Genomic DNA, 57,671 nt, shown 5'->3' with positions numbered 1-57,671 from the left:
GTGCCAATTTTGGCTCCCACTCACCTCACTGCATTGGCGTTCGTTGTTGGTTTGCAACTGCGTGACGACCATGGCACCGCTGGGCCGCTCGACGATAAATTTCACTTTGTCACCGGCCTCGACCTGGCTCAACATGGCTTCGTCTTGAACCTGAAAGTTCATGTTCCCACCGTGTGGGGCTACTGGTGTCATCGATGGTGGGCAGGGCCCGTATCAAAGGCTGACGCGTAAGGGAAGATGGCATGACAGAGTCGGCAAGCGCTGGCGCAAGTACGACAAAAGGGGTAAGCAGCAGAGTGCCTATCAACCGGGGAATATTTTTCAAACATGACTCCTGAAACTACAAAACGATGACGCGGTTGTCGTCATGGGTGGGTCCAGCCTCTCGCCCTTGCGGGAAAGGCAAGACGGATCTCGGGCTTGTGCTTCAGGAAATAGGTGGTTTGAGACCTGGGTCGGGCGTGACGCCCTCTAAGAGCGGATGACCTGCAGTGGCCTCGACGGTTGGCTCAACATGGATAAACGCTGGGTGGCTCATGGCCAGCAAGCCCATGGTGTGACAGGACTGGCAAGCACTGCAGCTACCGCAGTTATTTGATGAGACGTTGTCGTTTGGTTCAAGTTGCCCGCCAACCGCCTCAACAGCAGTTTGGGCAACGATTTCGTGGCAATCGCGCTCAGATGACTTGGAAGACGCTGAATCAACACCCGAAGGTCCACTGGTCCTCGCAGTTCCTTCAGGAGTAGCTATTGAATGTGTAGCGTGAAGCCGATCGACGGCCATTTCCATGGCCATGACATCGCCCATCCAGCCGCGCAAGGGCAGCATGATCATCATGAGGGCGAGCACAAGAATACGCATGGGTTCGATTGACTCAGGTGCCGTTGAAAAGTTCAACCAAATCGTTGGCAACTGCCAAAAGTACAGGCTAAGTCGCCACCAACCCTGATCAGGTTGGTGGCGAACGGGTACTGCTGCGCTCAATGCCCCAAAATTTTGGACAAAAAGTCTTTGCTGCGCTCGTTTTGCGGGTTGTTGAAGAATTCGTGAGGCGTGTTTTGCTCCACGATTTGCCCCTGATCCATGAATATCACCCGGTCAGCCACAGCCTTGGCAAAGCCCATTTCGTGCGTGACGCAAATCATGGTGATCCCTTGGTCAGCCATCTCCACCATCACGTCCAGCACCTCTTTGATCATTTCGGGGTCGAGCGCGGATGTTGGCTCATCAAACAGCATGATTTTTGGCGTCAGGCACAAAGCGCGGGCAATGGCCACACGTTGCTGTTGACCCCCTGAGAGTTGCAGAGGGTACTTGGTGGCCTGCTCGGCAATGCGCACACGCTCCAGTTGTTGCATGGCCCGTTCTTCGGCCTCGCGCTTGGGCAAGTTGCCAACCCACATGGGCGACAGGGTCAGATTCTCCAGGACGGTGAGGTGGGGAAACAGGTTGAACTGCTGGAAGACCATGCCCACTTCCTTGCGGACCTGGTCGATGGCTTTTACGTCGTCAGACAGCTCCACGCCATCAACGATGAGGCGGCCTTCCTGGTGCTCTTCGAGTCGGTTAATGCACCGAATCAACGTCGACTTGCCTGAGCCAGAGGGGCCACAGATGACGATGCGCTCGCCCTTGGCCACGGTGAGGTCGATATCACGCAACACATGAAAGTTGTTGCCGTACCACTTGTTGACTTTGTCAAAGGTAATGATGGGTTCAGACATGATGGTTTTTTATAGATAGGTGTGACGATCAGCGTTGCTTGCCACGGTTGGCTTGTTTTTCGATCCAACGGCTGTAAAGCGACATGGAGAAGCAGAAAAAGAAGTAGATCATGGCGATGAAGAAGTAGCCTTCAATCTTGAACGGGCGCCAGTCAGAGTCAGAGTTCAGGGCCAGACCCAGCGCACCGGTCAGTTCGTACAAGCTGACGATGGTGACCAGCGAGGTGTCCATGAAAATGGCGATGAAGTTGTTCATGATGCCGGGCACCACCATGGCCAGCGCTTGTGGCAGCACGATTTTGCGCTGTGTTTGCCAGTAGGACAGACCCAGTGTGGCCGCGGCTTCAATTTGCCCTTTGGGAATGGCTTGCAGGCCGCCCCGGATCACTTCAGCCATATAGGCCGCAGCAAACAAGGTGATGCCCACCAATACCCGGATCAGCACGTCAATCGAAAACCCGACAGGCATGAACAAAGGGAACATGAAGGAGGCCATGAACAGCACCGAAATCAGAGGTACACCGCGAATCAGCTCGACATAGATGGTGCAAAAACTGCGAATCGCAGGCAGGTTGGAGCGACGCCCCAGGGCCACCAACAGCGCAATTGGGAATGCAGCCACCATAGACAAGGTTGCCAGCAGCAGTGTCAGCGGCAAGCCGCCCCAGCGGTCAGTTTCCACCTTGGTTAACCCCATGGTATCGCCGTACATCAACGTGAAGAACGCCGCGAGAACGACAACCCAGAGAAGCCCCAACGCCGGCTTCCAGAAGAAGCGAATGCAACTGGCAACCACCAGACCCAGCATCAGTACCGTGGCCACTAAGGGGCGCCATTGCTCCTCAAACGGGTAACGACCGAAAAGGATCAATCGGTATTTCTCGGTAATCACACCCCAGCAAGCGCCAGCGCCTTCTACGCGGCACGCCTCGGCGATCGGGGCCCAACGGGCGCTGAAGACCGCCCAGTTCAGAAATTGTGGAACATACCAGAGTAAAAAACCGCCAACGAAAATCGTGGCCAAAGACGTTTTCCAGCCGTTGAACAAATTGGCACGAAGCCAAAACATCAGGCCATCGGTGCGGATCGGCGCTGTGCGTGCGGTGATTGGAATAAAAGTTTGTGAAGTCATAGTCAGTGCCTCTTGCTCAGCGTTCTTTGATGGCCGAGCGGGTGTTGTACCAACCCATCAGCAAGGAAGTGATGAGTGAGGTGGTGAGGTACACCAGCATCACGATCGAGATGCACTCGACTGCCCGACCCGTCTGGTTCAGCGCTGTATTGGCAATGGATACCACGTCAGGGTAGCCAATGGCGACCGCCAAGGATGAGTTTTTAGTTAGATTCAGGAACTGATTGGTCATGGGCGGAATGATCACGCGCAACGCTTGCGGCAACATCACCAATCGCATGGTGTGACGACGGCTCAAACCCAGAGCCGCAGCAGCCTCACCCTGACCAGCCGACACCGATTGAATACCGGCACGAACCACTTCAGCCACATAGGCCGCTGTGTAGACCGTCAACCCCAGAAGCACTGCCATGAATTCGGGTGTCAGCGCACCCCCGTTTTCGATGGCAAAACTGCCTCTAACCGGGTAGTTCAAGGCTGTAGGCGCGCCACCAAGGCCCCATCCTACAAAGCTGCCGACGATGGCAATGGCCAAAGGAACCAGAAACAGGCTTTTTAATTTCCCGGTTTCCTCAAAGCGGCGAATCGCCCACTTGCGGTAAACCCAAGCCACACAAGCGCCGGCTATCAAGCCACCGGCGGCCCATGCCTGGCCCATGCCCCAGACAGGAATCGGGAATTTCAGACCACCCTTGCTCAAAAAGAAGGGGCCTGCCTGCCAAGCTTCGTAGGATGCAGGAAGCACCTCTGTCAGCAACAGGTACCACATCAGAAGTTGCAGCAGGATGGGGACGTTGCGGAACACTTCAACGTACAAGACGCACAGTCCACGCACGAGGGCGTTGCGGGAAAAGCGGCCCACGCCGATGGCTGTGCCAATCAACGTCGTCAGGATGATGCCGACAATGGCCACCCGCAGTGTGTTGGAGATGCCCACCAGAAAGGCGGCCCAATAGTTTTCGCTGGAATCAAATTCGTAAAGACTTTCGCCAATGCCGAATCCAGCGGTTTGGTTCAAAAAGTCGAAGCCACTTTGGATGCCTCGCACCTTCATGTTGATCAAGGTGTTGTGGGCCAGAAACCAGACCGCAAGGCCAATAACGACGATGGCGAGGAATTGATAAACCAGTCCGCGAAAGGCCTGACTTCGCCACGACCATTTGTTCTTCTTAGGGGCAGTTGAGGTAGTCATGAGATGAAAAACGTTGTCAATGAATGAAAGAAAAGCCGCCTGCAGGTCAATGCCTGTCAGGCGGCCTTCACTTGATCAACTCCAGCTTAACGAATAGGCATGGCGTACATCAGGCCGCCTTTGTTCCACTGGTTGTTCACACCACGTGGCAATCCGAGTGCGGATTTTGGACCGACATTCCGCTCAAAGATCTCGCCGTAGTTGCCTGTGGCCTTGATAGCGCGCGCCATCCACTCTTTGTCCAGACCCAGCAGCTTGCCAGTGTCTTCGGTGGTACCCAAAATACGCTGAACCACTGGGTCCTGGCTGGTTTTCAGCGAGTCCACGGTGGCGGCTGTAATGCCATACTCTTCTGCCTCGACCAAGCCATAGATCACCCACTTGACGATGGTGAACCACTCGTCATCACCACGGCGCACCATTGGGCCAAGTGGCTCTTTGGAGATCAATTCGGGCAAAATCACGTGCTCTGCTGGATCACGGGCTTCCTTGTTACGTACCGAGGCCAAACCAGAGGCGTCAGTGGTGTAAGCAATACAACGGCCGGCAAAGTAAGCGCCGGTGGCGGCTTCGACCTTCTCAAACACCACGGTCTTGATGTTCAGGTTGTTGGCTTTGGCGTAGTCGTTCAGGTTTTTCTCAGTGGTGGTGCCCGACTGCACGCAAACTGTTTGGCCTTTCAGCTGTTTGGCGCTCTTTATCTTGGTCTTGGTAGGCACCATGAAGCCTTGGCCGTCGTAATAAGTAACCACGGTCTGCATCAAACCCAATGACGCATCGCGAGTCAACGAGAACGTGGTGTTCCGTGACAGGACGTCAATTTCACCGGATTGCAGCGCTGTGAATCGGGCTTGTGCGCTCAAGGGCACGTACTTGACTTTCTCGGCGTCACCCAGGGTCGCTGCTGCGACTGCACGGCACACGTCAACATCAAGTCCACTCCACTTGCCAGATGAGTCTGCAGCACTGAAACCAGCCAAGCCTGTGTTCACGCCGCAAACCACTTGGCCGCGCGCCTTGATGGCGTCCAAAGTTTTTCCCGCATGTGCCGGGGCTGCCATCAAGGTGGCAAGTGTTGCCACGATGGCCGCAGTGGTTTTGAGTTGGTTCAAGTTCATTAGTATTACTCCAGTGAAAGAAATAGTTATAAAAAAAGCCAGCATTTATTGCCACGCTCTTCCTATTGAAAGACTGTAGCAGCACCAAAATAGGTCCTCCATCAGGGTTTACGCTGGAAAGCCATGCATTTTCCTCATAACTTAATCCAGTTGATTTGCGTTAAAAGTGTATGCAGGATGTGTGCCAGGTTGGCAAGCGAAGTTGCTACCTTTTGGTGCGGGTTGCAATGATCAGGGCACCGAAGTTAGTACGAAACGCTGTCAAATTTATCTGTCGGCCGGGACGACTCATGTCCAGGCTGGTTTGCCCCTGGCCGCTGCAATGGTTAGTGAAGCCGGCCATCCATAGAACTCGAGAAAAGATCACTGGTAGCGTTTTGTGCATTGAATTTATCCAGCTTGGCGACGAACTCCGCCACTTTGGAGTCGTCGATAAAACTGGCCGACGAGCGCGCCTGCCGAAGCTGATCAGGATGCTGTGGGCGCGCAATGACAAAGCCCTGGACGTAGTCAACACCAATGTCACTTAGCGTCTTCAAGGTGCCAAGGTCTTCAGCCCACTCGGCGACCACCTTCATGCCTAGGTTTTTGGCCAGGCTCACAATAGCTTCGACGATGGCGATGTTGGCGGGATGCTGGTTCATGTTCACGATGAAGCTGCCATCAATCTTCAGCAGGTCAGCTGAGAATTCTTTCAAATAGGAAAAAGAGGTGTAGCCCGCACCAAAGTCGTCCAGTGCGACTTTCGCGCCATACCCCCGAATTCGGTCAACAAACCGTCGAGTGTTAGCCAGATCATGCAACGCCACACTTTCCGTGACCTCTAGGCACAGGTAACGAACGAGATCAGGCTTGCTTTCAAAAAGCGCATAAACGTCGCTCAGAAAGGCTTCGTCATTTAACGAAGCACCACTTAAGTTCACGCACACGAACTTTGTGTGCTTCATTTCAGAAAAATGGGTCTCCAGCCACTGGACGGTTGTCGTCAGCACCCAGCGGTCAATCATGCCCATGCGGCCGCAGCTCTCTGCCGCATGGATCAGTAGATCAGTACGAACCGGATTGCCCAAGAGGTCACGCATCCGCAGTAACACCTCAAAGTTGAGAGATTGATGCGGAGCGGTTAGCGACATGATGGGCTGCATCTCAAGATGAAAACCCTCAGTAGCTTCTGGGCGTGAAAGCAAGGCGATCAGGTTGAGTTCAGCCTCGTGCTTCAGAAAAGCTGCGGAATTGCGTTCGTTCACAACCACCGATCCACCGTTGCTGGCTTTCGCCTCACGACACGCTCGATCGGTGCTGGACATAACGTCATTGAACTGCATCTGCGAACTGACCTCAATCAATCCTATAGATGCACGCACATAGAACGCTTTATCTCCCACACGGTAGGGCGTAGCGCCAAGGTTCTCGACGATCCTGTTACAGATGAACTCAGCCTCGGCAACGGGGACGCCGGGAAAGATGATGACAAACTCGTCTCCCCCAACCCGCCCAAAAGACTGACCGTCATCCAATTTCGCGCTCACCCGGGCGCAGACCTGACGCAAAACTTCATCACCGGCATCGTGACCAAAAAGGTCATTGATCAGTTTGAATCGATCCAGATCCAGGTATGCGGCCGAGATCGTGCTTTGCTTGCCACTTCTGAGTTCCCCAATGGCGCCGGTGAGCAATGTGTCAATGCCGCGGCGGTTGTAGGCTTTGGTCAATGTGTCGTGGTTGGCCAGAAAAAGCAAATGTTCGGTAGCTCGAGATTTTTCGGTGACGTCCTGCAGCGATCCTTCAATCTTGCCTCTGGCCAGGGTGGCTTTAACTAAAAATCGTTTTGTGTCAATAAAGCCTGGAATTTTCCTGCCATTGATCTCCATTTCATCCTGATCTTGGCCGCTGACCATCTGGTGGAGCCGAATCCAGTCGTTCAGGCTGAAATGGCGCGACCAAGTGCTTCCGCCATCCGTTAACACCAGCGGACCCAGCATTTGCACAAGTGCCGGGTTGGCGCTCAAAAAACGCCCTTTCACATCAAGTGTGAACAAGCCAATGGGCATCGCGTCATAAGTGTGCTCCAGTTCGGCTTGAGCGGCCAATCGCTCGTTGTGCTCAAGTCGCATTTGCTCCGAAATCGCCAATGCAGTTAAGAGACTTGCGGACAGGGCTGCAGTTACGCTGTTAATCGACCCAAGCAATGCATGCATTCCAAGGGACGCCGCAATGACCTCGTACAAACTCGCTAGTAGGCTCACCGCGATTGACGCACTATATAAAAGAGCAACTCGCGACCTGGTCAAAGTCAAAATTCGAACCAATAGAAAAGCCAATAATGCAATTCCAACGCCGGAGGCCGCCCACATAACGGGCAAAAAGTAACCATATGGCAATAAGATAGAAAATGCCAGAATTGGCAGGCAAGAAAAGCGAGTGACAAAAAGGATTGATCGGTAGCCGACCTTTTTTAAATCATCCCTGAAAAGGGACGTGAAAAGAGTGAGCGTCAGAATATAGTAGAGCGCAAGGGTTACTGCTCGGGTCACCATCAGTATGTTCTCTGGAATTGCCGAGCCAAGCCACTGTGTGTCCCACCCTGCCGACAGCGCGCCCATTCGCAAATTGATGATCAGCCAAGCCGCAAACAATAAATACAAGCTTTTCCGATTGATGTATGCAGTTATGACAATAAAAGTAGCTAATACCAAAACTCCACCGTCGAGAAGGCCAGACTTTCGTTGGAATTGTCTGGCAGAAACCTGCAGTTCATCCGAATTCCACAGCATTGCTGTCAATCTAGCCGGTCCTGAGGAAGCTGCCTTGCAAACGATTGTGCTGCCTATCAGCGTTGGGTCTATCGGCAATGAAAAGCCGGATTTGATTTCGGAAATTGTTCCGTGAGTGTGAGATCGGCTGCCAGAACCCAGCGTCCGGAGCGGCTTGCCTCCCCAGCATTCGATCCGCGTGGTGTGCCGCGAAGGAAACTCCACGACATGAGGTTGCTCGGTGGATTTGGGATCAATTGGAAATGAAATCCAAAAAGGATTCACAGATAAATCTGTGTCAAGAAAAAGTGATGGTGATTGACCAATTGATGCCATCAGAGCTTGATCGGGCTGCGATATTTCCGCGCTGTGGGACACGACCCTAATTTGCAGAATTTCCGGACTGTCAGTCTTGAGCTGAGAGGGCCAATAGGCCAACGCAATTGCACAGAAAACACCAATGGCCAGCGGGACAATGTAAGTTGACAATATGTACAAACCACTGTCCATCACATGAACGAAACCGCTACCTAGCTTGGTGGTTGTGTCGGATGTGGTCTTCTTGTCATTCATCTTTTAACTTGTCCAGTTAACGCGCCGGCGCCACTTGTGCTCAATGCACACTTCGATTTTGGACACGAAAAAGAATGAAATTCAGGCCTTGTGAGCAATAAGTTCAATCTTGATCAATCCCCCATTCCCAACGACAAGTGTAGCGCTCTTGTTGGGCTTGACTGTCGCCAAGAAAGTCAGGGAAATTGAGTTGGCAAATTTCAATCTGGGCGGTGAATACTCTATTCGAAGGCCGCAGATTCTCTCATTTAATTGACAGCGTTGAACTTTGCGTGCGCGATCCTAAGCTAGGAATTGCTGCAGTCAATAGGTGTCGCGTCCCGTGTGATCATGTTCCCGTCCGCAGCTGGCCCTTATTCAAAGCTCGCCAGTTGATGCGGGGCGTGATTGCGTCCTTACAAGGAGAGAAGACGTCATGAGTCAAGTCCATCCCTGCGCCCGAACCACCCCTCGCACACGCGCTGAGATAAGGACCTCGCCCGCTGGTGCCAGTGCGCTGGCCGACCGATACAACATCACGCCCGCCACCGCTCGCAAGTGGAAAGAGCGCGAAGATTCAGAGGATCGCTCCCACCGCCCGCGTACGCTGAAGACGACGCTCAGTCCAGCGCAGGAGCAACTTGTTGTCGAGCTTCGGCGCACAGTTCTACTGCCCCTGGACGACCTGCTGGCGATCACCCGCGAGTTCATCAATGCCGCTGTTTCACGCTCAGGCTTGGACCGTTGTTTGCGCCGCCATGGCGTCTCCGATCTGAAAGGCCTGCTGCCACAAGTTGAGGGGGAGCCTGCGCCACTGAAAACCTTCAAGGACTACGAGCCTGGATTCATACACATTGACAGCAAGTACCTGCCGCAGATGCCTGATGAGACGAAGAGGCGCTACCTCTTTGTGGCCATTGATCGAGCGACACGGTGGGTCTATTTCCACATTTACAACGACCAGACTGACGTCAGCAGTACCGATTTTTTGTGCCGGTTGAGAAAAGTCTCGCCCATGAGAATTCAAAAGATTCTGACTGACAACGGAAGTCAATTTACCGACCGTTTTACAGCCAAGAGCAAACAAGCCACGGGCAAGCATACGTTCGACATCAGCTGTGCCGAGATGGGTATCGTGCATCGCCTGTCGCCCCCACGCCATCCGCAAACCAATGGCATGGTGGAGCGCTTCAATGGGCGCATCAGCGACTTGGTTAAGCAAACACGTTTCTCATCAGCGGCTGAGCTGGAGACGACTCTGACGCTCTATTTAAAGACCTACAACCACCATATCCCGCAGCGGGCTTTGAAGCACCAAACACCTATTCAAGCTTTGCAGAAATGGCGCGCAGAAAAACCTGATTTGTTTGTCAAGCGAGTTTATGAACAGGCGGGACTTGACACATAGGCTCTAGGAGCAGGATTTGAAAGTCCGGTTATAGCGCGCTTTGGGGTGTTATTTTCTGCCGTGTCGTCTGAGTGGGCACTTACAGTAGAAGAACGAGTGAGCCCGACGTCAATGTCGGGGTGACTTGTGAAGCACATGAAGTCTAGTAGTGGGTGACCGCAGGCCTCCCAGCGCGATTTCGCACTTGCGATCTCGAATTTCATGATTCGATGTGGAATGCCACCAACATGGTGGATGGGAATATAGCCAGCGCCAGGGAATATATCGCTAAACAACAAACGATCGTATGTGCGGTCGACCGGCGCGCGACCGGTGACGAGCATCCAATCAATACTTTCTTGGAGGCAGTATTGATAAAGGGCTTTAAAAAGCGTGGTGGTGACTAAGCGCCCCCCGCGATCGTTCGTGACACCCAAACGTGTCGCTTCAGCCAAACGCTGCACTCGCAGTGGCTCTGGCAGAACAATCGACTGCTCGAGGCACAGTGGGGCGTACTCGTTGGTCTGAATTCGCATGGTGCCCAGCGGGGAGCCGTCCAACTTGGACTCGGCCAGTAAAACAATGACACCGTCTTCCGTGTCCGCCGCCTCTGGGCTTTTCAGCGACTCGGCAAAATCGGGCAGGTGGCGGGCATAAGCATGATGTCGGATGTCGACAGCTTTGCGTAGGGCACTCTCATTTCGAACCACTCGAACAGTAAATGGAAGTATTTCTTCCGCCATGGTGGAAGCCGCAGCGTCGGCGATGTCGCTGGGTCGTGTTTCAATGCGTTGAGGGTGAAATACGGCGGACATAGCGGCGGAGGCGGGATCAAACATGGTGATACTCCTTCAGTGAATTAATGAATCAAAATGTGACTTTTGTTGCAAAAGACGCGTTTGCATCCAATGTAGTTCGCTGTTTTAAGAACTGTTGTCAGGGTTTTACTAATCCGCGTGTAGGGGTTCCCTTACATGGATACCGGGCTTCAGTGCATGTTCGTTGCCGAGCGAGCCTCTGTACTAAAGAGTGATGGATGCTGGTAAGGGGGGCCACCTGCTTTAACGCAGGCAGTTGTGGGTGCAGGGGTGTGGCAAACTTGTCCTTTTCAGACTCCAGTTGGCGCCAGGCCGACTCTCTCATCAAGCTATGCAGAAAATCATCGCGCAGATCGCGCAAGAACTCCGGGTTCAACCGCAACAAGTTCAGACAGCTGTTGAGCTCCTTGACGGTGGTGCCACCGTGCCGTTTATCGCGCGTTACCGCAAAGAGGTGACGAACGAGCTGGACGATATTCAGCTGCGTGAGCTGGAGGCCCGTCTGAGCTATTTGCGTGAACTGGCGGACCGCCTTCAAACCGTGATCAAAGCCATTGATGAACAAGGCAAGATGACGCCCTCGCTCATGGCTGCCCTGGTGAGTGCCGCGACCAAGCAGGAGCTTGAAGACCTGTACCTGCCGTTCAAGCTCAAGCGCCGCACCAAAGGTCAACTGGCGCGTGAAGTTGGCCTGGAGCCGCTGGCCGACGCCTTGTTTGCCAACCCGGATTTGGTGCCCGCCGATGAGGCGCTGGCCTATGTGATTCCCATGCGTCCGGTGGGGGAGGGCGAAGACAAACAACCTGATTTCTCGACCGTACAAGCGGTGTTGGACGGTGTGCGTGACTTGTTGAGCGAGCGCTGGGCGGAGACGCCCAGCCTGGTACAGGATTTGCGCGAGTGGTTGTGGACCGAGGGCTTGTTTCAGAGCAAGCTGATGGACGGCAAGGACGAAAACAACGCCGATGTGTCCAAGTTTCGGGACTACTTTGACTACGACGAACCGATTGGCCGGGTGCCCTCCCATCGGGCGCTGGCCGTCTTTCGGGGGCGCGGGTTGGAAATTCTCGATGCCAAGTTGATACTTCCTGAGCCAAATCCCGGTTATACGCCCGCTGCGTCTGCGCAGGTAGCTATCAAAACAAGAGCGACGCCCGTGGTGTCATTGGCTGAAGGGCGTATCGCCCTGCGCCTGGGGTGGAGCCATAAAGCACGTGCGGCGGACGATTTGATTCGCAAGTGTGTGGCCTGGACATGGCGCGTGAAGCTAAGCCTGTCGACCGAGCGGGACTTGTTCACTCGCCTGCGAGAAGACGCAGAAAAAGTGGCGATCAAGGTGTTTGCCGACAACTTGCGTGACCTCTTGCTGGCAGCCCCCGCCGGCCCCCGCGTGGTGTTGGGGCTGGATCCCGGCATTCGCACCGGCGTCAAGGTGGCGGTGGTCGACTCGACGGGCAAGTTGGTGGACACTTCAACCGTTTTCCCGCACGAGCCACGCAAGGACTGGGAAGGCTCGTTGCACACGCTGGGCAAGCTGTGCGAGAAGCACGGTGTGAACCTGATCGCCATTGGCAACGGCACCGCCAGCCGTGAGACGGACAAATTGGCCGCCGACTTGATCAAGCTGTTGGCCAAGGCGTCCGATCGGGTGATTGAAAAAGTGGTGGTGAGCGAAGCCGGTGCGTCGGTGTATTCGGCTAGCGAGTTTGCGTCGCAGGAAATGCCCGATGTGGATGTGAGCTTGCGCGGTGCAGCCAGTATTGCCCGCCGCTTGCAAGACCCCTTGGCTGAGCTGGTCAAGATTGATCCCAAGTCGATTGGCGTGGGCCAGTACCAGCACGATGTGAACCAAAGCGAGTTGGCCAAGACGCTGGAAGCGGTGGTCGAAGACTGTGTGAACTCGGTGGGTGTTGACCTGAACACCGCCAGCGTGCCGTTGCTGTCGCGTGTGTCCGGCTTGAGTGGTAGCGTGGCCAAGGCCGTGGTGCGTTGGCGCGAAGCCAATGGCGCTTTCAACAACCGCCAGCAGTTGATGCAAGTGACTGGTCTGGGCGCGAAAACCTTTGAGCAAAGCGCCGGGTTTCTGCGCATTCGCGGCGGAGACAACCCGCTGGACATGACGGGTGTGCACCCTGAGACCTACCCGGTGGTTGAGAAAATCATGAGCCACACCGCCAAGCCGGTGGCGGAGCTGATGGGGCGCGCCGATATGCTCAAGGTGCTCAAGCCTGAACTGTTCTCGAACGAGAAATTTGGCGTGATCACCGTCAAGGACATCTTGGGCGAGCTGGAAAAGCCGGGCCGTGACCCGCGCCCCGATTTCAAGGTGGCGCGTTTCAACGACGGCGTCGAGGACATCAAAGACCTGAAAGAGGGCATGGTGCTGGAGGGCACCGTGAGCAACGTGGCCGCCTTTGGCGCGTTCATTGACCTGGGCGTGCACCAGGACGGCTTGGTGCATGTGAGTCAGTTGAGCCACAAATTTGTGACCGACGCGCGCGAGGTCGTCAAGACCGGCGACATCGTCAAGGTGCAGGTGGTTGAGGTGGATGTGGCCCGCAAGCGCATTGGCCTGACAATGAAGCTGGGTGCCGCGCCGAGCCGTCGCGACAGCCCGGGTGACAACCGCTTTCAAGGCGCTCACAATCAACAACGTGGCCGCTCGGGTGGCGCGCCGGTTAATGCGCCGCAAGCCAGTGCCATGGCATCGGCCTTTGCCAAGCTCAAGGGCAACTAAGTTGCATGGTGTGATGACGTGCGTACTGCGATGAAAGGAGAACAGTCCTTATGGAATTGAAAGCCCTGCTGGCCACGCCATTTGTGCTGCCCAGCATCCCCAGGGTGGTGGCGCTCTTGCTGAATGAGTTGGCATTGAGTGAGCCCGATTTGAAAAAAATCACCCAGCTCATCAGCTCAGACCCGGCCTTGACCACGCGCTTGTTGCAACTGGCGAACTCAGGTTTTTTCAAGTTGTCGGGGCGAGTCAACAGCGTGTCAGAGTCACTGGCGGTGCTTGAGCTCAGCCATGTGCGCACCATGGCCGCGTCTGCAGCCTCTGGTGCGTCGGTCAAGGCTGTTCCGGGCATCAATCTGTTGCAGTTTTGGGCCTATAGCCTGAATGTGGCCCGCTTGGCTCGCTCTCTGGCTGGCCTGGTTCGGCTGAATCAACAGGCTGCGTTCACCTGCGGCCTGATTCACGCAGTGGGCGAGTTAGCGATTCACATCGGTATGCCCGAGCAATGTGCGGAACTCGACCAAGCTGTGCCGGCGCTGGACCTGCGGCGAGCCCGGTCCGAACGCCGTGCATTTGGGTTTTGCTATGCGCAAGTGGGGGCCGGTTTCGCCCGAAAGTGGAATTTTCCGCAACCCATGGCTGACGCACTGGAACACCAATACGCCCCGTTTGAGAATGACGTCTATGAGCCGCTGGCGGGTGTTATTCACTTGGCTGCGTGGCGCGCACGGGCGAAAGAGGCCGATTTGTCTGAGCGAGAGCTGGCGGTTACTTTTCCTGGCGGGGTGGGTGATGTTTTGCGCTTGGACATCGACATGGTGTTGCAGCAGGACCCCATTGACTGGTCGGCGCAATTGCCCGGCCGCGATCTGATCTGAGGGCGATCCTTGCGGGCATTGAATATTCACGCCGGTCCCACGGCACGGCGCCACATGGAGAGGCATGGACTGCAGGCCGGCGACGTGGCCACGGTGCCGGGCGCAGCCGGCGGGCCCAAGGGCCTGATCTTGGGGCGATTGGACCAATTCATTTTCGGAGAGTGGCTGACGCAGTCCTGTCAAACCGTGGATTTGGTGGGTGCATCCATTGGCGCCTGGCGCATGGCTACCGCCTGTCTGAACGACCCAGCACAAGCCTTTGAGCGGCTGGAGCACGACTACATTCGCCAGAATTTTGAGCTCCGGCCCGGCGAAAAGCGACCTCCCGCCGAGCGGGTCAGCGCCATGTTTGGCGAAAACCTGAAAGCCTTTTACGGCGGGCGGGTGGACGAGGTGCTTCATCACCCCCGGTATCGCTTGCATATCATCACCTCGCGGGGACGCCATGTGCTGAACCGGGAGGCCGCGTGGCGCACACCGTTGGGTTACTTGGGCGCGTTTGTGACGAACACGGTCCACCGCAAAGCGATGGGGGCATGGCTGGAGCGCGTGGTCTTTTCGACGGGTGAGGGCGCTTTGCCATTTGCCACCCAAGACTATCGCACCCGGGCGCTCAAACTGACCGAGGCCAACTTTCAGCCTGCCTTGCAGGCCAGTTGCTCGATTCCGTTTGCGTTGCGGGCGGTGCACCACATTCCGGGCGCGCCACCCGGTGCTTACTGGGATGGTGGCTTGACGGACTATCACCTGCATTTGAACTACCCGGGGCGTTCAAGTGCTATTGAAACCGTAGCTGCTCGCGCCGAGGAGGAAAGGGCTGGGGCATCAAAAGGCTTGGTAATTTATCCGCACTTTCAATCCACGGTGGTCCCGGGTTGGCTGGACAAGCATTTGCGATGGCGGCACAAATCAACCCACTTTTTGGACAATATGGTGGTGCTCTCGCCGCATCCGGATTGGGTCAAAACCTTGCCGAATGGCAAGTTGCCTGACCGCGTCGATTTCACCCACTATGGCACCGATCTGGCGGGTCGAATGAAGGCTTGGTCTGCCGCGACCGCGGCGAGCATGCAATTGGTTGATGAGTTTCAGGCTTGGCTGGCGCGACCTGACATGGCACAGGTGCAGGCGCTCGCCTAGCCGGTTATCTCAGGCCCGCATGAGTTTGTTCAGCGACGGATCCCAGGAGAATCCGGGAAACAATTGCGCCAATTGAGCGTCCGATAGCCCTTGCGTGGCCCGCAGCACTTGGGCCAGAACGCCTCGGTAATCGTTGAGCACTGGCAGGTCTCGCCCTTCATTCAATTGATCTGCAGCCAGGCCGCGCCAGCCACCATGCCAGCGGCCTCCGTTCACGGCGTTGCCCACAACCCACATGGCATTGCCGTGCCCATGGTCGGTGCCGCGGGTGCCGTTTTCGGCCGTCGTTCGGCCAAATTCGCTCATCACCACAATCACATCCTTGGGGCCTGAGAAGTCACGGCGCAATTGCACCAGTGCGCCGCTCAATCCCTCCAGGTTGCGGGCCAGGCCACCTGTGGCCGCACCCTGATTGGCGTGGGTGTCCCATCCGCCGGCTGACAAAAAGCCCAGCTTAAGCGCGCGGTTTTGCCGCATGAGAGTGCCCAGATGGCGAGCGTCCAGCAACAGGCCTTGCGCCGAGCCCGCGCCGTTGTTGGCGGCGGCCATTTCACCGCCGTTCATGGCGGGGTCATTCATTTCCGCCGTCAGCGTTTTGGCGGTGTCCATGCGGCTTTGGGCGCCCGCGCGAAAGGCCTCCGACAGGGCGTCATTGCCGGCATAGAGCGCCATCATCGCGTCTCGTGTGCGCTCGTTCCCGAGGACGCCTTCGCGGGTTGCGGCCTGTCCCTTAGGAACCAGTTTGCTGGCATGGACCCCTGCCAGAATCAATGGGTTCGCTTCGCCGACGCCAACAAGGTGGGCGGCTTTGTCTGAGGGCTTGCCTTGCAGGCCGGCCAGGGTGTTTAACCAACCGGCCCCGCCGTTGGCCTTGCCGTTGGTGCCTTGTTCCAGGTAACGCTGGGCATCGAAGTGCGAGCGTGTCGCGGTAGCCGATCCCGACGCCGGGACCACGCTCAAGATACCTTCCCGCCACAGCGGCAGCAAGGCTGACAGCGCCGGGTGCAATCCAAAGGTCGCATCCAGCGGTAATGTGGCCTGGTCGCTTCCGTCAGGCCGGGCGATGGCGATGCTGGGGCGCAACGCGTAGTAGTGGGGGTCGCCATAGGGCACCAGCGCAGAGAGACCGTCGTAGGCACCGCGCAGCAGCACGATCACGAGCCGGCCGTCAGTGGCCGGGTTGGCGTCTGTTTGTGCCCACGAGCCAGGCACGGCCCAAAACGAGGCGGCGCCCAACAAGGCTTGCAGCGCTTGACGACGGCCTGACGACCGCATGTTGAGAAGAGCTTTGGTCATGTTTTTTCCCAAATTTATTTGTACATGAAGTCCGGACTGGCGAGCAGAAGGCCATCCCGCATGCCGGGGCGCTCCTGTTCAATCGCTGCCCGCGCCGCAGGGCTCATATAGGGGGCAAGAAAGCCCAAGTCGCGGGTGTCACGCGCCAGCACCATGGCGAAGTCGGCCCGCCGGGTGAGCGCTTCCGGGGCCAGCCAGGTGGCGGCGTCCACGGTATAGCCATCAGGGGTCTGCCAGCCATGGACGGGTTGTCCGGCATCGTCCAGAAATTTGGCGCTAAGCAGCAGTTTGCGTGGGTCTGAGCCCGCTTGCGTAGCCGCCAGTGCCGAGCATGCGAAGTCCATTGGCGTTTTGAAAAGCCGGTTTTCTTTGCGCCAAAATTCGGGTGACGACAGCAACTCTTGCATGACCTGGTGCATATTGCCCTGCGTTACCAGAAATTTGCGCGTTAAGGCCTCGACCAAGGCCGGCGGGGGTTCGTCCGCCACAAAAAACTGGGCCAAGCGCAGGCTGATCCGTGCAGCGGTTTTGGGGTGCCTGGCCAGCATGCGAATAGCTTCCTCACCTTCTGCCTCGCCTGAGCGGGTGAATCCGGAGGGGTAGGTATGACCCAACACGGATTTTCGACTGTTGTCGTGCTGGCGGGTGGCGAAGCGAAAGCCTGAGGCATTGTTCGGGTCAATGGTCCATCCGGTCAGAACCCGGGCCAACTCGCGCACGTCAGTTTGTGTGTAACCGCCATTCACGCCCAGGGTGTGAAGCTCCATGAGTTCACGCGCGTAGTTTTCATTCAGTCCGCGTTTGGTGCCTCTGGGGCCCATGGTGCCGTCGGCCACACTTTGGACCTGGTCCAGGTAGTGCAGCATGGCCGGGTGGCGAGCGCTGGCCAACAGCAGTTCTTCAAACGGACCCAAGGCGTGAGCGCGCGCGACATTCACCACATAGTGGCCCACGAAGGGTCGAACCGAGCCTTTGCCGACGTAGACATTCAAATGGTTGAACCAGAACTCGGTCATGCGGGCCAGCAGTGGGTTTTCCTGCTCGGCATTGCTGCAACTGCTCAAGCGCCACGCGGCCGCCTGGCGCACCATGAAGCGGTTGAAGTTAACTTCGTCGCGGTCGTCCGCTATGGAGCCGGGGTCCGCCTTGATCTTGGCTCGGGCCTCGCGCTCCTTTCGGGTGCCCTCGAAAATTCCTGGCAAGGATTGATTGAATTCGGCGGCGTCTGCCGAGATCCGGGCCGGTTGATGGCTGGCACGCAGCGCCAATTCAAGCTGCTGCATTGCCCAAACCTGCGCGTTGGGTGCCCCCTCCACGCTGCGAATTTGAAAGGGGCTGGGGCCATAGCCCAACCGAGACATGGCGCGCCAGGCTTGTGCGTTGGGCTTCTGTGCCATGTCAGTGACCGTCTGCGCCAAGGCCTTTCCACCGATAGAGGGGCTGGCCAAGGCCGCCATCCATTGAAGGGCCTGGCGCCGTGGCAAGCGATTGTCGGGTGTGACGATTGGGGGCATGGGAGCAATCCTTCTTGACGAATGTGGCGTATTGGAACCGCAGACGCCGCCTTTAGGTGGGAACGCTTTAGAAATTTACGTAGATTTACCCAGCTCATGAAAGCGGGCGTTCCGCCCCGTCCCTCTATCAGCGTCATGCCGCATTGTCCGGGTCATCCTTTGGATGTCAGCCCGGTGGCCGGTCAAGGTAGCATGGCGCCATGCTGCTTCCCCCAATCCACCGCCTAGTTTTGGCTGGATTGACATGGCCCGCCTTGTTGGGGGTGATCGCGGGCACTGCCTTGCAATTGCAGCAGGCCAACTTGGTCTCTGGATGGTTGTATGCCGGTTTAGTGCTTCTGGCGCTGGTCGGATGGGCGTGGCTAGCTACTATTTCAATAGCGGTTGTCAAAAGAACAGGTCTGCTCCTGTTGGCGTTTGCTGTGCTGGGGTTCAGCGCGACAGGGCTGCGCTCAGTCGGGTTTGTGCAGCAGGCATTGAACCCTGCGCTGGAGGGGCGCGATTTGCAGGTCACTGGGGTGGTCGCGAGCCTGCCCCAAGTCACCGAGAACGGACACCGGTTTCGCTTTGATGTGAACTCGGCAAGCCTGGATGGCGCCCTGGTGCGACTTCCGCCGCGCATTGATTTGGGTTGGTATACGGGTCAGTTTGGTGTGCCCAGGGATGCTGCAGCGCTGGCATTGCCGTCGCCCGTCGTGCCGGGCGAAGTGTGGCGTTTGACGGTTCGACTCAAGGCACCGCATGGCGCCCGCAATCCGCATGGCTTTGACTATGAGTTGTGGCTGTGGGAGCAAGGGGTGCAGGCCACGGGCTACATCCGAACCGGCGCTAACGACCCCGCGCCGCAACGATTGCTCCAAACTGTGTTCTACCCTGTGGAGCGCTTGCGTCATTGGGTGCGGACCTTGATCTTTGCACGCATCCCTGATCGGTCCCACGCGGGCCTGGTGGCGGCCTTGGTAGTGGGGGATCAAAATGCCATCGAACACCGGGACTGGGACATGTTCCGGGCGACAGGTGTGTCCCATTTGATGGCCATATCCGGGCTTCACATCACGATGTTCGCCTGGGTGGCCATGGGTTTGATTGCCGCCTTGTGGCGTCGCTCAGGCGCGCTTTGCCTTTGGTTGCCCGCACCGAAAGCGGCGTTGCTGGGGGGCTTGATGCTGGCCACGGTCTACGCCGTGTTCAGCGGTTGGGGTGTGCCGGCGCAACGCACCATTTTGATGCTGTGGGTGGTCAGTGCCTCAACGCTTCTGGGCATTCGCTGGCCTTGGCCGCAGGTGTGGTTGCTGGCTTGCGCGGCGGTGCTGCTCATCGACCCGTGGGCCTTGTTGCAGGCCGGGTTCTGGTTGAGTTTTGTCGCTGTTGGGGTGTTGTTTGCTAGTAATTCAGGAGCGTCTTCCGCATCTGGTACGAGGGCATTCGGACGAATTGCTCATATGTTTCGCGAGCAGTGGGTCATCACGCTGGCCTTGACGCCGCTCACTCTGCTGCTGTTCGGGCAGGTGTCTGTGGTCGGTTTGGCTTCGAATGCACTGGCCATTCCCTGGGTGACCTTGGTCATCACCCCGCTGGCTATGGCGGGGGTATTTGTGCCCCCCTTGTGGGGTCTTGCCAGTATGGCGATTGAGGGCATGAACTGGTACCTGGCACAGCTTGCCGCGTTGCCATTTGCCACGGTGTCCGTGGCTCAGGCACCACTATGGGCCGGTGCGTCTGGGGTGCTGGGCGGGGTTTTGCTGGTGATGAGTTTGCCGTGGCGTTTTCGTCTGATTGGCCTGCCATTGGTCTTGCCGGTGCTGCTGTGGCAGGCGCCGCGCCCACCAATCGGTGAATTTGAGTTGTGGGCGGCAGACGTCGGGCAGGGCAATGCAGTGATTGTGCAAACAGCCCGCCATGTGCTGGTGTATGACACGGGGCCGCGTTATGGCCTGGACAACGATGCCGGCCAGCGGGTGCTGGTGCCAATGCTCAGCGCTTTTGGTGCTCGGGTGGATGCATTGGTGCTCAGTCACCGGGACAGCGATCATGTCGGGGGCGCTGCCGCCGTTCTGCTGGCCCACCCTAAAGCCACGATGCTGAGTTCGATTGAAGACACCCATGAATTGCAGCGACTGCGCCCAGCCACGCGGTGCCAGGCCGGTCAGCAATGGCGTTGGGACGGCGTGGACTTTGAGGTGCTTCATCCATCTGCGTCTGACTACGAGGGGGCTTCCAAATCCAATGCACTGAGTTGCACGCTGCGAATTTCCAATGGGCAGCGAGCGGCATTGCTGGCCGGGGACATTGAAAAAGCGCAAGAGTTGAGATTGACGGCGCAGGGGGTCAACCTGAAGGCCGACATTTTGTTGGTGCCACACCATGGCAGCCAGACGTCCAGCACGCCCGAGTTTCTGGATGCTGTTTCGCCACGCATTGCACTGGTGCAGTCGGGCTACCGAAATCGCTATGGCCATCCGGCGCGCCCTGTCGTGGTGCGTTATGAGAATCGCGGGATTCAGCTGGTCGATTCATCTCGTTGTGGTGCGGCCCAATGGCGGTCTGAGCGACCTGATAGAGTGGTTTGCCAACGCGATATTCAAGCGCGGTATTGGCAGCATATGGCTTACTAGGGATATTGCCGATGCAAGTTGGCGCAAACCTTGCTACCCTAAATATAGGAGGAAAGACATTTATGCAAAAATTTGACGAGATGTACACCCAGTTACCTTATGAGTTTTTTACTCAGGGCGCGCAGATCAGGGACCACTACAAGATTTACGACGAATGGCTTGCCCGACAACCCGGCGACATGATGGCCAAGCGGCGCCAAGAGGCTGAATTGATTTTCCGCCGTGTTGGTATCACCTTTGCGGTGTATGGTGACAAGGACGAAGATGGCTCGGGCAACGAGCGCTTGATCCCATTTGATTTGATTCCCCGAATTATTCCTTCCAACGAGTGGAAGATGATGGAAAAGGGCTTGGTTCAACGTGTGACCGCTTTGAATCGCTTTATTCACGACGTGTACCACGATCAGGAGATCATCAAGGCTGGCATCGTGCCACGTGACCAGTTGGAGAACAACGTCCAGTTCCGCCTTGAAATGATGGGCGTTGACGTGGTTAACAACATTTACTCCCAGATTTCCGGCATTGACATGGTGCGTGCACCCAATGCAAACGGAGAGGGCGAGTACTACGTGCTGGAGGACAACCTTCGTGTGCCAAGCGGTGTCAGCTACATGCTGGAAAACCGCAAGATGACCATGCGCCTGTTCCCGGGCCTGTTCAACTCACATCGTGTCGCCCCCGTCGCCCACTATCCTGACTTGTTGCTAGAGACGCTGCGCGCCAGCAGTCCGCCCACAACGGCAGAGCCGACGGTGGTTGTGCTGACGCCAGGCATGCATAACAGTGCCTATTACGAGCATGCGTTTTTGGCGCAGCAAATGGGTGTTGAGCTGGTAGAAGGCCAAGACCTGTTCGTGAAGGACAACTTTGTCTACATGCGCACCACACGCGGCCCGGTTCGGGTCGATGTGATCAACCGCCGCTTGGACGACGACTTTCTGGACCCCAAGGTGTTTCGCTCCAACTCCACACTGGGTTGTGCCGGACTCATGGACGCGTACCGCGCGGGCAATGTGACCATCTGCAATGCTGTGGGAACCGGCGTGGCAGATGACAAGTCCATCTACCCCTACGTGCCCAAGATGATTGAGTTCTATTTGGGTGAGAAGCCCATTTTGAACAACGTCCCGACCTACATGTGTCGCAACAAAGATGACCTGGCCTACACACTGGCCAACATGAAAGACCTGGTCATTAAAGAGGTGCACGGTGCGGGCGGCTACGGCATGCTGGTGGGGCCTGCGTCCACCAAGGCCGAGATTGAAGATTTCCGTAAAGCCTTGCTGGCGAATCCAAGTGGCTACATTTCGCAACCGACCCTGAGCTTGTCCAGCTGCCCGACTTTTGTGGAAAGCGGCATTGCGCCTCGTCACATCGACTTGCGGCCTTTTGTGCTGAGCGGCAAGAAAGTTCAAATGGTAGCGGGTGGCCTGACGCGCGTGGCGCTGAAAGAAGGCTCACTGGTGGTCAATTCGTCGCAAGGCGGTGGCACCAAAGACACCTGGGTTCTGGAAGACGGTGCGCCCACAGCGGCGTCCGTTCAGTCACAAACCCAAACTCAATCTAATTAAGCGAAAGGAGCCACACCATGTTGTCACGTACAGCCGACCACCTGTTCTGGATGTCCCGCTACACCGAGCGGGCAGAAAACACCGCTCGCATGCTCGATGTGAACTACGAAACCTCGCTATTACCGCAGTCGGCCTCGGTCGCACTGTTGGGTTGGCAGGGCTTGTTGTCCATCAGCGAGCTGCTATCCACCTTTACCGAGAAGCACGGCGATGTCACGGCTTCGGCGGTGATGGAGTTCATGGTCAAAGATGAGACCAATCCCTCCAGCATCGTGTCCTGCCTGCGGGCCGCCCGGGAGAACGCCCGCGCGGTGCGCGGCTCGCTGACCACCGAGGTCTGGGAAACGCTCAATCAAACCTGGCTTGAAGTCAACAAAAAGCTGAAAGCCGGTGAGCTGGAGGACGACCCAGGGCAGTTCTTTGAATGGGTCAAGTACCGCTCGCACCTGTCACGTGGTGTCACCGTCGGCACCATGCTGATGGACGAAGCGTTTCACTTCACCCGCTTGGGAACCTTCCTGGAGCGGGCCGATAACACGGCCCGATTGGTGGATGTGAAGTTTCACGCGATTCAAAATGATTTTTATGGGACAACGGGCTCCAAAAATCAGGAGCATGACTTCTACCACTGGAGTTCGATTCTGCGCAGTGTCTCCGGGTTCGAGGTTTATCGAAAGGTCTACCGCGATGTGATCAAGCCGGAGCGAGTGGCCGAGTTGCTGATCTTGCGGGCTGACATGCCACGCTCGTTGCACGCGAGTTTGAATGAGGTGGTGAACAACCTGAATGTGCTTTCCAACGAGAATTCTGGTGAAACCCATCGCCTTGCCGGCAAGCTGTGCGCTGAATTGAAATACGGACGCATTGATGAGATCCTGGCAACCGGTTTGGATGCCTATCTGACCCAGTTCCTGGATCGCGTCAACGATCTGGCTGCTCACATCAGCAAGGATTTCCTGCTGCCCTCTGCGGCCTAAGCTGCAGCCTTAAAAACAAGGGCCCACCCCCGTCCTTCTTAGCGAAGGAACAGGGGGTGGGCCCTTGTGCTTTGTGCGCAGGAAGCTATTGATTGAACAGCTGTTCGTCAATTCAGTTGGCAGCCACCTCCAGCACCAATTTGCCAAAGTTTTCACCAGAGAACAACTTGTTCAGTGCCTCTGGAAAATTGTTCAGACCAGTCACAACGTCTTCCTTGCTCTTCATTTTTCCGGACTTCAAATAGTCCGCCATCTCCGCCACGGCAAGGTGGTACCGATCGGCATAGTCGAAGACCACAATGCCTTCCATGCGTGCTCGGTTGACCAGCAAACTCAGGTAGTTTTTGGGTCCTTGCACAGCTGTGGTGTTGTTGTATTGGCTGATGGCGCCACAGATGATGATGCGAGCGCTGCGGTTGATGCGCGCCAAGACCGCATCCAAAATTTCACCGCCAACGTTGTCGAAATAGACGTCTACACCTGTGGGGCAATGTTCCTTCAGTCCATCGCGCACGGCGCTGGGTCCGGCCTTGTAGTCGATGCAGGCATCGAATCCCAGTTCCTTGACGACCCAGTCACATTTGGCAGCGCCACCGGCAATGCCGACCACGCGGCAATCCTTGAGCTTGGCCATTTGCCCCACGGTTTGCCCGACGGCGCCGGCTGCACCTGACACAACCACGGTTTCCCCGGCCTTGGGTTGGCCCACATCCATCAAACCAAAATAACCGGTCATACCCGGCATGCCCAGCACGTTAAGCCACTGGGTCAGCGAGCCCATGCCCAAGTCAATTTTGACCAGGCCGCCGCGCTTGAAGTCTGCATTTTCCAGCGTCAGGTACTCCTGCACGCCAAAACCGGCGCTGACATGGTCACCCACGGCATAGGCTGGGTTGTTGGAGGCAATGACGACTCCAACGCCTCCAGCGCGCATGACTTCGCCAATGCCAACAGGCGGGATGTAACTTTTGCCCTCGTTCATCCAACCGCGCATGGCCGGATCCAGCGACAGCGCCAAGGTTTTCAGCAACACACCACCCTCACCGGGTTGTTGAACAGGCTCATCGGTGAATTGCCAGTTGGCCGGTGTGGGCAGGCCCACCGGGCGAGAGGCCAGACGGATCTGGTGGTTGGTCAAAGCGGTCAAAGTTGGCATGGGAAGCTCCAGAAAAGGGATCCGGAGATGCTAGCGTCTTGCTGTGCGGGCGGCGGTTCCCAAGGCGACAGGCCTTGCCTGCGTGTCAAGGCGTCACGTAGCGACCCGTTCGGTGGTTCGTGGCCAAGGTCTGGTTCATCACCACTGCCCCCAACACAGACAGCCCCACCTGTTGCCAGCTCACCACGGCGAAGGAGCACAGCACAATGAAGCAGTCAAACCCCATCTGTACCCGCCCCGCCCGCCACCCAAATCGGTCCTGCAAATACAAGACGAGAACGTTGAAACCGCCCAGACTTGCCCGGTGGCGAAACAGCATCAGCATGCCGCTGCCCATCAGCAAACCGCCCAGGACCGCCGCCAAGGGGGCCGAGAGCGCTTGGAAACTAATCAGCGAGGGCAGCAGGTTGACAAACAAGGACAGCAGCCCGACGGCAGCGAAAGTCTTGTAGGTGAATGTCGGCCCCATGCGTTTCCAGGCCAGTCCATAAAACGGCAGGTTGATCAGGAAAAAGACCAGACCAAAATTCCAGCCGGTGGCGTAGTGGATTAAAAACGCAATGCCAGCCGTGCCGCCAGTCAGCAAACTGGTGTGTCCAAACATGAGTACACCAAAAGCCACAAACAAGGTGCCGGTCAGCAACGCCTGAACATCTTCGTAGGGCCGATGCCCCAGTTTGGAATCTTTTTTCAAAAGTGACACGCGCCTAAATAGGTTGAATGGGTTGCTCGGGTGCCCCTGCCCAATTGAATTGGCGAAAAGGTCCGAGTTTTTGGGTTTGGCTTGATGGGTTCCCGTGCGGGCATCAGTCGCATGTGTGAACCCCTTTGATGAGATTGTCGACTGGGCAGAAGGGCCGGTTTTGGCTGTCACTACAAATAACTTGATTCTGGTCAAGGATTGATGCGAAGTTCAGTCCGACACTGGACGCATTCAAACCACAGGAGAAAACCATGTTCAAACACATCCTCGTTCCCATCGATGGCTCTGCAACTTCACAACTGGCGGTGGACAAAGCCATTGGTCTGGCCAAGGCATTTGGCAGCCAGGTCACAGCCATTTTTGTGATTGATCCCTACCCGTTTACGGGCGTCGGAACTGACTTTGCCTACGGACAGGCGGAGTACCTCAGTGCAGCCAGTGCAGAAGCCAATGCAGCGATCAAGTCAGCCAAAGCAGTTTTCAAAGCGGCCGATTTGGCGGTTGAAACTGCGGTGGTGGAGTCCAATAATGCATGGCGGGGGATCGTGCAGAAAGCAGAGTCCTCACAGGCCGACCTGATCGTCATTGGCTCGCACGGGCGCAGCGGACTGGAAAGACTGGTGCTGGGCAGCGTGACGCAAGCGGTTCTGTCGCACACGCACCTGCCGGTGCTGGTCGTTCGCACGTAATCGCTGAGAAGAGCCAAGAAACAGGGCCCATGGTCCTGTTTCTTTTTGAGGCTCTAACCGCATTGCCCGACGTAGCCACAAGCGGTACAAAAATCGCAACCATCCTTGTGAATGACCGTAGGGTTGCCGCACTCGGGACACAGTTTTCCGGCTATGGTCGTTGACACGGGCTGATCCTTTGGAGTGTCCAGTACGCCCATGTCCCTCAATGGAAAGCCCTGTTCATCAAGCACCCCCAGCATGGCGTAGCGATGAATGATCAACCGCGCAATGTAGGCCACAGTGGAGGGCCAGGTTTGCTGGCGTCGCTCGGCATTGGGCAGTCCCGGCAAAAACGCCATGAAATGACCCAAGGGCTCTGCATAGTTGAGCAACTTGCGCAACTTCATGCCAATCCAGGCGGGATCAATCACCCGCATGTCCAAGGACAGCAATCGGGCCAGGCCGTCCATTGCACGGGGGTAGTTGCCCGAAAAACCAAGCGCGCAAGGGCGGGTGACCACCACGCCGTCGTGGTCTTGCAGGTTGACTTCTTTGAGCGTGACAGTGAAAGACTCGCCGGTGGCGGGGTTGTCTACGTCTACCGACCATGCCAGCGTGCCAGACGGGCCCGTTTGTGGTTCGCCCTGGCTGAACATGGCGTCCATAACGGGCGTCGGAAGTTTGGACTCTTTTCCCAGGGCCCGGAGTTGATCGCAGCGCCACCGTATCACCGCGGCGGTGGCGGCCACCACGCCCGGGAAAAGACGTTTTCCGCCGTGTGGCGGAAATGTCATTTCAAAGGAGTGTTCTTCTGCCACGGTTGCCAGAGCATCGAGCTTCAGTTGTAGCCAGGCAGGGTCATTGGTGCGCAAGTCCATGGACAAGGTTTTGGCCAATGCGCCTAGTCCTCGCGGTTGATCCGTGCCATTGACCCATACCTCAAACGGTTTCGGCGCGCCGCCTTCCTCGGGTGCCAATTCGCCCACGAACAGGGCGAAGTTGCCAAAGGGGTGATTAACCATATAGGTCCAGGCCGGGTTTCCAGCCGGCAGCTCTGGCCGGCTTGGCCAGCGCAACGAGGACAGAACAGGTGAGGGCAGACGGTCCAGTGCGAGCCTCTGGTTGGCCCCTTCAATGTGCAAAGGCGGCGCAGTGGCTGCTGTGCTGGGGGTCAGGCTCAGGACCGACCCCAATACGGAGTTCGGGCGGTAGGTGGCAAGGCCCTTCAAGCCTGATTGCCAAGCCTCCATGTACAGGTTTTGAAAGTCGGCGTAAGGGTAGTCTGCGGGCACATTCACAGTTTTGGAAATCGCGGTGTCAATGAAAGGCGCCACTGCCGCCACCATGGCCACGTGGGCCTGGGCACTCATTTCCAGCGCGGTGACAAAGGCGGGTGTCAGCGGTGCGGTCTCGCCGTGCAGGTGACGATAGAGGCGCCAGGCGTGGTCTTCAACCGCGTACTCTTTGAAGCCGCCATCCAGCATGCGTTTTTTGCGGGCGTAAGTCCAGCTGAACGCCGGTTCAATGCCGTTGCTGGCATTGTCTGCAAAGGCCAGACTGATGGTGCCCGTGGGGGCGATGGACAGCAGGTGGGAATTTCGAAGACCGTGTGTCTTGATGCGGTCCTTCAATGCGGGGGGCAGGCGTGAGGCAAAGGTTTGAGCGCTCAAGTACAGGTCGGCATTGAACAAGGGGAATGGGCAGCGTTCCTGGGCAAGCTCGACAGAGGCCTCATACGCGGTGTCCCGCATCAACTCGGAGATTTCTTTGGCCATGTCGCGTGCGGCTGCTGTGTCGTAGCGCAAGTTGAGCATGACCAGCGCATCACCCAGGCCCGTGAAGCCAAGTCCAACCCGACGCTTGCTGCGCGCTTCTTCTTGTTGCTGTGGCAGCGGCCACACCGTCACGTCCAGGACGTTGTCCAACATCCGCGTTGCAACTCGGGCGACCTCGGCGAAGGCCGCCTTGTCAAAGCGTGCTTTTTTCTCGAACGGCTGGTCCACAAACCGGGTCAGATCAATTGAGCCCAGGCAGCAGCAGCCATACGGCGGTAGCGGTTGCTCGGCGCAAGGGTTGGTGCTGGCAATGGTTTCGCAATACGACAGGTTGTTGTCGCGGTTGATGTGATCCAGAAACAGTACCCCCGGTTCGGCGTGGTCATAGGTGGAGCGCATGACCTGGTCCCACAATTCCCTCGCTTGTAGTTTTCGATACACCCAGTCACCGCTGTCACCGAACTGGTAGGCACCATTGGCCTTTTGGTCTGCCCCTGGCTCTGCGCGGTGGGTCAGGAGGAACTCGCCATCGCTCTGAACCGCCTCCATGAACGCGTCGGTGACCCCCACGGAGATGTTGAAGTTCTTCAGGTCGCCAGTGTCTTTGGCATGAATGAATTCTTCAATGTCCGGGTGGTCGCATCGCAGGACACCCATTTGAGCGCCTCGGCGAGCCCCGGCGGACTCCACCGTTTCACAAGACCTGTCAAACACCCTCATGTAGCTCACGGGCCCAGATGCGCTGCTTTGCGTGCTGCCCACCCAAGCACCACGGGGTCGAATTCGTGAGAAGTCATAACCCACGCCGCCACCACGGCGCATGGTTTCTGCGGCTTCGGTCAATGCGGTGTAAATGCCGGGATGTCCGTCTTCGGTCTGGGCGATCGAGTCACCCACGGGTTGAACAAAGCAATTGATCAGTGTGGCGGCCAGGTCCGTACCCGCAGCAGATTGAATTCGCCCGGCTGGCAAGAATCCTTTCTGAAGCGCATGGAGGAACTTGGTCTCCCATTGTTTTTGATGCGCAGGTGCCTCGGCCTGTGCCAAGGCGCGGGCGACGCGCAAGTTCACATCAAGAATGGACTTTTCCGCGCCCTTGCTGTATTTTTCAAGCAACACCTCTTCGCTGATGAGCTGCGGGGAAAGCGTCGTGCTGGGTTGGGTTTTCTCGGGGCTTTTTTGCGACATCACTGGGTTCCTCATTGGGAACAAAATCATAGGATTGCTGCTGAGGATGATTGTTGACCTCGCGCAAGCTTGAGTCGACTAAAAAGTGTAAAAATTCCTGCATGCCTGATGGGCATATTTTTCGTTCAGTCAACAAGGCCCGGTCATGAATATTTCAAGTTTCGACGATTTGCTACAGGCCGCAGGGCAACAAACCCAACCCCAGCGGCTGCTGTTTGTTTTTGCTGGCGCTGACTTGCCAAAAGACTGCACTCCCGAGCAAAAAGCGAGTTATTTCAAAGGGCATGGTGGCGAGTTGGTGCCATTGATGTACGTCGACAAATTGCCACAGGAACTGTCGTCATTCGCGGCGCTGGAGCTGGAGTCCAGATCCTTTGGCAAAGAATGGTCGATTGTTTTTGCAGCTGCCATGTCCGGCAGCGGGGACAAGGCGCCAAGCAGCGAGGCTGCTGAAAAGCCCATGCAACAAATGGTGGAGCAAATCAAGATGGGGTCGTTGGCCTCCTTCATCCCCTTCAATCGCCAGGGTGAACCCGTCAACTTCGAGTGAGTGGAGTCCGCGGGTGATTAGCGGCTCAGCGGCTGTGAACGGTTGACCTCACCCATTCGCAAGTGTCGAAAAAAAATCATTGATCTCGGGCCGGATTCGAGCTGATTTTCTTTTAGACACGGTTCCGATACTCAAAAAACACACGGCTACTTCGCCATCCTGCAGGGCAAAAAGCGTGCTGAGTTGAGGCGATCTCAGTGCCTTTCCGCTGGTCAAGGCGGAGCCAAACCCCATGGCAGTGGCCAGCAGCAACATGTTTTGGAGCGCGCATTCTATGGAAACCATCCGCTCATAGTGTCGACGCCAGTGTCACCTGCCGCTGTTTGCGAGATTGCCAGGATCAAGGCCGGCGCGCGGTAAGCTTTCTCTGCGGCTTGCGCCAGTTGGTCTGGTGTGGCCTGCGGGTCGCGGGTGATCAACGCCTCTTCAAAAACTTTGGCCAGTCGATGCCGGGCGGACCCGGGAATCAGAACGAACCGCCACGGCAGCAGTTTTCCGTAGTCCGGTGCGGCGGAGGCGGCCTGCAGAGTTTGTTGCAATTGCGCGGGGTTGGGCCCGGGCTCGAGCAACCGTTTGGGCAATACCGTCTGACGGGCGTGAATCAATTCCTGTGCGAATTGGGTCGGGTCGTCTTCTTCGTCTGCGCCCGCAGAGAGTGTTGTGCCGATGGGCGCTACAAGTGCCGCTTCGCTCATGGGCTATTGGGGCCCGTAGGCGTCGTCAATTTCATTGAAAACGGGGGCTTCAAAATGCTCCTTGTAAGGACCATCTCCGCTGTGGTGAGCACTCGATGCCGGCACGAACTGGCCGCTTGAGACATCAAAAACATGAACCTCCCCGTCTTCAATCACGTAGTGCCAGCCATGCAGGGCCATTTTTTGGGCTTCGACCTGTTCTCGCACCATGGGGTATCCCATCAAGCGCTCCAACTGGAGCACAACCGCACGTTGTTCGGTACGGCGCAGGGCCGCAGTGGTGACCTGGACGGGCAGAGCGGCTTCCCGACCCAGCTCAAGCCACGCTTTGAGGTTGATGGCCTGTGGGGTGACATCGTCATACAGGGCACGAATGGCCCCGCAGTGGCTGTGTCCGCACACCACGATCCGGGACACCTTGAGATTCAACACCGCAAACTCGATCGCAGCTGAAGTTCCGTGAAAACCAGCCGATCCATCGTAGGGCGGAACGAACGCCCCCACGTTTCGGACAATAAACAGCTCGCCTGGGCCCGTTCCCGTCAGCAGGTATGGCACCAGGCGGGAGTCGGAGCAGCCGATGAACAGAATGGTGGGGTGCTGCCCGTCTTTCACCAGGTTTTGGAACTGCTCCTGAACACCCGGAAACGTGTCGTGGTGAAAACGTTGTAACCGGCTAAGCAATTCATCAGGCATGAGCAAGTTCCAATGGTTGCGTTATTGAACCAGCGGTGAGTTGGAGGCCTCGATGTCAACGCCCTCCAAAACGGCCGTACCCGCCAGCAGTCGCAAGTACTGACGAAGCGCCGTCACGTAAGACTTCTGACGCAGTGCCATGGTGACGGCACCGCGCACGGCGTCAAAGGATTGCTCCACACCGGGTTCACGCTCCAGGACCTCCACAATGTGCAGTCCGAAGCGACTGTGAACCAGACGGGGCAGCACGCCCACCTCGGCGTGTCCAAAGAGCTCTTTGGAAAATTCAGGCGCACAGTCCTGGGTGGTCAGCCAACCCAAATTTCCGCCTTCGGCGCCGCTGGGGCAGTTGGACAGCGTGCTTGCCGTTTTGGCAAACTTGTCTTCAGTGCTCTTGCCGTCGTGGCACCGTACGTCCAGCAGCGACGTCTCTGCGCGGTTACGCAGCGCCGTGACGTCCACACCCTGTGTGACCGCAAACAGAATGTGGCGAACACGGATTCTTTCTCCGGTGCTGTAAACGCCCTGATTTGCCGCGTGATAGCGGCGGCAGGCGTCTTCGGAAGGCTCTGGCACCAAGACTTCTTGCGCCAGCAGGCGCTCAATGGCGCTGCTGGCGTCCTCGTTCATCACGCCGTCCACGGACGGCAAGTCGGTCGCAGGCAACAGGCCTTTTTCCATGGCGGCCTGGCGAAGCAACTCGGAGCAGGCGCGTTGGCGCAAGTCATTGGCTGAGAGGTCCTCTCCGTTGACATTGAGTTGAATGCCATTCACTTGCGCACCCACGGGTTTGATTTCAGCGGCAATTTCGGTATTCATTTTCAACTCCTTAAACACCCGCGTCTGGACGACGGGGTTGGTTGTGATCGGCTGGGACGTTCAAGCGGCGGGCGCGAACCACTTGGTAAGGGCGAACCAGGTACGCCACGGCACCGAAACCGCTCCAGACGTGAACGAGGCGGGTGAACGGGAAGATCAGGAAAATGCTCATGCCCAAGAACATGTGCATCTTGAAAATCCAGCCGGCGCCAATCAGGAGTTCGACGGCACCACCGCGGAAGGTAACGATGCGCTGACCCCACTCGGCCAGCCTCATCATCATGCTGCCGTCCAGATGCTGTGCTGACAGCGGAATGGTGGCCAGTCCGAGAGCCAACTGCAACCACAACAGGACCAAAAGAACAATGTCGCTGGTTTTGGAATTGACGCGAATGCGAGGTTCCGTCAGGCGACGGTGCAAGAGCATCGTGATGCCAATGAAGGTGAGCAGGCCGGCAATGCCGCCCGAAATCATGGCCATTAACTGCTTGGAGCCCGCGTCAATGAAGTGCTCGTACAGAAAGTGTGGCGTCAACATGCCGAAAAAGTGTCCGAAAAACAGGAACAGCACACCGACGTGAAACAGGTTGCGTCCCACACGCAACTGTCCCGCTTTGAGCAGTTGGGAAGAATCGCTTTTCCAAGTGTATTGGTCCCGATCAAAGCGAATCAGGCTGCCCAGAAAAAACACGGTGAGGGCGATGTAGGGGTACAGGCCAAACAGGAAGTTGTCAAAGGCGTTCATTGTGATGCTCCAGGGTATGCGGCGGCTTTTGCGCTGGCGCGCGCCGCGTCATTTTTGACAAAGTGAATGGGCTGAGCCTCGCCGGGTTTGGCTTGCCCTTTGGTCGAGCAACCGTCAAATACAACCGGCTCTTCCCACGCCTTGTCCAAAGGTTCGTCAGGGGTCACCTTGACGGGGTGGGCGGTTTCACCCGCGATCTCCAGCAGCGCACCCAAAACACTGGCATAGCGGCTTTCTCGCTGTTGCAAGGCGCTGAAGATGGCATTGAAGATGTGGGCCATCTCACCCAGGAACGCCCGCGCCTCCTTGGGGGGCTGAGTGGAGACAAACTCCAGCACCACCGGCAGGTAGTCCGGCATTTCGCCTTCGGCCAGGAACAAGCCAGCCTTTTTGTAGGTCTGTGCCAGGTCAATCATGGCGGGACCACGCTCGCGCGAGTCGCCGTGCACATGCTCAAACAAGTGCAAAGAAGTGGAGCGACCGCGGTCGAAAATTTCCACAAACTTCGCCTCGTTGTCCAGCGAGTCGCCATGTTGCAGCGTGTTGATGAGCGCGTCCAGTTCGGTCAGGCGGCCGGACTTCAAAACCTTGTCGGTGTGAAGCGCAGCACGCATGTCGGACAGTTGGGCTCGCAGTTCAGCGTCTGGGTAGGCGAGCAAGCGCGCTAGAACCCGCAAACTGATGGATGCATTGGGCAGTGCCATGATTTATACCCCCGCCTTGATTGGAATGGTGCGACGCTTGGAGCTGCCAAACAGGCTGGTCTCACTGGCGCCATCGGAGCAACCGTTGCCGAACGAGAAGCCACAGCCACCGCGCACGTCAAAGGTGTTTTCTGCGTATTCGCGGTGGGTGCTTGGAATCACAAAGCGGTCTTCGTAGTTAGCAATGGCCATCACGTGGTACATCTCTTCCACCTCGGCCTGAGTCATTTGGACCTGATCCAGAGCCGCCGTGTTGATGCGGCCGTCCACGTGCTTTTCACGTTGGTAAGCGCGCATGGCCAGCATGCGTTCCAGGGCACGTTCCACCGGCTGGGTGTCACCCGCGGTCAACAAGTTGGCCAAGTACTTCACAGGAATGCGAAGTTGCTTCACGTCAGGAATTTCACCGTTGGTGCCGATATGACCGGCATTGGCCGCGGCGCTGATGGGCGACAGGGGTGGCACATACCAGACCATGGGCAGGGTGCGGTACTCGGGGTGCAGGGGCAGGGCGACTTTCCACTCCACCGCCATTTTGTACACCGGGCTCTTGCGAGCGGCTTCCATCCACTTGTCAGGAATGCCGTCAATGCGCGCCTGCTCGATGACCTTGGGGTCATTGGGGTCGAGGAAAATATCAAGCTGGGCCTGGTACAGGTCGCGGTCATGTTCCACGCTGGCGGCTTCCTGGATGCGGTCTGCGTCATACAACAGAACTCCGAGGTAGCGAATTCGACCCACACAGGTCTCGGAGCACACCGTCGGCTGACCGGCCTCAATGCGGGGGTAGCAGAAGATGCATTTCTCAGCCTTGCCAGATTTCCAGTTGTAGTAAATCTTTTTGTAGGGGCAGCCGCTCACACACATGCGCCAGCCGCGGCACTTGTCCTGATCGATCAGAACAATGCCGTCTTCCTCACGCTTGTAGATCGAGCCAGAGGGGCAACTCGCCACGCAGGCCGGGTTCAGGCAGTGCTCGCACAGGCGGGGCAAGTACATCATGAAGGTGTTTTCGAACTGGCCGTAGATGTCCTTCTGGATATCGTCGAAGTTCTTGTCCTTGCTGCGCTTGGAGAACTCACCACCCAGAATCTCCTCCCAGTTGGGGCCCCACTCAATCTTTTCCATGCGCTTGCCGGTGATCAAGCTACGGGCGCGGGCTGTGGGTGTGGCCTTCATCTCCGGTGCCGACTGCAAATGGTCATAGTCAAAAGTGAACGGCTCGTAGTAGTCGTCGATCTCAGGCATGTTCGGGTTGGCGAAGATGCGCATGAGCAGTTTCCACTTGGCGCCCTGGCGGGGCTCGATGGTGCCGTTCGCCTTGCGAATCCAGCCGCCGTTCCACTTGTCCTGGTTTTCCCATTCTTTGGGGTAGCCAATGCCGGGTTTGGTTTCAACATTATTGAACCAGGCGTATTCCATGCCGGGTCGGCTCGTCCAGACGTTCTTGCAGGTCACGGAGCAGGTGTGGCAACCGATGCATTTGTCCAGATTCAGGACCATGCCAATTTGTGCCGAATTTTCATTTGTGTTCTCCTTACGCGTGGGGCGCAGTGGCGCTGTGGTTCGAGTTGGCTTCTTCTTCCAGCCAATCCACCTTGTTCATCTTGCGAACCACCACGAACTCATCGCGGTTGGTGCCAATGGTTCCGTAGTAGTTAAAGCCGTAGCTGAACTGGGCGTAGCCGCCAATCATGTGAGTAGGTTTCAGCACAATGCGGGTCATCGAGTTGTGAATGCCACCGCGGATTCCTGTGATTTCAGACCCGGGCGTGTTGATGGTCTTCTCCTGGGCGTGGTACATCAGCGTCATGCCATTGTTGATACGCTGGCTGACCACGGCACGGGCTGCAATGGCACCGTTCAGGTTGAACAGTTCCACCCAGTCGTTGTCCACAATGCCGGCGGATTTCGCGTCATCTTCACTTAGCCAGATGATGGGCCCGCCGCGACCCAGCGTGAGCATGTGCAGGTTGTCGCTGTAGGTGGAGTGAATGCCTCACTTTTGGTGCGGCGTGATGAAGTTGAGCGCGATTTCCTTGTTGCCATTGGGCTTGATGCCCTGAATGCCAGCGGTGGTCTTCAGGTCAACGGGCGGACGGTAGCTGGTAAAGCCTTCACCAAACGCGGTCATCCAGGGTTGGTCCATGTAGAACTGCTGGCGGCCGGTAAGGGTGCGCCATGGGATCATTTCATGCACGTTGGTGTAGCCGGCGTTGTAGGACACGGTCTCGGACTCAATTCCGCTCCAGGTCGGCGAGCTGATGATCTTGCGAGGCTGCGCCTGAATATCACGGAAACGAATTTTTTCGTCTTCGCGGTGAATGGCCAAGTGGGTATGGTCCAGACCGGTTCGTTTGCCCAGTGCTTCCCACGCCTTGACCGCCACATGACCGTTGGTCTCGGGGGCAAGCTGCAGAATCACTTCGCAGGCATCAATGTCGGTGTCGATGCTGGGCATGCCGCAAGACACGCCTTCGTCTTTCACCAAACCATTGAGTTCGCCGAGTTGCTTGACTTCGATCTGGGTGTTCCAGTTGATGCCCTTGCCACCGTTGCCCACCTTGTTCAACAAGGGGCCAAGTGCCGTGAAGCGCTTGTAGGTGTTGGGGTAATCACGTTCCACCACCACCATGTTGGGTGCGGTTTTTCCGGGGATCAGGTCAATCTCGCCACGTTTCCAATCCTGCACACCAAAGGGCTGTGCCAGCTCCGCAGGGGTGTCGTGCATCAGCGGTGACAATACCATCTCTTTTTCCACACCGAGGTGGCCCACGCACACTTCGCTGAATTTCTTGGCGAAACCTTTGTAGATCTCCCAGTCACTGCGCGACTGCCATGCGGGATCGACCGCGGTAGACAGCGGGTGAATGAAGGGGTGCATGTCACTGGTGTTTAGGTCGTTTTTTTCATACCAGGTGGCAGTGGGCAACACGATGTCTGAGTACAGGCAGGTGGTGCTCATGCGGAAGTCCAGTGTGACCACCAGGTCCAGCTTGCCCTCAGGCGCCTTGTCGTGCCACACCACTTGAGTGGGTTTCGCTTGGTCTTTGCCCAAATCCTTGCCCTGAACGCCATGGCTGGTGCCCAGCAGGTGCTTGAGGAAGTACTCATGGCCCTTGCCGCTGGAGCCCAGAATTTTGGAGCGCCAGACAAACATGTTGCGAGGCCAGTTGTCAGGGTGGTCGGGGTCCTCGCAGCTCATCGTGAGGGAGCCGTCTTTCAGGCTCTTGACGGTGTAGTCCTTGGGGTCCATGTTGGCGGCCGCGGCATCGCGAATCACCTGCAGCGGATTGGTCTTCAATTGGGGAGCTGATGGCAACCAGCCCATGCGCTCGGCGCGCACGTTGTAGTCAATCATGGTGCCGCCGTACAGTTTTTTGTCGGCCAAGGGTGAGAGCACCTCTTCCATGCCCAGTTTTTCATAGCGCCACTGGTCGGTGTGTGCGTAGAAGAAGCTGGTGGAGTTCATCTGACGGGGGGGGCGCACCCAGTCCAGACCAAAGGCCAAAGGCAGCCAACCGGTTTGAGGGCGAAGCTTTTCCTGGCCCACATAGTGCGCCCAGCCGCCACCGCTTTGACCAATACAACCGCACATCATCAACATGTTGATGACGCCGCGGTAGTTCATGTCACTGTGGTACCAGTGGTTCATGGCCGCGCCAATGATGACCATGGACTTGCCATGGGTCTTGTCGGCGTTGTCGGCAAACTGGCGGGCCACGGTAATCAACTGCTCACGCGGTGTGCCGGTGATGCGCTCCTGCCAGGCGGGGGTGTACGGTGTATCTTCGTTGAAGTCTTTGGCGGCCATTTCGCCGGGCAGACCCCGCGCGACGCCGTAGTTGGCAACTTGCAAATCAAACACGGTGGCCACCAGTGCATCGCGCTGATCACCTTCTTTGCCCAGCTTGATTCGCTGAACGGGAACAGTGCGCACCAAAACGTCATTGCTGGCGTCGCCCGTGGCGTTGTTGGGGAAATGCTCGCTCACGATGCCGCCAAAGTAGGGGTAGCCGACCTTGGCTGTTTCCGTGCTGGCGTTCTCGCCTTCCATCACGGTGAGCTTGAGCTTCATATCGCCACCGTGGCGGGCTTCTTTGGCTTCCAGGTTCCACTGGCCTTCGTCCGCACGGCCGTCTGGGCCCCAGCGGAAGCCAATGGCACCATTGGGCAGAACAACTTTCCCGGACTCATCCAGCGCAACCGTTTTCCACTCTGGGTTGTTGGCGGCTCCAAGTTTGCCGTTGAAGTCAGAGGCGCGCACATAGCGGTCCGGCACCATCACGGTCTGGCCGTTGGGCAGCTCTTTTTCCTTGAGCATCACCAACATGGGCATGTCGGTGTAGCGATGCACGTAGTTGTCAAAGTACTCGCTGCGCTTCTTGTCGCCATCTGGGAAGTAAAACTCCTTCAGGATGACGTGGCCCATGGCCATGGCCACCGCCGCATCGGTGCCTTGCTTGGGACTCATCCAGATGTCGGACAGCTTGGCGACTTCAGAGTAGTCGGGCGTGACAGCCACGGTTTTAGCACCTTTGTAGCGAACTTCGGTGAAGAAGTGCGCGTCAGGCGTGCGGGTCTGCGGCACGTTGGAGCCCCAGGCCATGATGAAGGTGGAGTTGTACCAGTCGGCCGACTCGGGCACGTCGGTTTGCTCACCCCAGACCTGTGGGCTGCTGGGAGGCAGATCGCAGTACCAGTCGTAAAAGCTCATGGACACGCCACCAATCAGGCTCAGGTAGCGGCTGCCTGCGGCGTAGCTGACCATGGACATGGCCGGAATAGGGGAGAAGCCGATGATGCGGTCCGGGCCGTGCTTTTTGATCGTGTAGACGTTGGCCGCCGCGATCATTTCATTGACTTCGTCCCAGCTGGAGCGAACGAATCCACCCAGACCACGCACGCTTTGGTATTCCTTGCGCTTGGCATCTGACTGGGCAATGGAGGCCCAAGCATCCACCGGGTCAGCTCCAATGCGGGTTTCGCGCCACATCTTGAGCAGGCGGCCTCGAACCAGGGGGTATTTCACCCGGTTGGCGCTGTACAGGTACCAGCTGTAGCTGGCGCCCCGTGCGCAACCCCGGGGCTCGTGATTGGGCATGTCCCAGCGGGTGCGGGGGTAGTCGGTTTGTTGGGTTTCCCAGGTGACGATGCCGCCCTTGACGTAGATCTTCCACGAGCATGAGCCCGTGCAGTTCACGCCGTGGGTGGAGCGCACAATTTTGTCGTGGGCCCAGCGGTCACGGTAGGCCTTTTCCCAGGTTTGGTCTTCACCGGTGGTGATGCCGTGCTCGCCCGAAAACGCTTCTTTGGGTTGAGAGAAGTAACTTAGTCGATCTAGAAAGTGGCTCATGCGATACCTCTGTAGGGAATATTGCCAAATTGGCTGCTAGCCGTCTTTGAATAAGCGCGAGCAGCTATGAAATTTGTAGTACTAAAGGTTATGGATTTTTGATTTCAGAACCTGCACGCAGGTAAAGCCACCAGTTCAGAAACAGGCACAGCGCGTAGAACACCGCGAAGCCATACATGGTCATTTGAGGCGTTCCGGCCTTGATCTGGGCACCAATGACCACCGGGGCAATGAAGGCGCCGTAGGCGGCCACTGCTGAGGTCCAACCCAGCACAGGGCCGGCTTGCTGACGGTCAAAGATGACGCCGATGGTGCGGAAAGTCGATCCATTGCCAATGCCGCTGGCCGCGAACAACACCACAAACAACCACATGAAGGTCGAGAAATATTGCTCTGGGGTCGCCGAGCCATAAGCCAGCAACATGACGTAACCCACGGCGCCAGAGGCCAAAACCATCACGGCCGAGATAATTTGCGTCACGATGGAGCCACCCACTTTGTCTGCAATCCAACCGCCGACTGGGCGAATCAAGGCACCCACAAAAGGTCCGATCCAGGCATAGGTCAGCGCAGAGGGTGCGTTGGGGTTTTTCAGCGTGTGCTGCATGACGCCGGCAGCGTCAGGGACGTGGCTGGTGCCGAAAATCACCGAGATCGACAAGGGCAGGGCCATCGAGAAGCCGATGAAGGAGCCGAAGGTGACGATGTACAAAATCGTCATGGCCCAGGTGTGCTTGTTCTTGAAAATCTCGAACTGCTTGGCGATGTTGCCCTTCAACTCGCCAAATGCGGCGCACTTCATGGCGAAAACGGTGACGACCATGATCAGTGGCAGTGCGACCCACATGTTCAGCAGGCCCAAGCCGGTGGGGGCTGGCAGATAGAGGTAAAGCCCAATCAAGCCGATGACGCAGGTGATGCCCCAGAGGTACAGAATCTTGCCGAAAGCAGCCAGAGTTCCGCCGTAGTTGGGGGAGAGTGGCAGCAGGTTGTTCATGCCGAACCAGGCGGCTGCGACCAGCGGAATCAGGATGGCCGCCCAGATGAAGCCTGCGTTCTGAATAAAGGTGGGCGTGCCAGCCAGGATTTCTCCCATGATCCATCCGCTGTCTTTGGTCAGCACCATGGAGCCGCCACCCACTGCGCCGAACAGGCCAACAGTCATGACCAGTGGAATCAGCACCTGCATGGTGGTCACACCGAAGTTGCCCAAGCCAGCATTCAAACCCAAGCCTGTGCCCTGGAGGCGCTTGGGGTAGAAGCCGGAGATGTTGGACATGGAGCAAGCGAAATTTCCGCCACCGATGCCCGACAAAAAGGCGCAAGCTTGAAACACCCAAAGTGGTGTGCTCTTGTCCTGCAGCGCAATGCCTGTCCACACCGCCGGGATAATCAACAAGGCCGTGGTCAAAAAGATCGTATTTCGCCCCCCCGACAGGCGAATAAAGAACGATGCTGGAATGCGCATCGTCGCGCCCATCAGGCCAGCAATGGCCGTCAAGGTGAACATCTCATTGGGTTTGAACGGAAACCCGAGGTTCAACATCTGCACCGTGATGATGCCCCACATCACCCAGACTGCGAACCCGACCAACAGGTTGGGGATCGAGATCCAGAGGTTGCGGCTGGCAATGTGTTTGCCGGTACTTTCCCAGAACTTTTCGTCCTCCGGGCGCCAATCGGCAATATCAGCGCCGGACTGCGTTTTGATCGTCATGATTTTCTTTCTTTAAATGATTTCTTATTTCTGCAAGCTGAATGCAGTGGCGTTGCTGCCCAAGACCTCGCGCTGGCGGACTTCGGTCCAGTACATCCAGATCAAAGAGACCCAGACGACTCCATACATCAACATGAAGGCGCTGGAGCGAATACCGGTCAGGTCCATCAAGGCGCCAAACATGATGGGCAAGATGAAGCCACCCATGCCGCCGGCCAGGCCAACGATGCCGCTGATGGTTCCAATGTTGCCGGGGTAGTCGTTGCTGACGTACTTGAAGACACTGGCTTTGCCGAAGGCGAAGGCGATCCCGAGGATGAACATCAGGATCGTGAACATGTACACGTTGAGGCCCAGATGAAAGGTCGTGGGGCCGGTGGTGGTCATGATCGTGAAATCAGTCTGGGGGTAGCTAAGCAAGAACAGGCAAATCCAGCTCACCCACATCACCCACCAGGTCACGCTGTGGGCGCCCCATTTGTCGGACATCCAGCCACCTGCAGCGCGCAGCACACCGCCAGGGAGTGAGAAGCAGGCTGCCAGCAAGGCGGCAGTGCGAATGTCGAGCCCATACTCACCGACGTAGTACTGAACCATCCAGAGCGACAGCGCCACGTAGCCGCCGAACACAATGCTGTAGTACTGGCAGTACTTCAACACGCGGGGGTCTTTCAGTGATTTGAGTTGGTCGGTGAACTTGACATTGCTGGAGACCAGATGCGCCGGGTCGCTGTGGCTCATCAGCCAGAACAAGATCACCGTTCCCAACATGATGGCGGCATAGACCTTGGGCACCATGGTCCAGCCAAAAGCCACCAGAATGGCGGGAGCCAAAAACTTGTTGACCGCTGCACCGGCGTTGCCGGCGCCGAAGATGCCCATGGCGAAACCCTGCTGGTTCTTGGGGAACCAGCGTGCGACGTAGGGGGTGCCGACCGAGAACGAGCCACCCGCCAAGCCCAACACCAGACCAATGGTCAGGAAGTGCCAGTAGGCAGTGGCATAGGTCATCAACCAAATCGCGGGGACGGTGGTGGCCAGCAGGGCGGTCATCACAATGCGACCACCGTAGCGATCTGTCCAGATGCCCAGTGGCACGCGGACCAAAGATCCGCTTAACACCGGCATGGCCATCAACAGGCCGAATTGGGTGGCGTTCAGGTCTAGTGCCTTCTTGATCGGAATGCCGATCACTGCGAACATCATCCAGACCATAAAACACACCGTGAATGCCAGGGTACTGACAATCAGCACGGAAAGTGCCTGTCCTTTTTTTGTCATGTCAAAAACTCCTTTTTTGCATGACCTCACTTTAGGTCTGGCAGAGTTTTTGCGACATCCTTCTGAGGGAGCGGACGCCTGACTAAATGGAACTACTCTTTGCGCGAGAAGGTAGTTCTGTGGGGCTACTCAGGGGTGTTTAAGGGCGACTTTTGATCTGCGTCAAAGCAGGCCAAGCTCGGTTGCGATAACCGCCGCGTGGACGCGGGAGCTGACGTCCAGTTTGCGCAGAATGTGCTGCACATGAATCTTCACCGTGGTTTCGGCGATGTTGTATTCGCGGGCAATTTCCTTGTTGCTGGCCCCGCTGGCAATGCCACGCAAGATCTCCCGTTCACGGGGCGACAGCGATGAGAGAGGGGTTTTGGGCTCTGCTGCTGACACAATCAACGCAGGCTCATGGTTGCTCGCATCTCTGTAGGCGGAGACCAGTTTGCTGGTCATCTCGGGGGCGACCACACTGTCGCCGCGCATGGTGTTCTGGATGGCCAGCGTCAAAGCGTCGCCATCGATGGTTTTTAGCAGGTACCCGGCCGCACCGGCGCGAAGCGCAGCAGACAGGTCTTGCTCGTCCTCGCTCACGGTCAGCATCAGAATGCGTGCCTTGGGCGCGGCTTCGCGCAAGTCGGGCAGCGCGTCCACGCCATTGACGCCGGGCAGATGGTTGTCCAGAAGAATCAGGTCAGGCTGCAATTCAATCGCTTTGCGTTGGGCTTGTCCCGCATCCGCGGCATCGCCCACCACCATGGACGGGTCGCGGGCCAAAAGCGCCATCAAACCACGGCGTAATAGGGTGTGGTCGTCGACGACCAGTATGCGAATGGGGGCAGCGAGCATGGCGTGGGTCAGGCGAGGTGAAAGTCTTTTGCGGGGGCCATCTCTGTCGCGCCGGGTGAGAGCGACGCCGGGGGCGGGAGTGTTAGCAAGACGGAACTGCCATGACCAGGCGTGGACACCAACTCAAGCCGCGCTCCAATGCGTTGAGCCCGTTCCGACATGATGCGCAGCCCAACGTGAGTCTCATCGAGTTCGTCGTTTTCCGGGAGAAAACCAATGCCGTTGTTACGAACTTCAAAACGCCATTCGGGTTGTTGTTTCACGTCGAGCCACACTTGTGACGCCCGCGCATGCTTGCGCACGTTGGACAGCGACTCTTGGACAATGTGGAGGACTTGAATTTGAACGTCGGGCGAAAGCGGCATGCCTTGCCCCTGCATGGAAAGGGTGGCTGCCACTCCGCTTTGGTGTTCAAACTTGCGCAGGGTGGTGGCCAGCGCAGGCTCAATGTCCTCCGCGTTGGTTCGGGTGCGAAAGTGCAGCAACAACTCGCGAACGTCGTTGTAGCTCTCCTTAACGCCCGTGTCGATTTCTTCAAGAACTTGTTGAATGTCGTCAGGTTTTTGCGCCTTGACGGCGTCTCGCATCAACTGCACCTGAATTTTCAGGAAGGCCAGGGATTGCGCAATGGAGTCATGTAACTCGCGGGCCAACAGGTGACGTTCTTGTGAAACCGCAGCTTCTTTTTCAAGCGAGTTCAGCCGCAAGTTCTCCATGCCACTGGCCAAGTGGCTGGTAAGCGCCTCCAGCAATGAGCGCTGCGCGGGTGGGGGGGGGTGACCTTGGCATTGAAGAATAGGTCAACTTCGCCCATTTGACGGTCGTGCAGTCGAATGGGGATGTTGATCACGGTCTCGAAACCGGCCTTGGTGCAGTGCTGCAAATTTGAGCGTAGTTCCAGCTGGATGGGAATGACGCGAAATCCGAGGTCGGGCGCCACATCACCGCAATGGCAGTCACCTTTGTCGATGCAAAGTTCGGCATCAATCATGTCAGCCGGCAGCCCGTGGGCAGCGATCATCAAGTAGCGCTGATTGGCTTGATCGGACCAGCGAACCGCCACGCCATCGGAGTGGGAAATTTGGGAAATGCTTTTGGCAAACCCTTGTGCCAATTCCTCCAGCGTGGTGGCGTTGGCAACCAGAGCGGTCACTCCATAGAGACCCTCCAGTCGCTCCCTCTTCTCCTCGATTTCCGCCGTTTTTTCCGACACCTTGCTTTCGAGGTGTCGGTACATTTGTTGAAGGTGCTCAGCCATGCCGTTGAAGCCGTCTGCCAATGTGCCAAATTCGTCACTGGTTGACTTTTCGACCCGTGCGCTCAAGTCCCCGTGCTGGATTTTCTCGATCGCTTGCTTGAGTTGTGCGACCGGTTCAACCACAAACAAAAATCCGGTGTAGAGCAATACCACCGCCGCCAAAATGGCCATGGCCAGCATCGCCAATTGAAGGAGATGCAGCATGGTCGTCCAATGCGACATGTGCGCCTCAATGCTGGATACAAGCGCATTGACGCTGGACGCCAGGGTCAGGGTGTCCGAACGAAGGTCGCCATCGACGGCGGGGCTGTTGGATAGCCAGCGCGATTGAAAGCTGAGCCAACCCGTTTCCACTGATGAGAACCGTTGACGAACGGTTTTGTCCCAAGGAACAAAAAGCGGCCTTTCGGGGTCGCCTTTTCGAAGAGTTTCCAGGCTCTTTTCAAACTCCTGAACTTGTTCTGCCAGCGGTGTCGCGTCCTTGTTCGCAATGGACAAGGCGATGCGGTAAGACTGCATCCGCATGCGTCCAGCCTCATTCACGGCGGCTGCGCCGCCATCAAGTTGCCAGGACACCCATGGCGTGACCACCGTGGAGAGAAGAGCAAGCAACAAAAAAGGCATGCCGACCAGCGTGAGCTTGGCACCCAGACTCCATTGCTTTTTCATCCCCTTGCTCCTTTATCGCCACGCCACAGGTGTGTGTCAGGCCGAGCGCTCAAAAATGGCAGCAATGCCTTGTCCGCCACCAATGCACATGGTGACCAGCGCGTAGCGGCCACCAATGCGTTCCAACTCATACAGTGCTTTGACAGTGATCACCGCCCCCGTAGCGCCAATGGGGTGGCCCAAGGAAATGCCCGAGCCGTTGGGGTTGACCTTGGCAGGGTCCAGGCCGAGGTCACGGGTCACAGCGCACGCTTGAGCCGCAAAAGCTTCATTCGCCTCAATCACGTCCAGGTCGCTGATCGACAGGCCGGCCTTTTTAAGCGCCAGTTGCGTCGCGGGAACGGGGCCAATGCCCATGTATTTGGGGTCGACGCCAGCATGTGCGTAAGCTACCAGTCGGGCCATGGGTTTCAGGCCGCGGGCCTTGGCTGTACCGGCTTCCATCAGGACAATGGCAGCTGCCGCATCGTTGATGCCCGAGGCGTTGCCTGCGGTGACGGTGCCGTTTTCCTTCAGGAAAGCGGGCCGGAGTTTGGCCATGTCCGCTGCTGCGCAGTTGGAGCGGACATGCTCGTCCGTCTCAAATGCGACCTCACCCTTTTTGCTTTTGAGCATCACGGGCATGATTTGGGATTTGAAGTAGCCTGCTTCTGTGGCACGCTGGGCACGGTTGTGGCTCTCCACCGCAATGGCGTCTTGCTCTTCGCGGGAAATGCCCCACTTGGCCGCAATATTCTCGGCAGTGACGCCCATGTGGATGGTGTGAAAAGGGTCGTGCAGTGCGCCCACCACCATGTCAACCATCTTGGTGTCACCCATCCGGGCACCCCAGCGGGCGCTTAGGCTCGCGTAGGGACCGCGGCTCATGTTTTCAGCACCGCCGCCAATGGCGATGTCGGCGTCGCCCAGCAAAATACTCTGGCTGGCGGACACGATGGCCTGCAGGCCTGATCCGCACAGGCGGTTGACGTTAAAGGCTGGTGTTCCCTCGCCACAGCCGCCGTTGATCGCGGCAACGCGCGACAGGTACATGTCTTTGGGTTCCGTGTTGACCACATGGCCAAACACCACGTGCCCAACGTCTTTGCCGTCCACTTGAGCGCGGGCCAATGATTCGCGCACGACCTGCGCTGCCAGTTCGGTGGGGGGAATGTCTTTCAGACTTCCGCCATAGGTTCCAATGGCTGTGCGAACGCCGCTGACGATAACTACTTCACGTGACATGACTGAGCTCCTTTGAGTGTTTTAAACAATAAATGGGTCCATTGGCATCTTAGACCCGCGTTCCGACTTGCACCTGACAACGCGAAAACGGCTCAGTCTCTGACATCTGCCACGGGTGTGGCGCCGAAATCCGGTCTGAACAAATAGGCCAGCACCCGCGTTGCCGCGTCAGATGGCGAGGTAAGCAAGCCGCCACTTTTGAGTTGGCTGAAATTCTCCTGGTCAGGGAAGTCGCTTGCAATGGCGCTGCGAAGTTGCACCTGCATGTCGGTGTCAATGACGCCCGGCGCCAGCGAACACACCTTGGCCCCGTTGGCTTGCAGCGCTTCATCCAGCGCCAGGCAGCGGGTGAAGTGGTCCATGCCCGCTTTGGCGGCGCAATAGGCCGATTGGGACGCCATGGCACGCCTACCCAGGCCAGAGGAGATGTTGAGCACCCGACGCGGCACACCCCAGTCTTGGGTGGCCTTCAAAAAGGCGGAGGTCAAAAGCATCGGTGCCTCCAATCCCACCCGCAAGGCGTTGGAAAGCTCGGTCGGCTTCGAGGCATACAGCGGGGCGATGGACGGGATGACTCCGGCGTTGTTGATGAGCGTGGCGCTGGAAAACGCTTGCTTGGGTGCGCGGTTCAGCCACTGTGTGAGGTCGCTGGCGGCGACCACGGGGCTTTGGAGGTCCAATGTTTGTTGTTCCAGTTGACACTTGGCATTGCTCGCCAAGGTCGCCAGCGCCGGGTTGGTGTGGCGGGAAATGCACAGCAAGGTGTGCTGGGGCGAAACCAATTGTTCCGCCATTGCCAGTCCCATGCCACGAGAGGCGCCCGTCAAGATAAATAGATCGGTGGTCATGCCAAGTATGGTACCGGACACGGTCACTTGGCTAGGTCAAAACGCGGGTTCACTGGTGAATTGCAAGGGCTGATCATCAATAGGGTGATTTAGCTCAAGAAAACTGGCGTGCAGCAACAGCCGGCGGGAAAGGCTGAGGGCATGGGGTGGCGCGTAGAGGGCATCGCCAAGAATGGCGTGGCCCATGGCGAGAAGATGGACCCGGAGTTGGTGGGAGCGGCCCGTGACGGGTTCAAGCTCAACGCGAGAAGTGTTTGACCGCTGGTCATGAGACATCAATCGCCAGCGCGTTTGACTCGGTTTTCCAAGCACCGGGTCGATCACCCGGCGGGGACGGTTGGGCCAATCTACCACAATTGGTAAGTCAATCAGGTTCCAAATTTCCGGGGAAGTGTCGGGAAATCCATCAATCACCGCTGTGTAGCGTTTGAACACGGTGCGATTCGCAAAAGCGTCATTGAGTCGGCGCTGTGCCACGGAGCCTCGGGCCATCAACATCAAACCTGAGGTCGCCATGTCCAGGCGGTGAACTACCAATGCATCAGGGAAAAGACGCAGGGCGCGCGCGCTCAAGCAGTCCTGTTTGTCCTCACCCCGGCCGGGCACCGATAGCAACCCGGCGGGTTTTTCCAGTACCAACAAGCTCTCGTCGGCATACCGAACCTCGATGTCACTCGGGGGCATGGCTGGTTTGAAGCAGGCGCTGAACCGTCTCGCAGAGTTCGTCTACATCGTTGGGCTTGTGGACCAGCGCGCGGGCGCCTTCTTTCAGCGCACTTTTCTCGATCTCAGGGGTGATGTAGCCGGACGCCAGCGCCACTGGCAAGTCGGGGCGAATCAGCCTGGCTTCACGGAGCAAGTCTATTCCGCTGTAGCCGGGCATGTTGTAGTCGGTCACCAATAAATCAAAGTCCATCGGCCGTTCGCGCAATGTGGCACTGGCAAGGCGCGGGTCGGTGAAGGTGCTGACTCGAAATCCTCGCCTTTTGAGTACACGCTCGACCAGAAAGACCAAGGCCTCATCGTCGTCCACGTACATGACATGCTTGCCCTGTCCCTGAACCATTTTTCGCTTGAGTGGTGCCGCTGCAATAGGCGCCACTGGCATGTCGGAAGCCGGAAAGTAGAGCGTGAAGACGCTGCCTGAGTTGGGTGCGCTTCGAACATCAACCTTCCCGAGGTGAGTGCGCATGATGCCGTGCACGACGGCCAATCCGAGGCCAGTTCCCTGTCCCACTGGCTTGGTCGTAAAGAACGGTTCAAATACCCGTTGTAGGGTCTCGGGGTCTATGCCGCTTCCCGTGTCGTGAACGGCCAAGCGCACATGCCGACCTCGCGCGCCAGAGCGCCGCTCGATCACGCCGGGGTTGTCAGCGTGAAGGCTGTGACCCAGCTCCACGGTGATGGTGCCTTTGTAGTCAGCCATGGCATGAATGGCATTGGTGCACAGGTTGATCAGTGCCTGCTCAATCTGCGTCGCATCCGCCAGAACGGGCGGTGTTGAAGGGTCAATTTTCACGCGCAAATCGACGGAGGGGGGGAGTGCGACTTTGAGCAGGCGCGCTGTCTCGTGAACCACATCGGCCAGATCGGTAGGAATGCGCTTGGGAGATTCGTTGCGACTGAAGGTCAGGATCTGGCGTACCAAATCCCGGGCCCGTCGGCCGGCTCTGTCAATTTCTCTTAGGCTGACCAAGGCCGGCGAATCGGGCCCCGCGTCTTGTTTGGCTAATTCCACGTTGCCAAGAATCGCTCCAATGATGTTGTTGAAGTCATGGGCGATGCCTCCGGCCATGGTGCCAATCGCCTGCATTTTTTGAGATTCCCTCAGTTGGCTCTCCAGTGCGGTGCGGTGGGCTTCCATCTTTTTACGGGATGTTAGATCCCTTGCAAAAACCGTGGTGGTCTCCCCATCAGGGTGCTGCTCAAACGAGACACTAACGTCTATGGCAACGCTTTTTCCCTGGGTACAGCGACCCAGCATCTCACCCAGTTGAGCATGGGTGGCCCCGTGGGGCAGAGGGAGTTGATCCTGAAGCGGGGGTAGAAATCGCCCCAAAGGGCTTCCCAGCGCTTGTTCGGGCTGACAGTCGAAGAGTGCCGCTGCCGCCGGGTTGAAGATCGTGATGCGGTGTTCGCCGTCGACACAAAGAATGGCGTCCAACGAGGAGTTGATCACAGAGGCCAAACGGTTCTGGCTGAGTTGAAGCTCCTGGTTTCCGCGCTGAAGTGCCGCAGCACTGGTTTGCAAGGCCCTTCGCTCTGCCAAGAGTGGCCCCTGGTCGATCACCGCACATATAAAGTGCGTCAGCTCGTCAAGAGAGTTGTCGAGCCGGGCGATATGAAGGTCACCAGTGAACTCACCACCGGAGCCGCAGGAAAAAACCACTTCGGTGATTTCGCTGGTGCCAGAGTCCTTGGCAGCGAGAAAGGCCTGAGTGACCGCCTCGATATGCGCCTGATCCACTAGAGGAAACAGGAAGTTCAACGGCGGGTCGGTCTCCAGCGGGCGGAAAAACTGCAATGCCATGGCATTGCTTTCAAGCACCAAGCTGCTTTCGTCGACCACCATCAAAGAAAGTGGTACGTTCGAAAAAAGGGTCAAAAACCGCTCAGACGCTCCTTCGGCCACAGTCTGGCTGTAGCGCAAGGCCTTGTTCTGTATTTCCAGTTCATGCTGATAATTTCGCAAATCGACAATCATCTGCCTTTGCGAAAAACGGGCTGCCAACCCGCGCTGTTTGTGAATCATGGCGCGGCTGCTGGACAGACGCAGAGGCGGCGCCACGCTTGGTTTGCGCGGTTTGGACAAAATTTTCATCGGCAAATGGGCACGTCTCAACTCAATTCAATACGTTTGACGTGTTGCCCACCAAACCGGCGCGCAATCCAATCAGCGTGAAGCAGGCGCGTTTTTGAGCTTGCCGCGAACGGGAACAACGGTCGTCACTGTGGGGCGGACCGCGTCGGGGGAGACCGCCTTGGGGGGAGCGGTGTCCTTTTTAGGCTTTTTCACCATCTTGTTGCTTTGTTGACCTTTGGCCATGATTCTCTCCAGGTTAAATACCCGGCCTCACTCATTTGGGCCGGGCAAGCTGATTATCTCCGCACGACGGCGTCGCCGGGCTCAAATTCGGCGGCCTTTAGCGGGCTCTTTGCAACAATATAAGCACGCAACACATCAGCGTCGACAAAGCCGCTGTTGACATAGCTGGGGTGATCGGTCATTTTGGGGTAGCCATCGCCGCCCGCCGCCTGGAAGTTGTTGATGGCCATGCGGTAAGTCTTGGCCGGGTCAATGGCAGCTCCTTTGATGGCGGCGCTGCTCACCTTGTCGCCGGCAATCACCAGCTGCACACCTGCAAATTGCGGGAAGGCACCAGAGCCCGCACTTATTTTGGCTGCGGCGTTCAAGTAGGCCATGACCTCATTGCCCGTCAGGTCCACCGTGGAGACGGTGTTGCTGAATGGTTGCACCTTCAATACGTCTTTGTAGGTGATGGGGCCAGCAGGAATGGAGTCACGCACGCCACCGGAATTAAGTACCGAAAAATCCGCCTTGGTTTTGTCCATCATGGCCATGCCAATGAGCACACCCATGGAGGCAGGCTTGGCGCGAACGACGGAACGATCACCCTCGAGCCGGGCATCGGTTGCACCAATCTGTACCCCCAGTTTTTGTTGTCCAAATTCCTGGTGAGGGGTCAATAAGGCCAGCATGTCTTTGTTTTCGGCGAATTCCTGGGCGTAGTTCACCTTGCTGCTCTTGCCATCGGCGGTCTTGACCGTTTTCTTCAGGTTAACGGGAATCAAAGCGTATTTGACCAGTTTGAAGTCGCCATTGCGGTACTCAAAGTCAGCCCGGCCCACATACTTGCCCCACTCGTGCGCCTGCACGATCCAGGTGCCGTTTTGGCGATCAGGTTTGCACTCTGTGCCAGGCACGTAGTCGCGATCCAACACGTTCTCAGCCTTCATACAGGCCGGGTTTTGGCTGTGACCGCCAACCACCAGGTCAATGCCCTTCACGGCGCGGGCCATCTCCACATCGCCCGGCGCCTGGGTGCCGTGTTTACCGTCTTCGTAATGGCCCATATGGGTGGCCGCAATCACCACATCCGCCTTGGCGCGCAACTCAGGCACCACTTTGGCGGCCTCTGTAATGACGCTGCGAAACTCAATACGCTTCACGTTGTCGGGGTGCACCATTTTGAAGGTGTCTTCAGTGGTCAGGCCCATGACGCCCACGCGCACGCCACCCAGATTGAAGATCTTGTAGGGGGGGAATTTGCGCTCACCAGCTTCATAAATGTTGGCGGACAACATGGGGAATTTGGCCAACTCGCGCTGCATCTTCAGCACGGACAGGGGCTTGTCGAACTCGTGATTACCCACCGCCATGGCGTCGTAACCCATCAAGTTCATGCCTTTGAAGTCCGGCACCGCGTCTTGCAAGTCAGACTCGGGCACGCCGGTATTCACATCGCCGCCGTCCAGCAAGAGGGAGTAGCCGCCTTTGGCTGCGACATCGGCCCGGATGCCATCGATCACGGTTTTACGCGCCGCCATCCCGTATTCACCGTCGCTGTTTTTCCAGAAGCGCCCGTGGTGGTCGTTGGTGTGCAGCACCGTGATTTGATAGGTTTTATCAGGCTGAGGGCTCGACATCGGCCCCACGGCACAACCGCCCAACGAGGCGGCAATCAACAAAAAGAGAGGTGTCGGTTTGAACTTCATGAATTCTCCAGTGAGATTAGTCGAAAAAAACTCGGCATCGACGGCCGAAACGTACAGTTTGCAATGTTTGCCAGCGCGGTGTCAACGGGTAAAACGCTCACGGGCTTGGTAGACCTCAAGCTCGCTGACCGTAGACCCCCCATTGCCCCAGCTTTGCCGGACATAGGTCAACACAGAGGCGACCTCCCGATCATTGAACAGCAGCTGGTAGGGCGGCATACCGAAGGGGCGTGGATTGCCCTGGGTGGCAGGCGAATAGCCACCGTGCAACACCGCCTGGATCAAATTGGCGGTGTTGTCCCGGTTGATGGCGACGGTGCCATTCAGCGCGGGGTAGGCCCCGGCCACGCCTTCGCCCTGCGCGCCGTGACATTGGGCACAGTTGTTCTCATAGAGCTTGCCGCCCTCCAAAAAGGTTCTGGTCTCGGGGGCCGTGGAAACCTGCGATCTTTTGGCGGGCGCGTCGGCGGGCAGCCTCGATAAATAGAGCACCACAGCCTTCAGATCGGAAGTGGACAAATATTGAGTGCTGCCCATCACCACTTCTGACATGGGGCCGCTGGTCACCCGGCCTGGGGAGACCCCGGTTTGCAGCAGCGCGATCAGGTTCTCTTGCGCAAGTGGACTCATCCCTCCTGCGGCTGTGGGGTGCAGAGAGGGCGCAAACCAGCCACCTCCTGGCATGGTTCCCCCGCTCAAGGACGACTCATCGGTTAATCCGCCCAAAGCAGTCCGGGGCGAATGGCAGGCGGCGCAGTGGCCCAAGCCTTGCACCAGATAGGCACCCCGCTTCCATTCTGCAGATTGATTTCCCTGCGCTTTCTGGGTGGCCGGGTTGAAGTACATCGTGCGCCAGGCCCAAAGAGCCACCTGGGTTCCAAATGGCCAGCGCAGGTCGTGAGAGCGATTGCGCTGCTGCACCGGTGGCAACGACTGTAAATACGCCAGCAATGCATCGGAATCGGCGCGGGTGATGCTGCTGAAGCTGGTGTACGGAAAGGCTGGATTCAACAACCGCCCGTCCTTGGAGCGGCCCTCATGCATGGCTTTCCAGAAATCTGTTGTTGTCCAGCGCCCCAGTCCAGTGACGGTGTCTGGCGTGAGGTTGCTGGAGTAAACCGCACCAAACGGTGTTTCAATAGCGCGGCCACCGGCATAAACCCCGCCGCTTGCGGCCGTGTGACAACCTTGGCAATTGCCCACGCGGGCGAGGTAAGCGCCCTTGGCGACCAGCGTCGTGTCGGCAGTGGGCGCCGGCAGGGTCTCTACGGCTTGAGGGGCGGGCGCGGTGCCGCATTGGGCCCGACTGGCGTTTGTTGGCAGCGTCGCCTGGGGCCGGCTGTCCGTGGGGACCGCTTGGGCGGCGAGCCACTGGGTGACGGCTGCCACGTCGGAGCTGCTCAGTTTTTTCGCAATGCCACCCATGCAGTCAGGGCCATGGGCAACGCGTTGGCCGGTTTGCCAGCCGCCCAGCTGCGCAATCAGGTAGTCGCGGGGCAGGCCGAGCAAGCCGGGTACGTCTGGCGCGGCGCCTGTCAGCTTTTGGCCGTGGCATTGCACACAAGCCGGTGTCTTTTGGGCAGGGTCTCCGCGAAAAATCAACTGCTTGCCCCGTTCCAACACTGCAGCAGGGGCACTCGTGGGCTGGGGGGCTGGGTAGGGCACTTCCAATTGAGCGAAGTGCTGGGCGATCTCCAGCAGGTAGCTGTCGCTGAGCGGCGCCAGCAAGGCTTTCATGGGCGCGTAGTGACGTCGGCCTTCCTTGAAATTCAGCAACTGCTTGTAGAGATAGCCCGCCGGTTTACCGGCCAGGCGGGGGTAGTAGCCGTCGGGACCGGCTCGCCCCTGCTCACCATGGCAGGCTGTACAAGCCTGGGTGCGCTGCGCCATGGTGTCCTCAAAGGCTCTTGGTGCGGCGTGGGACAGAAACGGGCTGGCGGCCAGCGCGACCAAGGCCAGTGTTCGAGAAACAAACGCAATCATGGGAGGCGACATCAACATCGGTGCAGCAGCCACCGTGTCTCAAAAAGTGAATCAAGCGGTGATGCTACTACGCAGACCGCCGCTGCAAAGCTCGTGAGGTCTGCTTGCCCTTTTTAGGAAATTGGCGAGCAAATGTGCCTGTACCGCGATTTGGGTCTTCGGATGTAGCTATTGAAAATATAGCAAGGAGCAGGGCCAATCCGTTAAATGGTTGCGGCATTTTTAGCCTGCGCTGGCTTCTACCAAAGTGGGTCGCAGCCCGTGCAGCACGGCGTGGGCGTTCAGCGAACGAATCGGTACGCTCATGTCGTTGGAAATGCGCTTTTCAACCTGCAGGGCCATGTAGCGCAGGCCACAGACTCGCAAAAAGCTGGTGAAGTTGGGAATATCGCCGCGGTGTTCCAGCAACTCGTCGTAGAGCTTGGACAGTAGCTGCGGCACGCTCATATGGTCACGGGCGCCAATTTCTTCCAGTGTGTCCCAAAACAGGTTTTCCAGGCGAACACTGGTCACCACCCCGTGCAGGCGAATGCTGCGGGTGGTGGCCTCATAACTCTGTGGGTTGGCGCGAACAAAAATCTGACACATATTCATCTCCCGGGCGTGACTGGCAAGCGGCCCCCAAGCATAAGCCGGGGGCACGCGGCGCGCTAGTGGGTGATTTTGGTGCCCAGTAGAGCGATGAACTGAGCCAGCCACGCCGGGTGCGCAGGCCAAGCCGGTGCGGTCACATATTGACCGTCGGTAACGGCGGCGTCGATGGCGATTTCGGCAAAAATCGCACCCGCCAGCTCGACTTCGGGGCGACACGCCGGGTAAGCGCTGATGCGCTTGCCCTTGATGATGCCGGGCACGGCGGTCAGCAATTGCGCGCCATGGCAGACGGCGGCAATAGGTTTGCCTGCATCGGCGAACTCTTTGGTGATGGCCAGCACGCGGGCGTTCATGCGAATGTACTCAGGGCCGCGGCCGCCAGGAATCAGCAGCGCGTCGTAGTTGGTAGTGTTTACCTAGGCAAAATTGGCATTCAGGACGAAGCGGTGGCCTGGCTTCTCGCTGTAGGTTTGTGCGCCTTCAAAGTCGTGGATCGCGGTCATTACATAGTCGCCTGCTTTTTTGTCCGGGCACACGGCATGCACGGTGTAGCCTACGGCCAGCAGGGTTTGAAACGGCACCATGGTTTCGTAGTCTTCGCCATATTCATCGCACATCATCAAAATCTTCTTGGTCATCACAGTCTCCTTGAGGGTTGAAGGCCTTGAGTTTGCGACTGTGGGCTGGGCGATGGGTAACAAGGAATTACTACCAGGGTTGGCGTTTTCCCGGGGGTGGGCCTCTGCGGGATGAGGGGTGAGCTGCGGTTTTCTGCAGCAATCAGGGAATGCGGCGACAATTCGCCTCTGTTTTTATTATTTGCCTGGTTCAAGCCAGGCTTTTTTTATGTCCAATATTGAGGTTCGGGTCGCCACGATGCGCGATGCCAAGGTCATTGCCGAAATCCACGCCAGCGCCAGCCAGGCCGCGTTCAAAGCATTGTTTCCCGGCGAAAAAGCGCCCGTCATTAGCGTCGACAAAAGCCAGGCTTACTGGCGTGAAGCCATTGAATTCAGTGACCCACAGGTGCTTGTGGCCACCGATGACGACACCGTGGTTGGATTTGTCGGCTTTGATCGCTCACGCGACGCGAAGACCCCCGCCACCACCGGCGAGATCTGGGCCATTTACGCGCTGCCCTCGCACTGGGGTCAAGGCGTTGGCTTGGCCTTGTGGGACGCCGCCCGTGACGGCTTGGTGGAAGAGGGTTGTAACAAGGTCACCATCTGGGTGCCGCTGAGCAACGAGCGCGCCCTGCGTTTTCACGACATGGCCGGCTTCAAGCGCGAGATGACCACCATCAAGACCGTGCCCATGGGCGACCTCCGCGTCGAAGAAATCCGGATGAAGCGCGACCTGGTCTGATCGCGCCTTCACAGTCGGTCAGGTGCGGCGAACCACCGCACTGCCGATGGAATAACCCGCGCCAAACGAGCAAATCACGCCAATTTCCCCCGCCTTGATGTCCTCATGGTGGCGGTGAAACGAAATGATGGAGCCCGCCGACGCGGTGTTGGCAAACTCGTCCAGGATGACCGGTGCATCGTCCGGGGTGCTGTCCCGGCCCAGCAACTTGCGGGCAATCAGCTGGTTCATACCCAAATTCGCCTGGTGCAGCCAGAAGCGGCGCACGCCGCCCGGTTGCAAGTCATGTGCGGCCAAATGGGCTGTGATGTGCTCGGCGGCCATGGGGCACACTTCCTTGAACACTTTGCGCCCCTCTTGGTAAAAGAGTTGGTCGCGGTCCTGCGGATCGCGGTCTTCGCTGCGCGACATAAAGCCGGCGTTGTTGCGAATATTGTTGGAAAACGTCGTCAACAGACGGGTTCCCAGCACCTCAAAGGCGCCAGCGGGGGCGTTGTCCAGCCGCTCAATCAGGATGGCGGTGCACACATCACCAAAAATAAAGTGGCAATCGCGGTCTTTCCACGCCAGATGAGGGGATGTGATCTCGGGGTCCACCACCAACACGGCGCGGGCCGAGCCGGTTTTCACCGCATTGACCGCCATCTCAATCGCAAATGTGGCTGATGAGCAGGCCACGTTCATGTCAAATCCAAAGCCCCGAATGCCCAAGGCGGTCTGAATCTCCACGGCCATCGCCGGGTAGGCCCGTTGCATATTGGCAGCCGCACAGATGACGCCGTCAATGTCGGACGGCTGTTTGCCGGCGCGGGCCAGCGCGTCTCGCGCTGCGGCCACGCCAATTTCCGCCATCAGGGATAACTCGCTGTCGGGCCGGGCGGTGAGCTTGGGGTGCATGCGGGTGGGGTCTAGCACGCCGTCTTTCTCCATCACATAGCGCTGCTTGATGCCCGATGCTTTCTCGATGAACTCCACGCTGGAGTGCGGCACAGCCGTATGCGTGCCGGCCGCAATCGCCTCGGCATTTTTCTCATTCTCCAGGTCCGAGAAGCGATTGAAAGCTTTGACAAGCTCCTCATTGCTGATGGTGTGCGGAGGGACGAACAGGCCTGTACTGCTGATGGCGACACGGTGCATGGTGCTTGTCTCTGTCTAGTTATTGAGGGGCTGGATCAGCCCGGGAAAGCGGGCATTATCAACCGACGCAACAAGCGGCAGCGACAATGCCGCTCCAAGCCGCCTCGTAGATCGACCCAGGAAAGATACAAATCATGGCCAGCAGCCTGCTTGCACTCATTGACGATATTGCCACCATCCTGGACGATGTGGCGGTGCTCGCGAAAGTCGCCACCAAGAAGACCGCCGGCGTGCTGGGGGACGACTTGGCACTGAACGCACAGCAGGTCTCAGGCGTGAAGGCCGAGCGCGAGTTGCCGGTGGTGTGGGCGGTGTGCAAGGGCTCTTTGCTCAACAAGGCCATATTGGTGCCTGCCGCGCTGGTCATCAGTGCCTTTGCGCCCTGGTTGGTCACGCCTTTGCTGATGGTGGGCTGCGCCTTTTTGTGTTTTGAGGGGTTTGAGAAGCTGGCTCACAAGTTCTTGCACAGCGCCGCTGAAGATGAAGCGCACCACACCGCTTTGGTGCAGGCCCTGTCTGACAGCGCGGTGGACGTGGTCGCGCTGGAAAAAGAAAAGGTCAAAGGGGCCATTCGGACTGATTTCATTTTGTCGGCTGAAATCATTGCCATCACTCTGGGCACTGTGCAAGCCAGCCCCATGACCACGCAGGTGCTTGTGCTCAGCGGCATTGCCTTGCTCATGACGTTGGGCGTTTACGGCTTGGTGGCCTGCATCGTGAAATTGGACGATGGCGGTCTGTACCTGAGTCAATTGCCGGGCGAGTCGAAGCTGGCCCAGCTGCAGCGCAGCATGGGTCGCGGGGTGCTGGCATCTGCGCCGTATCTGATGAAAGCCCTGTCCGTGGCCGGCACTGCGGCCATGTTTTTGGTCGGCGGTGGCATTCTCACTCATGGTTTGCCAGTGGTCGGTCACACCTTGGCGTCACTGAGCCAGCAACTGGGCGCTGCGGCGCAACCAGTGCTTTCCATGGCGCTGGACGGTGTCTTTGGCATTCTGGCGGGGGCCGCCGTGTTGTTGGGTGTGACTGCGTTCAAGCGCTTGACGCCAGCGCAAGCCTAGTCTCACGGGTTCTTCTGCCCAAATCGGCTCCGGCGCCCGTGGCATGGGCGTGGAGTGCTATAAAAATCAAATTTTTCACCGCTCAGCGGCGAGAGGTATATGCTCAAACCACACTGGTACGGCCACCGCGTTGGAGCGGCGTGAAACAAATGCCAGGCCAAAAGAGGTGTCATTTTGAAAGTACTCAGACTGCCTCGAGCCAAAGTGAAAGTTGGAATGCCCCTGCCCTGGAATGTCCGGGACGAGCAGGGCTTGTTGCTGTTGTCCAAAGGGCACGTCATCACCAACGAAAGCCAGCTTGAGCAACTGCTGACGCGCGGCGCCTTTGTTGACGTGGAGGAGATCAAGGCATCCGCCCGCGAAGCCGCTGAAGCTGCCGACGCACTCAACGCCGTCAAGTTGCCCCCCAATCTGTTCGCCCGATGGGACCAGACCTCCGAGGCGCTGAAAAAACTGTTGGGTATTGGGGTTCGCCTGCCGGACTTTCCCGAGCAGCTGGA

Annotated in this window: 46 protein-coding genes and 2 pseudogenes (2 of these 48 cut by a window edge); 12 read left to right on the top strand and 36 right to left on the bottom strand. The window is 57.6% G+C overall.

The genetic code is table 11. The features are described from left to right. The 7 genes from J8G15_RS08325 to J8G15_RS08295 all read right to left on the bottom strand — a co-directional run. Nucleotides 1–162, bottom strand: partial view of a copper-binding protein gene (locus tag J8G15_RS08325; protein ID WP_210547025.1) — the 5' portion only. The gene continues 30 nt to the left of window position 1, outside the view; 162 of the gene's 192 nt are visible here — the first part of the coding sequence; its start codon is at nt 160–162; its stop codon lies beyond the left edge, outside the window. Nucleotides 163–427: 265 nt separating this feature from the next. Next, nucleotides 428–862 (bottom strand): hypothetical protein, encoded by a 435-nt coding sequence (locus J8G15_RS08320; RefSeq protein WP_210547024.1) that lies wholly within the window; start codon nt 860–862, stop codon nt 428–430. A gap of 119 nt (nt 863–981) precedes the next feature. Beyond that, a complete protein-coding gene (locus J8G15_RS08315; protein ID WP_210547023.1) occupies nt 982–1,725 on the bottom strand; it encodes an amino acid ABC transporter ATP-binding protein in 744 nt (247 codons plus the stop codon). A 28-nt stretch (nt 1,726–1,753) separates the two neighbouring features. Further along, a complete protein-coding gene (locus tag J8G15_RS08310; RefSeq protein ID WP_210547022.1) occupies nt 1,754–2,857 on the bottom strand; it encodes an amino acid ABC transporter permease in 1,104 nt (367 codons plus the stop codon). A 16-nt stretch (nt 2,858–2,873) separates the two neighbouring features. Continuing rightward, nucleotides 2,874–4,049 carry an amino acid ABC transporter permease gene (locus tag J8G15_RS08305; protein WP_210547021.1) on the bottom strand — a complete coding sequence of 392 codons (1,176 nt, stop codon included), beginning with the start codon at nt 4,047–4,049 and terminating at the stop codon, nt 2,874–2,876. Between the two features lie 86 nt (nt 4,050–4,135). Beyond that, nucleotides 4,136–5,167: an amino acid ABC transporter substrate-binding protein gene (locus J8G15_RS08300; RefSeq protein ID WP_210547020.1), complete on the bottom strand. Its 1,032-nt coding sequence runs from the start codon at nt 5,165–5,167 to the stop codon at nt 4,136–4,138. A gap of 326 nt (nt 5,168–5,493) precedes the next feature. After that, complete coding sequence (locus J8G15_RS08295; RefSeq protein ID WP_240538486.1) at nt 5,494–8,493, bottom strand: bifunctional diguanylate cyclase/phosphodiesterase; 3,000 nt, start codon at nt 8,491–8,493, stop codon at nt 5,494–5,496. A 415-nt stretch (nt 8,494–8,908) separates the two neighbouring features. Between J8G15_RS08295 and J8G15_RS08290 the strand changes: the two genes are divergently transcribed. Continuing rightward, nucleotides 8,909–9,880 (top strand): IS481 family transposase, encoded by a 972-nt coding sequence (locus tag J8G15_RS08290; protein ID WP_210547019.1) that lies wholly within the window; start codon nt 8,909–8,911, stop codon nt 9,878–9,880. On the opposite strand, the gene J8G15_RS08285 is transcribed toward J8G15_RS08290, so the two are convergent. Beyond that, complete coding sequence (locus J8G15_RS08285; RefSeq protein WP_210547018.1) at nt 9,853–10,698, bottom strand: hypothetical protein; 846 nt, start codon at nt 10,696–10,698, stop codon at nt 9,853–9,855. The genes J8G15_RS08290 and J8G15_RS08285 overlap by 28 nt on opposite strands. Nucleotides 10,699–11,008: 310 nt before the next feature. Here J8G15_RS08285 and J8G15_RS08280 point away from each other — a divergent pair, with 310 nt between their 5' ends. The 3 genes from J8G15_RS08280 to J8G15_RS08270 are packed head-to-tail and all read left to right on the top strand — an operon-like array spanning nt 11,009 to nt 15,429. Next, nucleotides 11,009–13,414 (top strand): Tex family protein, encoded by a 2,406-nt coding sequence (locus J8G15_RS08280; RefSeq protein ID WP_210547017.1) that lies wholly within the window; start codon nt 11,009–11,011, stop codon nt 13,412–13,414. Nucleotides 13,415–13,464: 50 nt separating this feature from the next. Next, nucleotides 13,465–14,289 carry an HDOD domain-containing protein gene (locus J8G15_RS08275; RefSeq protein WP_210547016.1) on the top strand — a complete coding sequence of 275 codons (825 nt, stop codon included), beginning with the start codon at nt 13,465–13,467 and terminating at the stop codon, nt 14,287–14,289. A 9-nt stretch (nt 14,290–14,298) separates the two neighbouring features. Continuing rightward, nucleotides 14,299–15,429, top strand: coding sequence for a patatin-like phospholipase family protein (locus tag J8G15_RS08270; RefSeq protein ID WP_210547015.1), 1,131 nt, complete (start codon nt 14,299–14,301; stop codon nt 15,427–15,429). Nucleotides 15,430–15,438: 9 nt separating this feature from the next. Here J8G15_RS08270 and J8G15_RS08265 read toward each other — a convergent pair whose 3' ends face one another. Both J8G15_RS08265 and J8G15_RS08260 read right to left on the bottom strand, forming a co-directional pair. Continuing rightward, nucleotides 15,439–16,725, bottom strand: coding sequence for a DUF1501 domain-containing protein (locus tag J8G15_RS08265; protein ID WP_210547014.1), 1,287 nt, complete (start codon nt 16,723–16,725; stop codon nt 15,439–15,441). 14 nt (nt 16,726–16,739) lie between these two features. After that, nucleotides 16,740–18,239, bottom strand: a complete 1,500-nt coding sequence (locus J8G15_RS08260; protein ID WP_210547013.1) for a DUF1800 domain-containing protein — start codon at nt 18,237–18,239, stop codon at nt 16,740–16,742. A 200-nt stretch (nt 18,240–18,439) separates the two neighbouring features. Between J8G15_RS08260 and J8G15_RS08255 the strand changes: the two genes are divergently transcribed. From J8G15_RS08255 to J8G15_RS08245, 3 genes are all read left to right on the top strand, one after another. After that, the gene (locus tag J8G15_RS08255; protein ID WP_210547012.1) at nt 18,440–20,854 is read left to right on the top strand and encodes a DNA internalization-related competence protein ComEC/Rec2; all 2,415 of its coding nucleotides are present in this window, start codon (nt 18,440–18,442) and stop codon (nt 20,852–20,854) included. Between the two features lie 62 nt (nt 20,855–20,916). After that, the gene (locus tag J8G15_RS08250; protein ID WP_210547011.1) at nt 20,917–22,425 is read left to right on the top strand and encodes a circularly permuted type 2 ATP-grasp protein; all 1,509 of its coding nucleotides are present in this window, start codon (nt 20,917–20,919) and stop codon (nt 22,423–22,425) included. A gap of 17 nt (nt 22,426–22,442) precedes the next feature. After that, nucleotides 22,443–23,402 carry an alpha-E domain-containing protein gene (locus J8G15_RS08245; RefSeq protein ID WP_210547010.1) on the top strand — a complete coding sequence of 320 codons (960 nt, stop codon included), beginning with the start codon at nt 22,443–22,445 and terminating at the stop codon, nt 23,400–23,402. Nucleotides 23,403–23,514: 112 nt separating this feature from the next. Here the strand turns inward: J8G15_RS08245 and J8G15_RS08240 are convergent, their stop codons facing one another. Further along, nucleotides 23,515–24,558, bottom strand: a complete 1,044-nt coding sequence (locus tag J8G15_RS08240) for an NADP-dependent oxidoreductase (protein WP_210547009.1) — start codon at nt 24,556–24,558, stop codon at nt 23,515–23,517. A gap of 85 nt (nt 24,559–24,643) precedes the next feature. After that, a complete protein-coding gene (locus J8G15_RS08235; RefSeq protein WP_240538485.1) occupies nt 24,644–25,252 on the bottom strand; it encodes a YitT family protein in 609 nt (202 codons plus the stop codon). 260 nt (nt 25,253–25,512) lie between these two features. Between J8G15_RS08235 and J8G15_RS08230 the strand changes: the two genes are divergently transcribed. Beyond that, the gene (locus J8G15_RS08230; protein ID WP_210547008.1) at nt 25,513–25,950 is read left to right on the top strand and encodes a universal stress protein; all 438 of its coding nucleotides are present in this window, start codon (nt 25,513–25,515) and stop codon (nt 25,948–25,950) included. 53 nt (nt 25,951–26,003) lie between these two features. On the opposite strand, the gene J8G15_RS08225 is transcribed toward J8G15_RS08230, so the two are convergent. Continuing rightward, a complete protein-coding gene (locus tag J8G15_RS08225) occupies nt 26,004–28,895 on the bottom strand; it encodes an adenosylcobalamin-dependent ribonucleoside-diphosphate reductase (RefSeq protein WP_210547007.1) in 2,892 nt (963 codons plus the stop codon). A 145-nt stretch (nt 28,896–29,040) separates the two neighbouring features. Here J8G15_RS08225 and J8G15_RS08220 point away from each other — a divergent pair, with 145 nt between their 5' ends. Next, complete coding sequence (locus tag J8G15_RS08220) at nt 29,041–29,445, top strand: ribonucleotide reductase subunit alpha (RefSeq protein ID WP_210547006.1); 405 nt, start codon at nt 29,041–29,043, stop codon at nt 29,443–29,445. Nucleotides 29,446–29,493: 48 nt separating this feature from the next. On the opposite strand, the gene J8G15_RS21845 is transcribed toward J8G15_RS08220, so the two are convergent. The 22 genes and pseudogenes from J8G15_RS21845 to J8G15_RS08120 form a co-directional block, all read right to left on the bottom strand. Beyond that, nucleotides 29,494–29,679: a hypothetical protein gene (locus J8G15_RS21845; RefSeq protein WP_255555763.1), complete on the bottom strand. Its 186-nt coding sequence runs from the start codon at nt 29,677–29,679 to the stop codon at nt 29,494–29,496. Nucleotides 29,680–29,717: 38 nt separating this feature from the next. Next, on the bottom strand, nt 29,718–30,140 hold the full coding sequence (locus J8G15_RS08215) for a nitroreductase family protein (protein WP_255555758.1): 423 nt from the start codon (nt 30,138–30,140) through the stop codon (nt 29,718–29,720). Between the two features lie 3 nt (nt 30,141–30,143). Further along, entirely contained in the window at nt 30,144–30,836 is a 693-nt protein-coding gene (locus J8G15_RS08210; protein WP_210547005.1) for a carbonic anhydrase, read from the bottom strand. A 21-nt stretch (nt 30,837–30,857) separates the two neighbouring features. Next, the gene (locus J8G15_RS08205) at nt 30,858–31,655 is read right to left on the bottom strand and encodes a peptidylprolyl isomerase (RefSeq protein WP_210547002.1); all 798 of its coding nucleotides are present in this window, start codon (nt 31,653–31,655) and stop codon (nt 30,858–30,860) included. Nucleotides 31,656–31,665: 10 nt separating this feature from the next. Beyond that, nucleotides 31,666–32,400: a respiratory nitrate reductase subunit gamma gene (narI, locus tag J8G15_RS08200; protein ID WP_210547001.1), complete on the bottom strand. Its 735-nt coding sequence runs from the start codon at nt 32,398–32,400 to the stop codon at nt 31,666–31,668. Continuing rightward, a complete protein-coding gene (narJ, locus tag J8G15_RS08195; protein ID WP_210547000.1) occupies nt 32,397–33,104 on the bottom strand; it encodes a nitrate reductase molybdenum cofactor assembly chaperone in 708 nt (235 codons plus the stop codon). The genes narI and narJ overlap by 4 nt, the downstream gene beginning before the upstream one ends. Nucleotides 33,105–33,107: 3 nt before the next feature. After that, entirely contained in the window at nt 33,108–34,607 is a 1,500-nt protein-coding gene (narH, locus tag J8G15_RS08190) for a nitrate reductase subunit beta (RefSeq protein ID WP_210546999.1), read from the bottom strand. A 34-nt stretch (nt 34,608–34,641) separates the two neighbouring features. Then, nucleotides 34,642–38,460: pseudogene (locus tag J8G15_RS08185) on the bottom strand (nitrate reductase subunit alpha). Between the two features lie 88 nt (nt 38,461–38,548). Beyond that, nucleotides 38,549–40,177, bottom strand: a complete 1,629-nt coding sequence (locus J8G15_RS08180) for an antiporter (RefSeq protein WP_210546998.1) — start codon at nt 40,175–40,177, stop codon at nt 38,549–38,551. Nucleotides 40,178–40,201: 24 nt separating this feature from the next. After that, nucleotides 40,202–41,458 carry a nitrate/nitrite transporter gene (locus tag J8G15_RS08175; RefSeq protein WP_210546997.1) on the bottom strand — a complete coding sequence of 419 codons (1,257 nt, stop codon included), beginning with the start codon at nt 41,456–41,458 and terminating at the stop codon, nt 40,202–40,204. Between the two features lie 162 nt (nt 41,459–41,620). Continuing rightward, nucleotides 41,621–42,295 carry a response regulator transcription factor gene (locus J8G15_RS08170; RefSeq protein WP_210546996.1) on the bottom strand — a complete coding sequence of 225 codons (675 nt, stop codon included), beginning with the start codon at nt 42,293–42,295 and terminating at the stop codon, nt 41,621–41,623. Nucleotides 42,296–42,303: 8 nt separating this feature from the next. Then, nucleotides 42,304–43,011, bottom strand: coding sequence for a sensor histidine kinase (locus J8G15_RS22065; RefSeq protein WP_370627519.1), 708 nt, complete (start codon nt 43,009–43,011; stop codon nt 42,304–42,306). Continuing rightward, nucleotides 42,993–44,222 (bottom strand): type IV pili methyl-accepting chemotaxis transducer N-terminal domain-containing protein, encoded by a 1,230-nt coding sequence (locus tag J8G15_RS22060; RefSeq protein WP_370627518.1) that lies wholly within the window; start codon nt 44,220–44,222, stop codon nt 42,993–42,995. Before J8G15_RS22060 ends, J8G15_RS22065 begins: the two co-directional genes overlap by 19 nt. 36 nt (nt 44,223–44,258) lie before the next feature. Next, nucleotides 44,259–45,446: a beta-ketothiolase BktB gene (bktB, locus tag J8G15_RS08160; protein WP_210546995.1), complete on the bottom strand. Its 1,188-nt coding sequence runs from the start codon at nt 45,444–45,446 to the stop codon at nt 44,259–44,261. A 92-nt stretch (nt 45,447–45,538) separates the two neighbouring features. Then, nucleotides 45,539–46,294, bottom strand: coding sequence for an SDR family NAD(P)-dependent oxidoreductase (locus J8G15_RS08155; RefSeq protein ID WP_210547509.1), 756 nt, complete (start codon nt 46,292–46,294; stop codon nt 45,539–45,541). Nucleotides 46,295–46,330: 36 nt separating this feature from the next. Continuing rightward, complete coding sequence (locus tag J8G15_RS08150; protein WP_210546994.1) at nt 46,331–46,978, bottom strand: RluA family pseudouridine synthase; 648 nt, start codon at nt 46,976–46,978, stop codon at nt 46,331–46,333. Then, nucleotides 46,965–49,115, bottom strand: a complete 2,151-nt coding sequence (locus tag J8G15_RS08145) for a PAS domain-containing sensor histidine kinase (RefSeq protein ID WP_210546993.1) — start codon at nt 49,113–49,115, stop codon at nt 46,965–46,967. Before J8G15_RS08145 ends, J8G15_RS08150 begins: the two co-directional genes overlap by 14 nt. A gap of 72 nt (nt 49,116–49,187) precedes the next feature. Continuing rightward, nucleotides 49,188–49,340 (bottom strand): hypothetical protein, encoded by a 153-nt coding sequence (locus J8G15_RS08140; RefSeq protein WP_210546992.1) that lies wholly within the window; start codon nt 49,338–49,340, stop codon nt 49,188–49,190. Nucleotides 49,341–49,393: 53 nt separating this feature from the next. Next, nucleotides 49,394–51,031, bottom strand: coding sequence for a bifunctional UDP-sugar hydrolase/5'-nucleotidase UshA (gene ushA / locus J8G15_RS08135; RefSeq protein WP_210546991.1), 1,638 nt, complete (start codon nt 51,029–51,031; stop codon nt 49,394–49,396). 81 nt (nt 51,032–51,112) lie between these two features. Then, nucleotides 51,113–53,047: a c-type cytochrome gene (locus J8G15_RS08130; protein ID WP_210546990.1), complete on the bottom strand. Its 1,935-nt coding sequence runs from the start codon at nt 53,045–53,047 to the stop codon at nt 51,113–51,115. Nucleotides 53,048–53,236: 189 nt separating this feature from the next. Beyond that, nucleotides 53,237–53,602: a ribbon-helix-helix domain-containing protein gene (locus J8G15_RS08125; protein WP_210546989.1), complete on the bottom strand. Its 366-nt coding sequence runs from the start codon at nt 53,600–53,602 to the stop codon at nt 53,237–53,239. Nucleotides 53,603–53,664: 62 nt separating this feature from the next. After that, a pseudogene (locus J8G15_RS08120) lies at nt 53,665–54,246 on the bottom strand (DJ-1/PfpI family protein). Between the two features lie 208 nt (nt 54,247–54,454). On the opposite strand from J8G15_RS08120, the gene J8G15_RS08115 reads away from it, so the two are divergent. After that, on the top strand, nt 54,455–54,973 hold the full coding sequence (locus J8G15_RS08115) for a GNAT family N-acetyltransferase (protein ID WP_210546988.1): 519 nt from the start codon (nt 54,455–54,457) through the stop codon (nt 54,971–54,973). Between the two features lie 18 nt (nt 54,974–54,991). Here J8G15_RS08115 and J8G15_RS08110 read toward each other — a convergent pair whose 3' ends face one another. Continuing rightward, on the bottom strand, nt 54,992–56,110 hold the full coding sequence (locus J8G15_RS08110; protein ID WP_210546987.1) for a beta-ketoacyl-ACP synthase III: 1,119 nt from the start codon (nt 56,108–56,110) through the stop codon (nt 54,992–54,994). Between the two features lie 134 nt (nt 56,111–56,244). On the opposite strand from J8G15_RS08110, the gene J8G15_RS08105 reads away from it, so the two are divergent. Together J8G15_RS08105 and J8G15_RS08100 are read left to right on the top strand one after the other, a co-directional pair. Further along, on the top strand, nt 56,245–57,171 hold the full coding sequence (locus tag J8G15_RS08105; RefSeq protein ID WP_210546986.1) for a DUF808 domain-containing protein: 927 nt from the start codon (nt 56,245–56,247) through the stop codon (nt 57,169–57,171). A gap of 174 nt (nt 57,172–57,345) precedes the next feature. Continuing rightward, on the top strand, nt 57,346–57,671 hold the 5' end (the start) of the coding sequence (locus J8G15_RS08100; protein ID WP_240538484.1) for an HD-GYP domain-containing protein. Its footprint extends 832 nt past the window's final position; 326 of the gene's 1,158 nt are visible here — the first part of the coding sequence; the start codon lies at nt 57,346–57,348; its stop codon lies beyond the right edge, outside the window.

It is taken from the genome of Rhodoferax sp. PAMC 29310 (genome assembly GCF_017948265.1).
Taxonomy (GTDB): Bacteria; Pseudomonadota; Gammaproteobacteria; order Burkholderiales; family Burkholderiaceae_C; genus Rhodoferax.
Note: the sequence above shows the minus strand (reverse complement) of the source record. Positions and strands in the feature narration are given on the sequence as shown.

What these genes read in the sequence shown, in the direction of transcription:
- J8G15_RS22060 (WP_370627518.1), bottom strand. Translation starts at nt 44,222, where the DNA reads ATGAAAAAGCAATGGAGTCTGGGTGCCAAGCTCACGCTGGTCGGCATG.
- J8G15_RS08275 (WP_210547016.1), top strand. Translation starts at nt 13,465, where the DNA reads ATGGAATTGAAAGCCCTGCTGGCCACGCCATTTGTGCTGCCCAGCATC.
- J8G15_RS08240 (WP_210547009.1), bottom strand. Translation starts at nt 24,558, where the DNA reads ATGCCAACTTTGACCGCTTTGACCAACCACCAGATCCGTCTGGCCTCT.
- J8G15_RS08175 (WP_210546997.1), bottom strand. Translation starts at nt 41,458, where the DNA reads ATGACAAAAAAAGGACAGGCACTTTCCGTGCTGATTGTCAGTACCCTG.
- J8G15_RS08295 (WP_240538486.1), bottom strand. Translation starts at nt 8,493, where the DNA reads ATGAATGACAAGAAGACCACATCCGACACAACCACCAAGCTAGGTAGC.
- narH (WP_210546999.1), bottom strand. Translation starts at nt 34,607, where the DNA reads ATGGTCCTGAATCTGGACAAATGCATCGGTTGCCACACCTGCTCCGTG.
- J8G15_RS08180 (WP_210546998.1), bottom strand. Translation starts at nt 40,177, where the DNA reads ATGACGATCAAAACGCAGTCCGGCGCTGATATTGCCGATTGGCGCCCG.
- J8G15_RS08280 (WP_210547017.1), top strand. Translation starts at nt 11,009, where the DNA reads ATGCAGAAAATCATCGCGCAGATCGCGCAAGAACTCCGGGTTCAACCG.
- J8G15_RS08245 (WP_210547010.1), top strand. Translation starts at nt 22,443, where the DNA reads ATGTTGTCACGTACAGCCGACCACCTGTTCTGGATGTCCCGCTACACC.
- J8G15_RS08265 (WP_210547014.1), bottom strand. Translation starts at nt 16,725, where the DNA reads ATGACCAAAGCTCTTCTCAACATGCGGTCGTCAGGCCGTCGTCAAGCG.
- J8G15_RS08290 (WP_210547019.1), top strand. Translation starts at nt 8,909, where the DNA reads ATGAGTCAAGTCCATCCCTGCGCCCGAACCACCCCTCGCACACGCGCT.
- J8G15_RS08215 (WP_255555758.1), bottom strand. Translation starts at nt 30,140, where the DNA reads ATGAGCGAAGCGGCACTTGTAGCGCCCATCGGCACAACACTCTCTGCG.
- J8G15_RS22065 (WP_370627519.1), bottom strand. Translation starts at nt 43,011, where the DNA reads ATGGAGAACTTGCGGCTGAACTCGCTTGAAAAAGAAGCTGCGGTTTCA.
- J8G15_RS08140 (WP_210546992.1), bottom strand. Translation starts at nt 49,340, where the DNA reads ATGGCCAAAGGTCAACAAAGCAACAAGATGGTGAAAAAGCCTAAAAAG.
- J8G15_RS08305 (WP_210547021.1), bottom strand. Translation starts at nt 4,049, where the DNA reads ATGACTACCTCAACTGCCCCTAAGAAGAACAAATGGTCGTGGCGAAGT.
- J8G15_RS08300 (WP_210547020.1), bottom strand. Translation starts at nt 5,167, where the DNA reads ATGAACTTGAACCAACTCAAAACCACTGCGGCCATCGTGGCAACACTT.
- bktB (WP_210546995.1), bottom strand. Translation starts at nt 45,446, where the DNA reads ATGTCACGTGAAGTAGTTATCGTCAGCGGCGTTCGCACAGCCATTGGA.
- J8G15_RS08310 (WP_210547022.1), bottom strand. Translation starts at nt 2,857, where the DNA reads ATGACTTCACAAACTTTTATTCCAATCACCGCACGCACAGCGCCGATC.
- J8G15_RS08205 (WP_210547002.1), bottom strand. Translation starts at nt 31,655, where the DNA reads ATGAATACCGAAATTGCCGCTGAAATCAAACCCGTGGGTGCGCAAGTG.
- J8G15_RS08315 (WP_210547023.1), bottom strand. Translation starts at nt 1,725, where the DNA reads ATGTCTGAACCCATCATTACCTTTGACAAAGTCAACAAGTGGTACGGC.
- J8G15_RS08150 (WP_210546994.1), bottom strand. Translation starts at nt 46,978, where the DNA reads ATGCCCCCGAGTGACATCGAGGTTCGGTATGCCGACGAGAGCTTGTTG.
- narI (WP_210547001.1), bottom strand. Translation starts at nt 32,400, where the DNA reads ATGAACGCCTTTGACAACTTCCTGTTTGGCCTGTACCCCTACATCGCC.
- J8G15_RS08250 (WP_210547011.1), top strand. Translation starts at nt 20,917, where the DNA reads ATGCAAAAATTTGACGAGATGTACACCCAGTTACCTTATGAGTTTTTT.
- J8G15_RS08170 (WP_210546996.1), bottom strand. Translation starts at nt 42,295, where the DNA reads ATGCTCGCTGCCCCCATTCGCATACTGGTCGTCGACGACCACACCCTA.
- J8G15_RS08125 (WP_210546989.1), bottom strand. Translation starts at nt 53,602, where the DNA reads ATGTGTCAGATTTTTGTTCGCGCCAACCCACAGAGTTATGAGGCCACC.
- J8G15_RS08145 (WP_210546993.1), bottom strand. Translation starts at nt 49,115, where the DNA reads ATGAAAATTTTGTCCAAACCGCGCAAACCAAGCGTGGCGCCGCCTCTG.
- ushA (WP_210546991.1), bottom strand. Translation starts at nt 51,031, where the DNA reads ATGAAGTTCAAACCGACACCTCTCTTTTTGTTGATTGCCGCCTCGTTG.
- narJ (WP_210547000.1), bottom strand. Translation starts at nt 33,104, where the DNA reads ATGGCACTGCCCAATGCATCCATCAGTTTGCGGGTTCTAGCGCGCTTG.
- J8G15_RS08105 (WP_210546986.1), top strand. Translation starts at nt 56,245, where the DNA reads ATGGCCAGCAGCCTGCTTGCACTCATTGACGATATTGCCACCATCCTG.
- J8G15_RS08110 (WP_210546987.1), bottom strand. Translation starts at nt 56,110, where the DNA reads ATGCACCGTGTCGCCATCAGCAGTACAGGCCTGTTCGTCCCTCCGCAC.
- J8G15_RS08230 (WP_210547008.1), top strand. Translation starts at nt 25,513, where the DNA reads ATGTTCAAACACATCCTCGTTCCCATCGATGGCTCTGCAACTTCACAA.
- J8G15_RS08260 (WP_210547013.1), bottom strand. Translation starts at nt 18,239, where the DNA reads ATGCCCCCAATCGTCACACCCGACAATCGCTTGCCACGGCGCCAGGCC.
- J8G15_RS21845 (WP_255555763.1), bottom strand. Translation starts at nt 29,679, where the DNA reads ATGGGGTTTGGCTCCGCCTTGACCAGCGGAAAGGCACTGAGATCGCCT.
- J8G15_RS08220 (WP_210547006.1), top strand. Translation starts at nt 29,041, where the DNA reads ATGAATATTTCAAGTTTCGACGATTTGCTACAGGCCGCAGGGCAACAA.
- J8G15_RS08210 (WP_210547005.1), bottom strand. Translation starts at nt 30,836, where the DNA reads ATGCCTGATGAATTGCTTAGCCGGTTACAACGTTTTCACCACGACACG.
- J8G15_RS08320 (WP_210547024.1), bottom strand. Translation starts at nt 862, where the DNA reads ATGCGTATTCTTGTGCTCGCCCTCATGATGATCATGCTGCCCTTGCGC.
- J8G15_RS08225 (WP_210547007.1), bottom strand. Translation starts at nt 28,895, where the DNA reads ATGTCGCAAAAAAGCCCCGAGAAAACCCAACCCAGCACGACGCTTTCC.
- J8G15_RS08115 (WP_210546988.1), top strand. Translation starts at nt 54,455, where the DNA reads ATGTCCAATATTGAGGTTCGGGTCGCCACGATGCGCGATGCCAAGGTC.
- J8G15_RS08285 (WP_210547018.1), bottom strand. Translation starts at nt 10,698, where the DNA reads ATGTTTGATCCCGCCTCCGCCGCTATGTCCGCCGTATTTCACCCTCAA.
- J8G15_RS08155 (WP_210547509.1), bottom strand. Translation starts at nt 46,294, where the DNA reads ATGACCACCGATCTATTTATCTTGACGGGCGCCTCTCGTGGCATGGGA.
- J8G15_RS08255 (WP_210547012.1), top strand. Translation starts at nt 18,440, where the DNA reads ATGCTGCTTCCCCCAATCCACCGCCTAGTTTTGGCTGGATTGACATGG.